Here is a 56,414-nt window from a genome sequence, read left to right on the forward strand (position 1 = left end):
CGCCGACATCAACTTCCGCGCCCAGAGCCAGCTCGGTGAGCTGTATGCTGCGCTGGACAGTGGCACCGGGCGCGAAGTGCAGCGAATGCTGCAGTCCCTCTCCCCCCAGAGTATTGCCCAGCTGCTGGAAAGCTCGCCGCCGCGTATTCGTCAGGTACTGTGGAATCTGATCGACCGTGAGGTCGAGGGCGAAGTGCTGCAGGAGCTGACCGACGACGTCAAAGCCCAGATCCTCTCCACCATGGACACCGAAGAAATGGTGGCCATCATGGAGGGGCTGAACGCGGACGACGTCGCCGACATTCTCCAGCAGCTGCCCGACCGATTGATGGCAGAAGTGCTCTCCGCGATGAGCGAAAGCGATCGCCAGCGAGTGGAGAGTGTACTCGCCTACGGCGAGGAAACCGCCGGCGGTTTGATGGACACGGACATCGTTTCCGTGCGCCCGCACCTGACCCTGGATGTGGTGCTGCGCTACCTGCGCCGCCACGAAAAGCTGCCAAAATCCACCGACAACCTGTTCGTGGTCAGCCGCCAGGACAAGTTTATTGGCCTGCTGCCCTTGACCCGGCTGCTCACCTCGGACCCTTCGGTCACCGTGCGCGAGATTATGCACACCGACGTGGAGCCGATCCCGGCGGAGATGCCGGACCACGAGGTGGCGCAGCTGTTCGCCAAGTACGACTGGATTACCGCACCGGTGGTGGACGCAAGCAACCGGCTGCTGGGTCGTATTACCATCGACGATGTGGTGGACGTGATCCGCGAGGACGCGGACCATTCCCTGATGAGCCTCGCCGGTCTCGACGAGGAGGAAGATACCTTCGCGCCGATCAAGCGCACCGCACCGCGGCGCGCGGTGTGGCTCGGGATCAACCTGCTCACCGCACTGCTGGCCTCGTGGGTGATCAACCTGTTCCAGGGCACCATCGACAAGGTGGTGGCGCTGGCGGTGCTGATGCCCATTGTCGCCAGCATGGGCGGCGTGGCCGGCAGCCAGACACTGACGGTGGTGATCCGCGGCATGGCACTGGGGCAGATAGGTCGCAGCAACCTGCGCTGGCTGCTGTCCCGAGAACTCGCCTCCGGCGCACTGAACGGGATTCTATGGTCCGCAGTCATGGGGGGCATCGCCGCCCTGTGGTTCGGGGATCTCCGCATTGCGCTGATTATCATTGCCGCCATGGCCATCAACCTGGTTACCGCCGCCCTCGCGGGTACCATTCTGCCCGTAGCCCTGCGGGCCATGCGTATAGACCCCGCCCTGGCCGGCGGCGTCGCCCTGACCACGGTAACCGACGTGGTCGGGTTTATGTCCTTTCTCGGCCTCGCGACCTGGTATTTCGCCTGATCGCCACCGGCAAACCACTCATTTCAGAGACATTACATGCACAATACCGACGATTTCGAAGAATTTGATGGCGATCTGCCCAAGAGCAAGACGCAGCTGAAGAATGAAATGCAGCAGTTGCAGGATCTCGGCAAGCAGCTGACGGAGCTCACCGCGTCCAAGCTGGCCGAAGTGCCGATGGACCCAGAGCTCGAGGAAGCCATCGCCACCTTCCACCGCATCAAGTCCCGCGAGGCCAAGCGCCGCCAGATGCAATTCATCGGCAAACTGATGCGCGATGCGGATGTGGAGGCAATCGAGGCGGTGTTGAACAGCCACAAGGAGCGGGACCTGCAGCGTCTGCGTTTCGATCGTTTGGCGGAAGACTGGCGGGATCGCTTGCTGGACCAGGGCAACGATGCCCTGAGTATGTTTTTCAACGAGCACCCAAGCGCAGACCACCAGCAGCTGCGCAACCTGTTGCGCGAAGCCGGTAAGGAACGAGCCAACAACAAGCCACCGACCAACCAGCGCAAACTGTTTCGCTATCTGCGGGACTTTTTTGTACAGGAAAGCTGATTGCTGTTTTTGCTAACCCCGCTCGCGAACACCTCCGCCAGCTCTGCAACCACGATATCGATCACTGCCGGGTTCTGCGGCACCCAGCGGTGCAGGCTTACAGGCACCTGGTATGTCTTACCCAAGGGCAGACGGGAGCTGGACTGGGGCAGGATGGTGGCATCGTAAGGCGTCCAGATTGAAACCGGCGCGGCGTCTTCCAGCATTGCCGCGTCCCGGTTCAGATTGTCCAGAAACTCACTGCCGATACGCAGCTGCCGCCCGCCTTTATAGGGCAGCAGATGCGCCCACAAGCTGCCGAAATGCGGGCTGGAGAGGGCAATAAATTTGTGCACATTTGCAGCGCCTCCCAGTCGCTGCAAATAGTAGCGCGCCACAATACCGCCCATACTGAATCCCACCAAAGCACAGGTCTCGCCCTCGCTGGTAACCTCATCCACCAGCTCGCGCAACTGCAGGGCCATCGGCTCCATCCCGTACCAACCGCTATTGGCCCTCAGCTTGATCGTGTGTGCACTGAACCCCGCGTGTCCCAGGGCTCTCTGCATTCTGAGCATCGACTTGCCCCGGTCGAAAATCCCGGGAATCAGTATGGCGACCCGGCCTTTTGGCATATTCGCATCATCCGCACATCGGGCATTTAACTTTCGGCTACTCCCTAAGCTTAGAGAGTCACCGCGACTTGCGGAAAACAAATCGGGCCCGGGGATGTAATCCGCGGGCCCGAAAAATCCAGGTCCAATAACCTGATTCCAAGTGCGCCGGTGGCGTTATCAGCTAGTACAAGCCTCGACTTCCGGCACGAGCTTTTCCACCCGGGCTTTCTCCACCGGTTTCGGCAGCGGTTTGATCAGCACCAGCAACAGCGGCAACAGGGTCAGGGAACCCAGCAGCGCGGCGGACATGGCGAGCGCGGTCAGCAGGCCGAAATAGATCGACGGCACAAACTTGGACAGGGCCAGAATCGAGAAGCCGGCGATGATGGTGATCGCGGTGTAGAACATGGCGCGGCCGATGGTGGCGTGACTGCGGTGCATGGTCGCCACGTAATCACCGTCCTTTTCAAACTCCTCGCGGAAGCGATACAGATAGTGAATCGCGTGATCCACACCGATACCCACGGTAATCGCCGCAATGGTGATGGTCATCATGTCCAGCGGAACATTCGCCAGCCCCATACCGCCCAACACCACACAGGCCGCCAGCATGTTCGGGATCAACGCAATGATCGACAGCCACAGGGAGCGGAACAGCACCAAGAACATCAGCAGAATGCCCGCAAATACCGCACCCAGGGTCAGGATCTGCGACTTGAACAGACTCTGCAGCATGTTGTTATACAGCACCAGCATCCCGGTCTGGCGCACATTCTCCGGCGCCATTCCCAGTTCGTTCTCCGCGAAGTTGTAGATACGCTGGATCAACTCTTCACGGCGCAGATTCGGGTCGGTCTCCATCACCCGCATGCTGATACGTGCCTGCTGATCTTTCGGCGACCAGTAGGGGTGCACCAATACCTGATTGATTTCCTCCGGCAGGCTCTGGCGGGCTACCGCCAGTTCAAAATCGTTGAGGCCACCATCGTTCAGGTCCTTCGCCACCTTGTACAGGGTGGCAAGGGACTGCACCTTGCCGATTTCCGGCTGGGCTTCGAGGAAATCGTGAAACTTCTCAATCTGGTTCAGGCCGGCCACAGTGAACCAGTAGGCTTCCGGAGCTTCGCTGGCGGATGCACCGGTTGCGAAAGGATCGTCAGCAGCAAACGGATCTTCTTCGGCATAGTCCTCACCTGAGGTCATCTCATCGCCAATTTCCGCTCCCGCAAATTCTTCCGCGGACGAATCCATCTCCTCATCAGCACCGAAATCGGCGCCAAAGGGATCGTCCTCGCCTTCAAATTCCGGCGCCGCCTGCTGGGGCTTGTTCAGCACCACATCGAGACTGATGGTACCGCCGAGGCGCTGGTCGATGACCAGCATGCCCTGATGGATCTCGGTGGAATCGTCGAAGTAATCGATAAAGCGGTTTTCCACTTTCAGGCGGGTGATGCCCACCACACTGATCACCGCCGCAACCGCAGCGACCCCCAGCACAATGCCCTTGTGGTTTTCGGTAAAGCGCGAAAACACCTGGGTGAACGCGTGGGAGTTGTCTTCGCCCTGACCGCCGTCACGCTTTTTCAGCAGCATCAAGCTGGCGGGCAGGATCAGGAACGACAGTACCAGCGCGAGGGTCACACCGATGGTCATCATCCAGCCAAAGTCGATCACCGGGCGAATGCCGCTGACCACCAGGGAGATGAACGCCACCATGGTGGTGAGACCGGTGTAGAGACAGGGCTTGGCCATAAAGGCCACGGTGGCCGAGGCCAGCTGGAAGCGATCCCATTCCGGGTGCTCGGCAAAATACTCCCGGTAACGCACCGCCAGGTGAATGGTAATGGCCAGGGTAATGATCAGCAGCAGCGCCACGAAGTTGGCGGAGATCACGGTCATGCGCCAGTCGAGCCAGGACAGCAGCCCCAGCATCATCACCGCGGTAGTGACACAGGTGACAAGCGGCAGCAGCACCCAGCGGGGCTGACGGAAGATCAGCAACAGGGTCACCACGATAAATGCCAGAATGCCCGCACCGAACACCGCCAGGTCGCTCTGGATAAACGCGATCATATCCGAGGTGATCATGGTGAGACCGCCGAGGAACAGTTCGGCGTTGCCGTCGTAATGGGAGAGGATTTCCCGCACTTCCTTCACGCGCTCGCGCGCCTTGGTTTCCTCGGCGGTGCGGTGCTGCAGGTATTCGGCAGTTACGGCTTCGAGACGCTGGGTCTGCGCCGCGTCGAGGCCCTCGCTGTTGCGCAGGCGACGCAGGGCATCGCGCTCGCGCACCAGATCCAATCCTTCCTTATCCAGCTCAAGGTTGAGCATCATGGCGGTGGTCTCGCCATCGGGGCTCAGGATCAGGTCTTTGTAGATCGGGCTTTCGAGAAATTCGCGGCGCACCAGGTCCCTTTCCACACCGGGGGAGGACAGGGTGCGAACACCGTCGGCCACTTCGCTGATGGATTGTTTCGGGCTGTACAGCAGCGGTACATTTAGCACCGACTGCACGCCGGAAACACCGTCCACCATCGCCAGCTCGTCCTGCAGACGGCGCATGGTGGCCAGGGATTCGTCGCTGAACAGGTCGCCATTTTTATAGCGGTAGGTGACCACCAGAAAATCGCCGGAGTTGTAGCGCTCGGAAATCTCGCGGAAGAAATCCAGCGAATCGTCGGCTTCCAGGGTCAGGGAGTCCGCAGAGGCATCCAGTTTGAACCGCGGCAGGCCCGCGGCGGCGGCGACGGTGAGCAGAGCCACCAGCGCCAGCACGGTTTTCGGATTTCCGAGAACCAGTTTTTCGTACCAGGTCTTCAAGCCCAACAGCATAATCAGTTCGCTTTTTCTAATACAAAAGGTGCACCAAGGGGTGCGGAATATTGCGTAAAATCCGCGATCACTTGTCCACGTGACCGAGATCGCGTTCAGGGAAAAGTACGTCCCGCACTTTCTGTTTCAGTTCTTTCGGCCCGGGAAAGCCGCCATCGCGCTTGCGTTCCCAGATCACCCGGTCGCCAACGCTAATCTCGAATACGCCGCCACTGCCCGGCTTCAGGGCCACCTGTTCCAGGTCATCCGCGAAGGTATACAGCAGCTCCTGTGCCATCCAGGTGGCGCGCAGCATCCAGTTGCACTGCACGCAGTAGTGAATGGTGACGGTGTTTTGCATAACTCCGAATCTCAGCCCTGCCCCCAGGGAGGCAGTAATTTCTGTTCTATATCCAGCTGGCTCAGTATCCGCGCCACCACAAAGTCCACCAGATCTTCCACCGATTGCGGTTTCTGGTAGAACCCGGGGCTCGCCGGCAGGATCACCGCCCCCATACGGGTGAGCTTGAGCATGTTTTCCAGGTGGATTTCCGAATACGGGGCCTCGCGGGGCACCAGAATCAGTTTGCGGCGCTCTTTCAGGGCCACATCCGCCGCCCGCTCGATCAGGTTGTTGGAGGCACCGCAGGCAATGGCCGACAGGGTGCCACCGCTCGCCGGGCATATCACCAGGCTGCTGGAAGCTCCTGTACCGGATGCCACCGGCGAGAACCAGTCGCGCTTGCCGAACAGGGTCAGCTGGCCGACTTCCGCACCGTAAAGCTCGCGCAGGAAAGACTCGGTGTGCTCCTCTGCTTCCGGCAGCGTCACCGCGGTCTCGGTGTTGATCACGATACGCGCGGCATCGGACAGCAACAGCCACACGCGCACCCGCGCCGCCAGCAGGCACTGCAGCAACCGCAGGGCGTACTGGGCGCCGGACGCGCCGGTGATGGCAAGGGTGACGGTTTTGGGGAAAGTCGGCTCGGCCAATGGGGTATCCGTTGCGCCCCCAAAAGCGGGGCTATCTACTGTTTTTTCTGCGGCGCGTATTTGTGCTCGAGAGCACTCAGCAACCGCTGGTGTACACCGCCGAAACCACCGTTGCTCATCACGATAACGTGACTACCGGGGCCGGATAGTTCAAGAACCGATTCTACCGCAGCGTCAATGCTGTGGAGAACCTTCGCCGGCACAGTGGAATGGTGAACCACCTCATCCAGAGACCAGTTCATCCCCTCCGGCTGGTACCACAGCACCAGGTCCGCCCCGGCACAGGCACGCGCCAGCTGCTCGCGGTGGTGGCCCATGCGCATGGTGTTTGAACGGGGTTCAATCAGGGCAATCACCCGATCCGTCCCCACCTTGGCGCGCAAACCGTTCAGAGTGGTCTCAATGGCGGTGGGGTGGTGGGCGAAGTCGTCATAGATGCGGATGCCCTGGATATCGCCCAGGCACTCCATCCGGCGCTTGACCCCCTCAAACGTGGCGAGCGCTTCCGCCACAGTAGCGGGCTCCACGCCCACGTGGCGCGCGGCCGCCATGACCGCGAGACCATTTTTCACGCTGTGCAGGCCGGTCTGCTGCCACTGCACCGTGGCCACCGGTTTGCCCTCCAGCAGCACATCAAAACGACTGCCATCGGCGGCAATATTCACCGCGCACCAGTCCCCCTGGCGCACACCGTCGCCGTGCTCAATATCGAAACGCTGCACCTGGCTCCAGCAGCCCTTGTCCAGCACCTGGGTCACCGCATCTTCCTGCGCCGCTACCACCAGGCCGCCGGCGGGCACCGTACGCACCAGGTGATGGAACTGTTTCTGGATTGCCGCCAGGTCATCGAAGATGTCCGCGTGGTCAAATTCCAGATTGTTGATGATCAGCGTGCGCGGGCGATAGTGGACAAATTTTGAGCGCTTGTCAAAGAAGGCCGTGTCGTATTCATCCGCCTCCACCACAAAGAACGGTGTGCCACCGAGGCGCGCGGATACCTCGAAATTGCGCGGTACACCGCCAATCAGGAAGCCGGGGTCCATACCCGCGTAATCCAGCACCCAGGCCAGCATGCTCGCGGTAGTGGTCTTGCCGTGGGTTCCAGACACCGCCAGTACCCAGCGCCCGCCGAGGAAGTGATCGCACAGCCACTGGGCACCGGAGGTATAGGGCAGACCCTTCTCCAGCACCGCCTCCACCGCGGGGTTTCCCCGCGACAAGGCATTGCCGATGATCACCAGATCCGGCGCCGGTTCCAGCTGCGCGGGGTCGTAACCCTCGGTCAGGGCGATACCGGCGCGTTCCAGCTGAGTGCTCATCGGCGGGTAGACGTTGGCATCGGAGCCGGTGACCTTGTGACCCTCGGCCACAGCGAGCTGGGCCAGGCTGCCCATAAAAGTGCCACAGATGCCTAGAATATGAATATGCATGCCAGTTTGTTCACTCTAATTCGGTGCCGATCCAATGTTGAAGGGGACGCCTGCTGAGACTGCCAATTCACGCAATCATTCCCTAACGCACCGGGTTTTGCCGGTACAACGCGCACCCCGGCGCGCTTTTTGCTTACGTCTTTGGCAGTGACAGGAACTGCCGGCAGCATGGAGAAATTTGACGACGCGCTAGCTTATCACGGCAATTTGCGGCAGTAAGTGTCGAAGTTCCGCAACTCCATGCAATTGCCATTTGAATACATTAGACTTCGCGCCGCGCGAGGCTGCCGCCAGAAGCTGCCCGCCTACAGCACGCACTAGCGTGACCTTAAGACGAGAAACTGCAGCCATAGGATAGTCATGTCGAAGAAGAATGCCTTTTACGCGCAATCCGGCGGAGTAACCGCCGTTATCAACGCCTCCGCCTGCGGGGTTATCGAGACCGCCCGCCAACACGGCGACAAGATCGGTAATATCTACGCCGGCCTGAATGGCATTGTCGGCGCCCTGAGAGAGGAGCTGATCGACGTGGGCCAGGAGAGCGACGACGCCATCGCTGCGCTGCGCTACACCCCCTCCGGCGCATTTGGCTCCTGCCGCTACAAACTGAAAAGCCTCGAGCAGAACCGCGCCGAATACGAGCGCCTGATCGAAGTGTTCAAGGCCCACGATATCGGCTACTTCTTCTATAACGGTGGCGGTGACTCTGCAGACACCTGCCTCAAGATCTCCCAGCTGTCGGAAAAGATGGGTTACCCCATCCAGGCCATCCACATTCCCAAGACCGTGGATAACGACCTGCCGTTTACCGACAACTGCCCGGGGTTCGGCTCCGTGGCCAAGTATGTCGCGGTCTCCACCAAGGAAGCGGCGCTGGACGTGGCCTCCATGTGCGCCACCTCCACCAAGGTGTTCATCCTCGAAGTGATGGGCCGCCACGCAGGCTGGATTGCCGCCGCTGGCGCCCTGGCCCAGGAGCAGGAAGGCGATGCGCCGCACATCATCCTGCTGCCGGAAGTGGCATTCGACAAAGAAAAGTTCCTGGCCAAGGTACAGCAGACCGTCGCTGAAAAGGGCTACTGCGTGATCGTCGCCTCCGAAGGCGCACAGTACGAAGACGGCACCTTCCTCGCCGACGCCGGCAGTGTGGATGCCTTCGGCCACAAGCAACTGGGCGGCGTGGCCCCGACCCTGGCCAAGATGGTGAAGGACGAACTGGGCCTCAAGTACCACTGGGCGCTGGCCGACTACCTGCAACGCGCCGCCCGCCACATCGCCTCCGCCACCGACGTGGAACAGGCCTACGCTGTGGGCAAGGCCGCGGTGGAAGCCGCGGTTGCCGGCAAGAATGCGATCATGCCCACCATCGAGCGCAATGGCACCTGCACCGCCGACTACAGCTGGAGCATCGGCGAGGCACCGCTGTCTGAAGTGGCCAACGTCGAGAAGTTCATGCCCGAGGAATACATTTCCGAAGACGGTTTCGGCATTAGCCCGGCTGGCCGCGCCTATCTCGAACCGCTGATCCTGGGTGAAGACTATCCGCCCTACAAAAACGGTATCCCGCAGTACGCGCGCCTGAAGAAAGTGCTGGTAGCGAAGAAACTGGCGGAAGGTTTCGACGTTTAACGCCGAAACGTCTCCCCAAGAAAAAGCCCCCGTCTTGTACAAGACGGGGGCTTTTTTATTGGTTTACCAATCGGCTAACCGCTAATTAAACATTCAATAGCAGATGCTGCCGTTCCCAGGGTGAAATCTCGCGGTGGAACAGCCGCATCTCCTCGCTTTTCACCGCCGCATAAAGCTGGCAGAAGCCCTCCCCCAGCGCCCGATGAATTTCTTCCGCGTCGTCAAAGATACGCAGCGCCTCATCGAACGTAAGGGGAATGTAGGAGCGCGCTTCCTGCTCTTCGTCCAGTTCCGATTCCGCCGGTGCATCCGGCTCGATGCGGTTCACCATGCCTAGATATCCACAGATCAGGCTCGCGGCAATGGCCAGGTAAGGGTTGGCATCCACACCGATCACGCGGTTTTCCAGGCGGCGGTCCTGGGCGCCGGAATTGGGTACCCGCAGGCCGGTAGCGCGGTTGTCGTAACCCCAGCCGGTATTGGTCGGCGCACTGGAATTCGCCTCGGATTCAAAACGCCGGTAGGAATTCACATTCGGTGCGATGAACGGCATCACTTCGCGCAAATGTTTTTGGGTACCGCCGATAAAGTAGCGGAACAGGTCGGTGGCATTGCCGTCGTCATCGGAAAAAATATTTTTGCCGCTTTGCATATCCACCACACTCTGGTGCACATGCATGGCGCTGCCGGGCTGGTCGCGCATGGGTTTTGCCATAAAGGTGGCGAACATATTGTTTTTGAGCGCCGCCTCTTTGATGATGCGCTTGAAATAAAATACCTGGTCCGCGAGCCACAATGGATCTCCGTGGGTCAGGTTGAATTCCACCTGCCCAGCGCCATCTTCCTGGATCACCGAGTCGATATGCAGGCCCGCCGCCTCGGCGTATTCGTAAATGGTGTCGATCACCGGGCCGTATTCGTCGATGGCGGTCATCGAATAGGACTGCAGCGAGGTACCGGAGCGGCCACTGCGTCCCACCGGCGGCTCGATCGGCTCGTTGGGGTCGATATTCGGCTTGGTCAGATAGAATTCCAGCTCCGGTGCCACTATCGGCTGCCAGCCTTTTTCCGCATACATGGCGATCACGCGCTTCAGCACATTGCGCGGCGCACAGGCGATGGGATTGCCGTTGAGATCCTGCAGGTCGTGAATAATCTGCAGCGCCGGCTGCTTCGCCCACGGCACCGCCATCGCCGTGGACATATCCGGCACCAGCGCCATATCACTCTCGGCCCACTGGTTTTCGATATCCATTTCCACGTCCTGACCGGTAATGGTCTGGTAAAAAATGGAGATGGGCAGGAATACCGGACTATCGGGGGAAAACTTGCTGAGCGGCATGGCCTTGCCGCGGGACATGCCGTTCAGGTCGGGAACAATACATTCCACTTCGTCCAGTCGGCGGCCGTTCAGGTAGGCGTGAAAGGCGGCCGGCAGCGCGTCAAACCAGGAATGATTGCAGGACTGACTCATGAAGACTCCGCGATGTGGGTGATTGATCCCGCATTGTAACGGAAATCGCTCTGCTCGCTGCCAGCCCACAAAACAAACCGGTGTTGTTAATTCACAAAGTTTGCATTCGCCTCATCTCTACTCGCCTTCCCGCTCGATATCGCAACAGTGGCTTGCCGGTGGTTCGTCGGCACTGCTGAGGATCGACTCGGTAACAGAATTGGGACGAAAAGTAGTACAGCCCTTGAGTCCCAGTGTGAAGGCTTGGCGATAGAGGGATTCAAACTCTGCGAACGGGTAATCCACCGGTACATTCACGGTTTTGGAGATGGCGTTGTCGACATAGGGCTGCAGCGCCGCCTGCATGCGCAGGTGTGCCAGTGGTGAAAGCTGGCGCGCGGAAACGAATTCCCCCGGTAAGCGTTCGGGGTCACCACCGCGTTCGCACCAGAGTTTCCACACCGGGTCATCGATGTCGAACTCGCGGTAGCTGCCCTGCCCGGTGAGCACCCGGCGCCGGTGATGGAAATCGAATACAGGTTCGATACCACTGGAAACCCCGTTCGCCAATAGACTGATGGTGCCAGTGGGCGCAATCGCGATCAGGTGGCTGTTGCGAAGGCCCTTGTCGGCAATACCCTTGCGCAGTTTTTCCGGCAGCGCACACGCATCGGCACCGGCGAGGTACTTGTCGCGCTCAAAAAATGGAAATGGCCCCTTTTCCACCGCCAGCGCAATCGACGCGCGCCAGGCACTGTCGCGCACGGTTTCCATTACCCGCACGGCGAGTGCACGGCCCTCTTCGCTGTCGTAGTGCAGCCCCAGTGCAATCAACGCATCCGCCAAACCGGTGATGCCAATACCGATACGGCGACTGCCGTGCGCCTGTTTTTTCTGCGATGGCAACGGGTAATGGGACAGGTCGATGACATTGTCCAGCATCCGCACCCCCACCGCTGCGCACTCATCAATCCCCGACCAGTCCAGATCTGCACGTGCCGAAAACGGAGCCTGCACAAAACGCATCAGGTTTACCGAACCCAGATTGCAGGCGCCGTAGGGTGGCAGTGGAATCTCGCCACAGGGATTGGTCGCGCAGATCTGCTCGCGATAGTAGAGATTGTTGCGGGTATTGATACGGTCGATGAACAGCACACCCGGCTCCGCACAATCGTATGTGGCGCGCATGATTTTCTGCCACAGATCGCGCGCGCGAATACGCTTCAGTACCCGGCACGGCAAAGGCTTGCTGCCACCGCTCCAGATGCGCGATATTTGCTCCTGCCCCTCTCCCTCCAGCATCTGCTCGGGAAACACCAGCGTCCATTCGCGATCGCCATCCACCGCTGCCATGAATTCATCGCTGACCAGCACCGACAGGTTGAAATGACGCAACTCGCGCGGATCGCGTTTGGCTTCCACAAAGCGTTCGATATCCGGGTGGTCGCAGCGCAGCGTGGCCATCATCGCACCGCGCCGGCTGCCGGTGGACAGCAGCGTCGCGCAGGTGGCATCCCAGATGCGCATGAACGAGACCGGCCCCGAGGCAATGGTGCCGGTGTGGTGGGCGCGACTGCCGGCCGGGCGCAGGGTGGAAAAATCACAGCCGATGCCCCCACCCTGCTGCATGGTCAGTGCCGACTCCTTGAGGCGCTCGAAGATCGCCTCCATGGAATCCTCAATGGTGCCCATCACAAAACAGTTGAACAGGGTTACCCGATGCTCGGTACCGGCACCGGCGAGAATGCGCCCGCCGGGTAAAAAGCGGAAGTCCTCCAGATTGCGGAAAAAGCGCAGTGCCCAGTGCCCGCGCTGTCGATCGACTTTCGTCAGCGCCCGCGCCAGACGACGCCAGGTATCTTCCAGGGTGGAATCGCACACCTGATCGCCGTTGCGGTAGCGATACTTGGTGTCCCAGATAAAGCGGGAAATCTCAGCGTCGAAGTACTCCACGTTACACGCTCAACTGCGTGGCCGGACCGCCGCTGTGCAGCCGGCGGATCGCCTCCGCCAGCAGCGGCGCACAATCCACCACCTGCAGCCGCGCACCCGCCGGTTGCGGCAGCGAATTGGTGACCGCCAGTGCCTCCAGTGGCAGTTGTGCCAGATCGACCAGGGCATTGCCGCAGAACTGCCCGTGGCTCGCCAGCGCGAATATCCGCGCAGCGCCGCCCCGCTGCACCGCTTGCGTAGCCCGCGTTATGGTGCCGCCACCGGCAATCAGGTCGTCCACAATCACTACGCTGGCGCCACGCACATCGCCCACCAGCACACCGCCGGACAACTCGCCTGCGCTGCGGTATTTCTCCACAAACGCCCGCCCCACTGCACAACCCAGGCGTTCGCCAAGGGCCTGGCGAAAGGCCTCTGCGCGCTTGACGCCGCCAACATCCGGCGACGCCACCACCAGCGGATTGCCATCCCCCTGCAGCCGCTCGACAACAAAGTCCACAAACAGCGGTTGCGCCGGCAGGTGCAGGGTGCGGATGCGAAAGGCGTTCTCAAACGCCGCCAGGTTGTGCACATCCAGGGTCACCACACAGTCGGTGCCCAGTGACTCGAACAGGGATGCCAGATAGCGACTGGAGAGCGGGTCGTGCAGCTTGGTGCGCCGGTCCTTGCGCGCATAACACAGGTAGGGAATCACCGCGGTCACGCGGGCGGCGCCGGCATCCTTAAGGGCACCGACCAAAAACAGCAGCCGCACCAGTTTGTCATCGACGCTGCTGGCGGGATCGGTGAAGAGGGACTGCACCAGATAGACATCGGCACCCTCCACGTCGTCCAGCGGACGCAGCTTGTGCTCGCCATCGACGAAATCCCGCTCCTCGTGCGCGGCCAGCGGTACACCAAGAGCGGTGGCGACGCGCCGCGCGAAATCCGCACCGGTATCGAGGCTGAACAGTTTCAGCGGGCGCATGGGTCAGTCATCCCGCAGGGTTTGCTGAAACCAGTCGATGGCGAGCGCAACCACCGATTCCAGGGTACCCGGCTCCTCGAACAGGTGGGTGGCCCCCGGCACGATCCGCAGTTCGGGACCACAGCGCATATTCGCCGCCGCCGCGCGGTTGAGCTCGATTACCTGGTAATCCTCGCCGCCGACAATCATCAGCGTGGCCGCCTCGACCCGCGGCAGTGCGTCACCCGCCAGGTCCGGGCGCCCGCCCCGCGACACCACCGCGTCTACGCACTCTGGCCGCGCGGCCGCCGCCATCAGTGCCGCGGCCGCCCCGGTGCTGGAGCCAAACAGCCCCAGGTGCAGGCGCTGGGTATCCGGCTGCGCCTTCACCCAGTCCAGCGCATCCACCAGGCGCCGCGCCAACAGGTCGATATCGAAGCGGTATTCCCGGGTGAACTCGTCGATACGGTGTTCATCTGCAGTCAATAGATCGAACAGCAGTGTACCGATACCAGCCGCATTTAATTCCCCTGCGACCATGGTGTTGCGCGGACTGAAACGACTGCTGCCACTGCCGTGCGCGAACAGCACCAGCGACTGGCCGCCCGCCGGCAGCGCCAGAAAGCCCTCAAGTGGCCCGGCACCGGTTTCAATCTGCACCTCGCGACGGGTAACCGCTTCATTCATGGCTGTTCACCCCGCAGGTCGTCCGCTTCCCGCATCATCGCGATGACCTGCTCATCGCTGAGCTGGGTGAAGTCCCGGTACCAGGCGCCGATAGCCCAGAACGACATCGGCTTGAGCGGGCAGACAAAGCGATCCGCCAGGGGGGCAAAGCGCTCGATGGTCGCGGGCGGCGCCACCGGTACCGCGATCACCAGTTCCGACGGTCGCTGCTCGCGCACGGCGCGCGCGGCCACCGCCATGGTGGCACCGGTGGCAATACCGTCGTCCACCAGAATGACGCAGCGGTTTGCGAGCTGCGGCCAGGGCCGGTCACCGCGGTAGCGCCGGGCGCGGCGCTCCAGCTCCGCCTCCTCGGCGCGGGTCTCCCGCTCCAGGTCATACTCGCTGATACCACAATTGAGGATGACGTCCTCATTCAGCACCCGCGCGCCACTGGCAATCGCCCCCATGGCCAGCTCTTCATGACCGGGCACCCCCAGTTTCCGCACCAGCATCAGGTCCATCGGTGCGTGCAGTCGGCGCGCCACCTCGAGCGCCACCGGCACACCACCCCGGGGCAGCGCCAGCACGATGACATCGTCGCGGCCGCGGTAGTCGCTGAGCAGCTCAGCCAGCTGACGTCCCGCCACCACGCGGTTTTGAAACGGCTCCATAACAATCCTGCCCGGTAGAAATTGGCGAACGAGTAATACAACTAGACTAGCAAACAGGACCGAATTGCCGATTCAAACCATGCGCACAGCCGACGCCGAACTTCCCGGTCTGGAGGAGAAGACCCGCTTCCTGCTCTCTGCGGACAGTTACCCGGAGGGGACAGGGTCCGTGTGCCTGATGGAAACCCATATGGCGCGGCTGTTTCTGACCGACAACCTCGTCTACAAGATGAAAAAACCGGTGCGTTTCAACTACCTGGATTTCAGCAGCCTGGACAAGCGCTACGGGGTCTGCAGCGAGGAATTGCGCCTGAACCGGCGGCTTACGGATGGGGTTTACCTGGACGTGGTGCCACTGCGGCTGACGGCCGCCGGCACCCTCTCACTGGGCCAGTCCGGCACACCGGTGGAGTGGCTGGTGAAAATGCGTCGCCTGCGGGAGGAAGACTGCCTGGCGCAACAAATAGACCGCGCCAGCGCGCATTCACTGGCACCACTGTTGCAGCGCTTGCAGGATTTCTATCGAGCTGCGGCACCGCTGCCACTGAGCGCCGTTCAATACCTGGCGCGCTTGCAGCAGCGCATTGAAACCGTACGTTCTGGGCTGCGCACGCCGGCACTGGCTCTGGATGGCGTGGAGATCGACGGGCTCGCCGCCAGGCTGGTCGCTTTCACCCGATCTCACAGCGCCTTGGTCGGCAAGCGCGCCGAGAACGGGCATATCGTCGAGGGGCACGGCGACCTGCGCCCGGAGCACTGTTTTCTTACCGAGCCGCCGCAAATCATCGACTGCCTGGAGTTCAACCGCGATCTGCGCTGCGTGGATCCGCTGGATGAGCTCTGCTACCTGGCACTTGAATGCGAGTTGCTGGGGCGTCCGGACCTGTGTGCATTGATTGTGGGGCGTTACTCCGAAGATGGCGCGCCGGATCCGTCACTGGTGCACTTCTACCAGTGTTACCGCGCCTTTTTGCGCGCGCAGCTGGCGGCGGCACACTTGCTGGACGAGGAGGTGCCGAACCCGGACAAGTGGCGGCACAAAACCCGGATGTATCTCGATGCCGCGGCGCGCTGCCTGCCCGCAAGATGAACCTGCAAAAAATGGAGGCGTGAGCCTTGAAGATCACACTGTTCAGCACGCTGGGTTGCGAGCAAAAGACGTTTGATGCAGTCAATCTCGATCACGGGCATCAGCTCACCTATCGCAGTGATCGGCTGGGTCCCGATAACGTGCATCTCGGTAAAGGCAGTGACGGGGTTTGCGTTACCGTAAATGACCAGGTCGACAGCGACACCATCGCGACACTTAAAGCCAACGGCTGCAAGGTCATCGTTACCCGTTCCATCGGCTACAACCAGATTGATCTCGACGCAGCGGCACAGGCCGGTATCCCGGTGGCGCGGGTACCACACTATTCACCCCACTCGGTTTCGGAGTTTACCGTGGGGCTGATCCTGTCGTTGACGCGAAAAATTCACCGCGCCTTCCTGCGCAGCCGCGAGTTCAATTTCAGTATCGACGGCTTAACCGGCACACAGCTTTCGGACAAAACCGTGGGAATCCTCGGCGCCGGCCAGATCGGGGGTCTGGTGATCAAAGCACTGAGCGGTTTCGGCTGCCGCCTCCTCTACCACGATCTGCAGCGACACCCGGAACTCGACAACCTTGCCACCCATTGCACAATTTCCGAGCTTGCCCGCGAAGCCGATATCCTGGTGCTCAACCTGCCGCTGACACCGGAAACCCACCACATCCTCAACGCGACCACGGTGCCGCAACTTAAACCCGGGGCGCTGATCATCAACACCGGGCGCGGCGGACTGATCGATACCCGCGCGCTGGTCGAAGGGCTGAAATCAGGGCATCTCGGCGGGGCGGCCATCGATGTATACGAGGACGAGGCCAACCTATTCTACAACGACCGCTCCACCGATGTACTGCAGGACGACACCTTCTGCCGCCTGCTCACCTTCCCGAATGTGATCGTCACCTCGCACATGGCGTTTCTCACTGATCACGCACTCTCGGATATCGCAACGACCGCACTGCAGGCGTTTAGCGAATTTGAACAGGGCAAGCCGCTCACCACCCGTATCGAGGTATCAGCGGGCTGATAGAGACCGGCATAGCATTTCAATCGATGTTTTCCGGCAGCCTTTCCAGCCGGCGTGCAGTCACCAGCGCCGTGGCGAGGACGTCGTTCGCTGTATCCGGATCGATGGTGCCGGCAAAGGTGTTTTCCCGCTGTACTGCGAATACGGTGCGCACCGCACCCGCATCTTCGCTGTCGCGGTGATAGTTCAGAATGGGGTCACAGAAATAGGCGTTACAGGTGTCCGAGCGCATGTCCCGCGGCAGGCTGCATCCGGTTGCGGTCTGGTTGATACAGGAACCCTCGATGGTCTCCGCCGCCACACAGGACAGATAGCGGGCGACGATATCGTCTCCACCCAGTTCCGGATTCGCGTCCAGCATTCTGCGCAGAATCAGTGGCGACAGGTAGGCGTGATCCCCACCGGATGAACAGCAGGCACCGCGGCACATGGCGCACAGCTGGTTGCTCACCGCCTGCAGCTCGGGCGTGCGCTGAAAACGGTCGCTATTCCGCTCGAAGTCTTTCTCATAGTGGAGGTTCCGATCTTCGGCAATAGCGGACGTCGAAATGCATTCTTCCGCTGCCGCCAGCATTTCCTGCAGGTGGGTGCGGTAATTGTCGATACGCTGCGGGGGTACCGGCGCAACGTGCGTGCGCCCGGCGGGAATGACCATCAGCTGGACATCACCCTCGGCGAGCGCCGGCCTGTGTTCCAGCACAGTATCCAGGAGCTGCTGGTTTTGCCGTTCCTCCTCCGCCACCCGCGCACTGATTCTTCGCTCGCGATCCTGCTGTATGCTCTTTAGTTCGCGAAACTGTGTCCGCAAAAATTCCAGCTGAGCGCGAAACAGGTTGGCCGGCAGGGAGCGTCTCTGCTCGACAAAGCGATTGCAGTCAAACGATCGACACAGCGGAAATTCCGCAGTTGCCGCCTCTCGCTGCTGCAGTGCCGGAACCGGTTCACCGCAAACGCAGCAAAGCAATTTCACGCTGCCCGGGGCAGTAACATCCACCATACGTAAAACTCCATTTTTACGATCTATGTGTTTTTACTCGCGATACAAACTCCCGGTATCGCCGTTGTTTTTAATCGGCAAGCCACTTGTACATCACCAGTGCATCCACCAGCCCGCGCGCGGGATGATCAAACGCGCGCGGCAGCCGACCGACAATATCAAACCCGAGTTTTTGCCACAGGCGCACTGCGCCTTCGTTGGAGGAAGCCACAAAATTGAACTGCATGGCCTTGTAGCCGAGCGCTTTCGCCTGCTGCTGCGAGTGTTCGCACATCGCCGAAGCGACACCGCGACCGCGGGCGGCGGACGACACCATATAGCCGCAATTGCCCACGTGGGCGCCGGGGCCAGCCTGGTTGGTTTTCAGGTAATAGGTACCGAGAATTTCGCCATCGGCTTCGCATACGAACGTCTCGCGCGGTGCCTCCATCCACAGGCGAAACGCCTGCTCGCGATCGGTGTTGCGATCGTAGGCATAGGTCTCGCCGGCACTCACCACCTCGTGAAAAATCGGCCAGATCGCCGCGAAGTCATCGGCGCTCGCTGGGCGTATTTGCAAGTCGCCATTTTTTGCACTCATCCCTGTTTTTACGCTCATGCCTGTGTCCCGTTTACTCGCGCATTCAATACGTCCGCCACGATCTCGAACGATTTCAGGCGCGCGGCGTGATCGTAAATGGCACCGGTCACGATCAGTTCATCCACCCGGGTACGCGCGACAAAGCGGTCGATCCACTCGGCAACCTGGTCCCCGGTTCCCACCGCGGATTCCACCAGCGCCTGCGCTACCTGCGCGCGCTCCACCGGCGAGGAGATAATCGCGGGGTCGTCTACAGGCGGCTTGAGGCGGCCGGGAGTGCCGCGGCGCAGGGCCACAAACTGCTGTTCGATGGAAGTCATCAGCCTGCGCGCCTCGACCTCGGTGTCCGCGGCAAAGGCATTGATCGCCGCGGCTGCGTAGGGTGCCGCGAGGTATTCGGAGGGCTGGAATTTGCTGCGATACAGGTGCAGCGCCTGATCCAGCATGGCCGGCGCAAAATGCGAGGCAAAGGCAAATGGCAGACCCAGTGCCGCCGCTAGCTGCGCGGAATATAGGCTGGAGCCCAGCAGCCATACCGGCACCTGCAAGCCCACACCCGGCACCGCGCGCACCCGCTGTCCGGGTTTTTCCGGGGCGAAGTAATGTAGCAGCTCCTGCACATCTTCGGCGAAGTGATCCGCCGCGTGCATCGGGTCCCGGCGCAGCGCAGTCATGGTGGCGCCGTCGGTACCCGGTGCACGCCCGAGTCCCAGATCCACGCGATCCGGATACAACGCTGCCAGGGTGCCGAACTGTTCCGCCACAACCAGCGGTGCGTGGTTTGGCAGCATCACACCGCCGGCGGCGATGCGGATCTTGCGGGTACCGGCGGCGATATGCCCCAGGGCCACCGCGGTCGCGGCGCTGGCGACGCCGGTCATATTGTGGTGTTCCGCCATCCAGAAGCGCTTGTAACCGAGATTTTCCGCATGCTGCGCCAGGTCCAGCGAATCCATCAGCGCCTGACGGGCATCGCCGCTTTCGGTTATGAGAGAGAGGTCCAGCAGGGAAAATGCGCGCACGGTGACTCCTTGGGTACACAAATTTCGGACGTCAAAATTGTGCCAATCCTAGCGCAGCGGGCGCGGATTACCTAAGAGCGGGTAAAGACGCGGTAACGGGGAAACGTGAGGAACGTGAGGAACGTGGAACAGGGAGAGTAGAGGGGAAGAGACAAACGCTCCGGGTGAATCCCGGAGCGTTCTGTGCGATCGCAGTCGGACTCAGGAATCCAGTGCCGCGCGCACGAAGTCGGTCAGCGCCTGGTCCTGGCTGTTTTCAAAGAAGCAGGCCTGGAAGCGCTCGCCGCCCACTGCGGTTTTCACCAGCTCCGGATCGATGGCCTTGAGGCCGTCCAGATAGGACTTGGCTGTGGCTTCCTTGATGTGATTCAGGATGCCGGCGTTTGCCACCTGCGACTCGCGACGCTCAGCCGGGTAACCCTGTCCTTTCTCACCGGTAAAAGCCTTCTCGAACATGTAGCGGATGTTCAGCTCCGCGCCCCAGCCGAAGCCCTTGGCGAAGGGAATGGACAGCGCATTGCCGTTGTTGATCTGCGCAAACAGGTAGGCATCCGCCGGGTCGATGCAGTAGCCACAGGCTACGCCCGGGTAGGCGTTCAGGGACATCAGTGCGCCCTGGCCGGTACCACAGCCGCTCACCACGAAGTCCACGGCCTTGGAGTTCAGCAGCAGGCTGCCCATGATGCCCAGGTGGATGTAGGTGAGGCGGTGATCGTTGTCATCGCTCATGCCGGTGTTGTATACGGTGTGGCCCAGCGCGCCGGCCACGTCCTGCAGTTCTTTCAGCACGATGGCGTTTTTGGACGCCTGGCTGAATTCGTTCATCAGTGCGATTTTCATGAATTGGTCCCCCGTTGGCCCGGTACTCAGGGCCGCATATTCGGTGTGGTTAGAAATTGTTCCGGCGATTATAGGTGTTTGGCCAATTATTTAAAGTGGTCAGGCAGGAGTTGAGCACTCCGCCGTTTCCCGCTCCGCCAACGATCTGCTAGTATCGCGCCCGTAAAACCTAAGGGGTGGCTAACGCCTGAGATGCCGCTGGATCCGCGTGATCCCAACGGGCAAACCCTTGAACCTGATCCGGTTAATACCGGCGTAGGAATAGGTACCCAGTGTGGGTTCTCACACTCCCCCCTTTTCACGTCGCGCACCGGGTCTCTTTCCAATCGGATGAAGAGAGAGAGCCATGAAGTCACACCCCAGAGTAAGTACCCTCGCCCGCTGTGTCGGCCTAATCGCCAGTGCCGGCGCCGCCATCGCTGTGGCGGAACCCGCCACACTGGAAGAAGTAACGGTTACCAGCCAGCTGCGCGAGCACTCCCAGCTCGATGCCCCCACCAGCGTGAGCGTGCTGAACAGCGCGGCCATCGAGGCCCGCGGCGCCACCAATCTGGAACAGCTGCTGAATCTGGCGCCGAATGTGAGCTTCGCCAGTGGTGCCTCCCGCGGTCGCTTTGTACAGATCCGCGGTATCGGCGAGCGCAGCCAGTTTATCGACCCGGTGAATCCCTCCGTGGGCCTGATTGTCGACGGCATCGACTTCACCGGCCTGGGCCTCGCTGCCAGCACGCTGGACATGCAACAGGTGGAAATCCTGCGCGGCCCCCAGGGCACTGTGTACGGCGCCAATGCGCTGGCGGGTCTGGTCAGCATGACCAGCAACGCCCCGGCAAACGAAACCTTCGCCAGGGTCGCTGCGGAGGCCGCCCAGTACGGCTCTCACACCCTGTCCGCGGTCACCAGCGGTCCACTGTCGGAGCAACTGGGTTACCGTTTCGCCGTGCAGAACCAGCAATCCGACGGCTATGTGCACAACCGTTTTCTTAACCGCGACGACACCAACAACCTCGACGAAACCGTGGCCCGCGGCAAACTCCGCTATCAGGCGCGCGACGACCTGCAGCTGGATTTCACCCTGTTTTATCTGGATGCGGATAACGGTTACGACGCCTTCACCCTGGACAACTCCCGCAACACCCTGTCCGACCAGCCCGGCTGGGACCGTCAGCAAACGCTTGCGGGCGCGGTGAGCGGCCTGTGGACCGGCAACAGCCTGTTCACCCTCAAGTCCGTCCTGAGTGCCGCCAGTTCCGACACCGAATACGGTTACGACGAGGACTGGACCTATGTCGGCTTCCACCCCTGGGAATACAGTTCCACCGACGACTACCTGCGCGACCGCGACAACCTGAGCACGGACCTGCGTCTGGTTTCCACCGAAGCGAGCAGCCTGTTTGGCGACAGCACCGGCTGGGTCGTCGGCGTTTACCTGCGCAGCGAACAAGAGGCGCTCGCGCGCAATGCAAGCTTCACCAGCCAGTTCGACACCGACAACGCCGCGCTTTACGGCCAGTTGAATACCGCCCTTGGCGATCGCCTGGAACTGATCAGCGGCCTGCGCCTGGAACAGCGCCGCGCGGATTACCAGGACTCACTCGCCGTAGCCGACAGCACCGATGAAAACCTGTGGGGTGGCAATATCACCCTGCAATTTACCGCTGCCAACAACACTCTGGTGTATGGCACCGTGTCCCGCGGCTACAAGGCCGGCGGCGTGAACGGACGTATCATTTCCGCGTCCGCCAGCAACCCCGCCATCGGCAGTGACACCTTCCTGTTCGACACCGAACACATGCTCAACTACGAGCTGGGGATTAAAGGTGAGTGGTTCGAAAATCGCCTGCAGGCACAGCTCGCCGCGTTTTATCAGGACCGCAGCGACGTGCAGGCCAAGCAGTCCATTTTCGATCCGGAAGATTTTTCCTTCGACGACTACCTCACCAACGCCGCCGGCGGCCGCACTACCGGTGTGGAAGCAGAACTGAACTTCCAGGCCAGCGATGCCCTGCGCCTGTTCGCCAGTGTGGGCTGGCTGAATGCGGAGTTTGAGGATTTCGTCAGCAGCGCCCACGTCGATGCGCGCGACGACTATACCGGTGAGGTCACCCCCATCAGCCTGGATGGCCGCGACCTCGCCCACGCGCCCAACTACCAGTTCTTCACCGGCGCAGAGTTCGCGCTGACCCAGAATCTGGTGGCGCGTCTGGAGCTGGAAGGCAAAGACGATTTCTACTTTTCCAACAGTCACAACGAGAAGTCCACCGCTTTTGAGCTGGTCAACGCGCGCCTCACCTATCGCGGCGACAACTGGGATGTGTCCCTGTGGGGCAGAAACCTCACCAACGAGATTTACTACACTCGCGGTTTCTACTTCAGCAACCAGTTCGGCAACAATCCCGCCAACGGCTATGCACCGGAGGCCTATTACCAGCTGGGTGAACCCCGGGTTGCCGGGGTATCTGGTAGCTATACCTTTTAACGCGGTACTTTTTTTACCAGGGTTTAACCAGAGGTTTTGATATGAAGCTCTCCGTAGAGATCAGCATGTACCCACTGAAGAACGAGTACATTCCGGCGATCAAGGACTTTATCCAGCGCCTGAATCGGCACCCGGGTTTGCAGGTCATCACCAACACCATGAGTACCCAGGTATTCGGTGACTATGACGAGGTGATGGACACACTGAGAGCGGAGATGCGCACAAGCCACGAACAGTTCGGGCGCGCGATATTCGTGTGCAAATTTATCGACGGCGACCCGAGCCCTGCCGCCGATGTTTAGTCCGGAAATCCGCGAAGCTCTTGCAAGTGCCTACGCGGCCATGACCCTGTGGGAAGTGGCCGCGGTGGTGCTGGCGCTCGCCTACCTGCTGCTGGCGATGCGCGAGAGTATCCTGTGCTGGTACGCGGCGTTTGCCAGCACCGCAATTTACCTGTTCCTGTTCTGGGACGTGAGCCTGGTGATGGAGTCCGCGCTGCAGATTTTTTATCTGGCGATCGCGGTGTACGGCTGGTGGCAGTGGCGCGCTCGCAAAGGTGATGGCGAAACACTGCACATCCACCGCTGGTCCAGTACCACTCACCTCTGCGCAGTTGTCGCTGTCGGTGTACTTACCCTGGTGTTCGGTTACGTACTGGATAATTACACCAGTGCCGCCCTGCCCTATCTGGACTCGTTCACCACCTGGGGCGCCGTGGTGACCACCTACATGGTCACCCGCAAGGTACTGGAAAACTGGCTCTACTGGATCGTGATCGACGGCGCCGCGATTTATCTGTACCTGGACCGCGGGCTGTACCTCACGGCTCTGCTGTTTGTGCTCTACGTGATTCTGGTGGTGATCGGCTTTTTCCAGTGGTACACCCTGTACCGGCAACAGCAGGTTGAACCGGGGCAAGCGGTCGCCATATGAGTGCGGCGGCGGAAAATCTTCTCGCCAGCGAGTGGCGGCGATGGAGCGACAGCCTGCCGCAGCTGATCCGGCCGCTCGCCGGCGGGCTGACCAACCGCAGTTTTCTGATCAAAACAAACGAGCAGTTACAGGTATTACGACTCAACGCGCGCAATAGCGACTCGCTGAATCTCGACCGCCATGCCGAGACCGAAGCACTACAGCTCGCCGCCAGCGCCGACCTCAGTCCGCCGCTGATCTACCGCGATCCAGCAGATCGCTATCAGGTAACCGGGTATATCGACGGCACCGCACTGGACATCCGCGACCAAAATGCCCTGACACACGCAGCGCAACTGTTGCGCGGGATCCACACCCTGCCCGGAATTTCCGCCGGGCTGGATATCAATAAAAAGATTGCGTTATACCTTGCGGCAAGCGACGGGACGTCACAATTCCATCGGCAGTTGCACGCACTGCAGCCGCAGATTGCGCCCCATATCACCACCACCACCAGACTGCACAAAGGCCCCCTCAACCTGTGCCACAACGATCTGCTGGCGACCAACATTCTCCGCCGTGAAGATGGTCGACTGGTAGCCATCGATTGGGAGTATGCCGCCAGCGGCGATCCATTTTTCGATCTGGCGGTGTTCGTGGAAGGAAATGGACTGGCGCACAACGGGCGTGAAACCCTGCTGCAGGAATATCTACAGCATCCGCCAGCCCAGTGCGACAGGCGCAGACTGTTCCATTGGCGGGTGATCTACAGGTATCTGGAAGTGCTCTGGTACACGGTGCAATTCACCAGCGGCAAACAGAGTCGCGCGGAAGATGCTGTACATATTCGAGCCTGCATTTGCCGGCTCGAGGATCTGGCATCGACGCCCGTAGATTAACGCCCGACGCTGTCAAATTTCGCCGCGACAGGCGTTAAGGAAAATTCCGCGATAATCGTCGGCGCCAAACGGCAGTGGATTGCTCGGTGCCGACGGATCGGCGGCCGCCATCTGCGCGATCCGGTCCGCGTCCTCGTCGCCGATGCCAATCTCCGCCAGCGTGTGCGGGATAGCGAAATCCCGGCGCAGGAACAGCACCCACTCCAGTACCCCGCAAAAACCCGCTGTGGGTAAAGCCAGGTAGCGGGACAGTCGGCTCATGGGTTCTTCTATAGCAGTGCGGTTCGCGACCAATACGTAGGGCATCAGGATCGCGTTCAGCAGGCCGTGATGCTTGTCGTATAGCGCACCGAGCGGATGGGCCAGCGCGTGCATGGCACCGAGTCCACGCTGAAAGGCGGTGGCGCCCATGCTGGAGGCCACCAGCATCTGCATGCGCGCCTCCAGGTCATTGCCATCGGCGACGGCCCGCGGCAGATACACACTGATCAGGCGCATGGCTTCCAGCGCAATCCCCTCCGCCATCGGATGGAAGTTGGGGGCACAGAAGGCTTCGAGGTTGTGGGACAGTGCATCCATGCCGGTGGCGGCCGTGATCGGTGCCGGCAACCCCAGGGTGAGAGTGGGATCAAGCAGTACAATTTCCGGCAGCATGCGCGGGTGAAAAATGATTTTTTTCAGTCTGGCATTTTCATCGGTAATCACGGATGAACGCCCGACCTCCGAGCCGGTACCCGCGGTGGTGGGAATCGCGATCACCGGCATCATGCCGTGGGTATTTACCCTGAGATAGTTATCGCCGACATCTTCAAAGTCCCAGATCGGATGGGTCTGCCCCACCATAAGAGCAATCGCCTTGCCCGCATCCAGCGCGGAACCGCCGCCCAGTGCAATGACCCCATCGCAGCCGTGGGCCCTGAACGCGGCCACACCGGCACTCACATTGGCACCGGTGGGATTGCCCTTGATCTCACTGAATACCGCGAGTGGCAAACCGGCCACCAGCGAGTTTTCCACAATCGACTGCACCATCGGCAGGGACACCAGACCGGGATCGGTCACCAGCAGCGGCGTCGCCATGCCCAGTTCCCGACACAACTGCGGCAATTCGGAAATCCGCCCGGCACCTACGCGCATCGCCGTGGGGTAATTCCAGTTGGTGAAAAAGGATTTGTCCGTCATGGTCAGGGCACGAGTTTGAAGTGAAAGGATTTGGGCCGGGTGAGATGTTCGAAGCCGATGCCGGATAATGTGCAGCCGCGACCGGAATTCTTAACCCCGGTCCAGGCCAGCGCCGGGTCCAGGTAATCGCAGCGATTTAAAAAGACCGTGCCGGTCTGCAGCCCGTCACCCAGCGCCAGTGCCGCGTCCTCGTCGGCGGAATAGATCGCCGCGGTGAGGCCGTATTCACTGTCATTCATCAGCGCCAGCGCCTCATTGTCGTCCGCCACCGGCATCACCCCCAACACCGGGCCGAAAGACTCCTCGCTCATCACCCGCATATTGTGATTGACGTTGGTCAACAGCTGCGGGGCCATGTAGGCGCTGCCGCGCTGGTCCAGTTCGAACTCGCCGCCGTCGATATGTGCCCGCGCGCCCTGCGCCACCGCTTCGTCGATCTGGTCGCGAACAAAATCGGCGGCGGTGGCACGCACCATCGGTCCCAGAGTTGTGCCTTTATCATCGGGACGACCAAGGCGGTAGTTGCGGATCAGTGCCGTCGCCCGCAGCACAAATTCATCGAACAGCGTGTGGTGGACATATAAACGCTCGATACCACAACAGGACTGCCCGGAATTGAAAAACGCCCCATCCACCACCGACGCCACCGCGTGCTCCAGATCGGCATCCGCACGTACATAGGCCGGGTCCTTGCCGCCGAGTTCAAGCCCCACAGAGAGAAAGCGCCCGGCCGCCGCGCTTTCCATAGCCGCACCGCCGGCGACGGAACCGGTAAAGGCGACGTGCTGCACGCTGCCGTTGATCACGATCTGCTCGGCGTCGCGGTGGTCCAGGTGCAGGTACTGGAAAACCCCTTGCGGCAGCCCCGCCTCGGTGAACGCCTCCACCAGCCGCTCGGCGCACAGCGGCGTCTGTGCCGAGTGCTTCAGGATCACGCTGTTGCCGGCCAATAGCGCCGGCACCACCGCATTGATCGCAGTGAGGTAGGGATAATTCCACGGTGCGATGACGAACGCGGCACCCAGCGGCTCACGGCGAATAAAGCGCCGGAAGCCGGCCTTTTCCGGCAACAGGATATCGTTCAGTGGACCGTGGGCAGATTCCGCCAGATCGGCCATATACAGCGCGCGCTCCGCGAGACCGTCGATCTCCCCTCCGGCATAGGCAACTGGCCTACCCATCTGCCAGCAGATCTCCACAGCCAGTTCGGATTTTTTCTGCTGCAGATTTTTCACCGCCGCGCGCACCAGTGCCGCGCGCTCGGCAATGGAAACCTGCCGCCAACTCAATTGCGCGCCCTGTGCACGGCTCAGGGCATTCTGGATTTCATATTCCGTGGCCAGCGGTCGCTCGACGTAAACACTGTTGTCGATGGGGGAAATGCACTGAAGTCTTTGCATGACAATTGGTAAGTCCTGCCAATAGCGATGCGCACATAGCGGGAGCGCTTCGCGCCCCTGCCCGGCGGCAACCAGTAATTTCAGATAATTTTTCGATTAAATAATTTCAAAGTAGCGCTGCAGTTCCCAGTCGCCGATGTGCTTGCGGAACTCGCGCTCTTCCCACTCGCGGCTCGCGGCAAAGTGCTCCACAAACGCATCCCCGAACAGATCCCGCGCCGCCTGGGACTGCTTCAAGCGCTGGGCGGCATCCCACAGGGTGCGCGGCAGCGCGAGTTCTTGCGGCTGCTCTGCGGCGTAGGCATTGCCCTCCACTTTTTTGCCCGGCTCCCAGCCCTGCTCCACTCCGTACAGACCAGAGCCAAGCGCAACCGCCAGCGCCAGGTAGGGATTGGCATCGGCGGCGCCAAGGCGATATTCCTGGCGCTGGGATTTGTCGCTGCCGGGGATTACCCGCAGCGCGGCGGTGCGGTTTTCCACACCCCAGGTCGCATGGGTAGGCGCCCAGAAACCCGGGATCATGCGCCGGTAGCTGTTGATGGTGGGCGCGACCATGCACAGCAGTTCCGGCATCAGCCGCTGCTGCCCGGCGAGGAAATGCCGCTGGGTCTCGCTCATGGAATGGGGCTGGCCCTCGGCAAAAAATGCCGAGGTGTTGTCTTTTTTGTTGCGCAGCGACAGGTGGATATGCCCGCTCTGGCCGGGATAGTCGTTGGACCACTTGGCCATAAAGGTGGCCATCAGCCCGCGCCGCTCCGCCAGCACTTTGATAAAGGTTTTGAACAGCGCGGCCTTGTCCGCCGCCGCGCCGACGCCATCCACGGCGATGGCTGCCTCCAGCACCCCGGGGCCGGTTTCGGTGTGCAGCCCCTCGATGGGGAAATCCATACGCTCGGCCAGCTCCAGGATCTCGTGGTACAGGTCCGCGTGCACCGAGTTGCGGATCATCGAGTAGCCGAACCAGCCGGGGGTAAACGGCTTCAAGTTGCGGTAGCCCTTGGCGCGGGCGGAATCCGGTGTTTCGTCAAACACAAAGAACTCGTACTCCAGTGACCCGAAGGGAGCAAACCCGGCCTGCTCGCAGCGCTGGATTACCCGCCGCAGCAGCGCCCGCGGGCACACCGCTTCCGCCGCGCCATCGAACTCCGCGAGGAACAGCAGCATGCCGTCTTCAAACGGCACCTCGCGACAGGTATGGGGCAGAATGCGCACCGGTGCATCCGGATAACCGGTGTGCCAGCCGGTGTAGCGAGTGTTGTCGTACTGCTGATCCTGAACGTCCCATCCCAGCACCACATCGCAGAAGGCAAATCCCTTGTCGAGGGAGGCGAAGAATTTCTCGCGACTCATGTACTTGCCGCGCATCACGCCGTCGTTATCAAACAGCCCCACCTTCACATGGCTGAGGCCGCGGGCCTCCACAATCTGCTTCGCCTCCTCCACCGTGCGCACCTGACGCGGACTGAGGGGAGCAGTGGCCGCGGCAACCGTGGCGCTGGAGAGAGAAGATGGGGTGACAGATACCGGCGATGACGTCGGCAGTTCGGTGGACTCGTCCATGAGGGGCTCCATTATTGTGACCGGCCCGTCGCCTGCTGGCGGCGGGCGGAATCCTGCCTACAGCATAGTCAATCCGCCAAAAACTGCCGGATTCAGCCTCCCATGGCTGGCGGCTATGTTAGCGCTCGCTCAGGGTATATAATCCGCGCTCCGAATTTTTCGACCATCCATTACTTCAGGAACTGTCATGAGCTTCGAGAAGGTTTCCCCGGGCAAAGACCTGCCCAACGATATCAACGTCATCATCGAAATCCCCGCCAACCACGCGCCGATCAAGTATGAGATCGACAAGGACGCAGACGCGGTATTCGTAGACCGTTTCGTAGCTACCCCGATGTTCTACCCGGCCAACTACGGCTACGTACCCCAGACCCTGTCTGAAGACGGTGACCCCCTGGACGTGCTGGTAGTGGCTCCGTACCCGGTAATGGTCGGCTCCGTGATCCGCTCCCGCGTGGTTGGTGTGCTGAACATGACCGACGAATCCGGTGTAGACGCCAAACTGCTGGCAGTACCGCACACCAAGCTGACCAAACTGTACGACCACGTGCAGGAAATCGGCGACCTGCCAGAACTGCTGATCAAGCAGATCGAGCACTACTTCGAGAACTACAAAAAACTCGAAGCCGGCAAGTGGGTGAAAGTAGACGGCTGGGCCGACGCTGAAGCGGCGCGCGCAGAAGTTATGGCTTCCCGCGAGCGCTACCTGAAAGAAGAAGGCTGATCGCCCTTCACTTTCCCGAAAAAGCCGGCCTTGTGCCGGCTTTTTTGTGCCCTTAAATTCGCTTCAGCAAATATTGGATCCACAGGAAACAGTGAATATGCCCAGCACAGAAAAGGGACCAGATGGAAAGCCGCGGTGCAGTTGGTGTCTGGCAACTGCAGAGTACATCGCCTACCACGATAACGAATGGGGGTTCCCGGTCGGCGACGACCGGCGTCTATTTGAAAAGATCTGCCTGGAGGGATTTCAGTCGGGGCTGAGCTGGCGCACCATTCTCAGCAAGCGGGAAAATTTCCGCAAAGCCTTCCGGAATTTCGACTTCAATAAAGTGGCGAAATTTGACGAAACCGATGTTGAACGGCTGCTACAGGATGAAGGTATAGTCCGGCACCGCGGCAAAATTGAAGCGGTGATCAACAATGCTCGCTGCGCCCGCGAGATGATTAGGCAGGAGGGCTCGCTGGCAGCCTATTTCTGGCGTTTTGAACCCGGGGAGAGTGAATTGGATGCACCGCAAACCCGCTCAACCTCGGACATATCCACCGCGATATCCAAAGACCTGAAAAAGCGCGGCTGGAAATTTGTCGGCCCCACCACCGTGTATGCATTTATGCAGGCCATGGGGCTGATCAATGATCACATGGAAGACTGCAAGGCGCGCGGGGAAGTGGCGCGGGCGAGGAAGCAATTCCACAGCCCGGCCAAATAAATATTGTCGTTCAGTCGGCGATCTTGAAGGTCGCCGCGGTATTTAACTTCCAGTCGGGCACCTGCACCGGCTGCGGCTCAGGCCGGTTCAGTTCAGACGACTCCACCAGATTGCCGCCGCTGGGCGCCAGGCTCAGGTGGCTGACCTGCACCTGCGTCGGCTCGACTTTTTTCCGCTCATGCTCCTTCAGCAGATAGCCCTGCATCGGTGCCAGTGAGAGCCCAGGGTCGGCCGCGGGCTGCGGCGCAGCAGGTACCGCCTCTTCAGCTTCAGGTTTCAGTACGGATGCGGGATCGGGCTCAGGTGCGGGCTGTGCGGCCGCCGCAACTACCTCCACTTCGGACTTGAGCGAGGATAGGGCCCCAAGCTTCGCCAGCGTCGCCTGCAGATGCTCCGCCTGCGCCAGTGGCAGTGCCTTCTTGATCGCCAGCGGGCGACCACAGAACAGCTTTTCCACACTTTCGGGGCCGATCTTGAACAGGCGGGCAAAGTTCGCTTTGACGTCGGCGACGGTGTATCCGGGCTGCAGGTCGCCGCGGAAAATCACGCTGTAAGTGGAATCAGACATGCAAGAGCCTCGCTCGATAGTGTTGCCGTTGTGCCCGGCTTGTCGTTTTTTTGCTGCGATCTATTCAATCGGATTCAGTCGTCGGAATCCAGTGTCTGGTCCATGGTAAACGCGGGCTCCGCCACACTTTTTGCCGCGACAATACGCGCCGGGACCCCGGCCACGGTGGCGTGCGCGGGCACATCCCTCAGCACCAGGCTGCCGGCGGCGATTTTTACGCCTTCGCCGATATTGACCGGCCCCAACACCTTGGCACCGGCGCCGATCATCACGCCGCGGCCGATTTTCGGGTGGCGGTCGCCGCCGCCGCAGCCGCTGCCGCCCAGGGTGACCGAGTGCAGGATGGAGACATCGTCCCCCACCACACTGGTCTCCCCTACCACCAGGCCGGTCGCGTGGTCGATCATAATCCCGCAACCAAAGGTGGCCGCCGGATGGATATCCACAGCAAACTGCTCCGACACCCTGCTCTGGAAATACAGCGCCAGCGTGTGCCGGCCCTTTTCCCACAGCCAGTGGGCAATGCGGTGGGACTGCAGTGCATGAAAGCCCTTGAAGTAGAGAAACGGTGTCAGGTACTGGTCGCAGGCGGGATCGCGATCAAACCAGGCACAGATGTCCGCCTGCATACAGTGGGAAATATGCGGATCGTCCGCCAGTGCCGCAGCGATCACTTCCTGCAGCGCGGTGGCGGTGAGGGCGGCGTGATCCAGTACCGACGCCAGCTGGTATGCCAGCGCGCGGTCCAGGCTGCGATGACGCAATACCGTGTTGTGGAAATAACTGGCCAGCACCGGCTCCCCGGCAGCGGCTGCCGCTGCTTCTGCGCGCATGGTGGACCAGATTTCGCGATGTTTCAGCTCACTCTCGTTGATGGTATCCGCTCCCGTTTCTAACATTTGTTCCCTTTTTTCCTATTGGCAACCTCTGCGCGACAGCAAACACGGCCTTACAGGCGAGAAATATTATTGGGGTAGGCCTCTTCCGGCACGGCAATAAAACGCGCAAAAATTTCTTCCATGTTTTCGCAGATGGTATCTGAAAATATCACACCTGCAGCGTCCCCATCGCCATTCGCATCCAGCTGGCACAATTGCAGTTGCCCACACAAAAGATCGCCGGTGAGCAGTCGCTGAAACTCTTTTGCCCGCGGCGCATAACTCAGATGCCAGCGCTCCGGCGCAACACCGCCGCGATCTTCCGCATAGGGACGGAACAACCCGTAACTGTTGCCTTCGGCAATGCGCTGGTCGAGCCAGCAGTGGAACGGGCCGAAGACGCCCTCGTCCGCGACCTCTTCGGGTGTCAGTTGCACACGGTAGTCCTCCGCCACGGCGGCGGTATCAATTACGTCGAAATCGGTGCCCCAGTGATGACGCGAAGCGCCGGGCAGCGCTGACCAGCGCAATATAGCGAATACGATTTCTGCTGGTGACAGGCACGCCACGTCGAGTTCCCTGCATTCACTGTCGAGCAGCGGTCGCCGACCACAGGCTTTGCCATTCCAGATAGTGCGCTGGCGCTCGAAGCTGCGGAACCCGGACACCACTTTAGGATCGAAGCCGGCCTCACGGGCGTCGCGGCGCAACTGGTCAAAAGCGGTGAGTGCCTCCGGGTGCATCAACTGCCCGGAAACCGGCTCGAGAATCACGTGCGCGTCACTCAGCCCGAACAACATGTCGCGCAGGAGTCGGTGCATGGTCGAAAAACCTCCGGAAAACACCCTTGGAAAAACCTCGCAGCAAAACGCCAGAAACAAGACTAGGCTTTTCTGCATATGCGACTAAATAGCACAAGTGTACCAACTGATAGCGGCGCGCCACCTGAGCACTGTAACGCATTCGGCGCCCGAGTATCACCACCACACACAAACGGCGCCTCGCTATAGCGCCATTTTCCCCAAAAGCGATCGCGGTTTGGCCTTTTATTTTTTTGTGATATGTTGCACGACTGTTGTGTTTTGGCCCGGGAGTGGGCCGAAAGGAAAACTTCAGGGCGTATCCGCCGGCAATTTGGCGGGACGCATGGAAACGGGATACGGCGGCCATCGGCAGCCGGAGATTCTCAACAGTTCAGGGAAGAAATTTATGCACCCAAGTCAATCAGAGTTGTTAAAACTGAAAAACCTGGGACTCGCCTCTGTCAATATTCTCCACTCCATTGGCATACGCACCCTGGAAGATCTGCGGCGGGTTGGTCCGGTGGAAGCCTTTGCGAGTATTCGCCGCCGCGGCATCAACGCATCCCGGGTTTTGCTCTACGCACTGCAGGGGGCGCTGCTGGATGTGCACTGGAATGATCTCGACCCTGACCTCAAGGCCAATCTGGTGAGCGAAGCGGAACAATTGCTCGCGCGAAAAGACAGCGCCTGACCCCGGAATCCTTTCACTCAGCTTACAAATCACCACTGCTTTTTAGCGATTGCCGTGCCAATTCGAATTAGTTTCCGCTCGCGCCCTGCGGTATGGATAAAAACTGCATCGCCACACGGAAATTCTCACCGACAAGACCTTGTAAAAGGGTCATTCCGGCCCCATTAAACCCCGGAACGCAAACGCTCTGGTCACAAGAAAACCCACACTACCCATGGGCCAGAATTCTGACCAACCCGTTTTAATCACGCGGATTAAAATGATTCTGTTTTTCTTTTCTACAACATCCTTTTCTGGAGAAGGTTGATGCTGCGAATAGGGCTTTTCTTACTGACGAACCTGGCGGTAATGCTACTCGTCGGTATTATTTTTAACTTGCTGGGTATTCAAGGCATTCTCGACGCCAACGGCGTTGGTCTGAACCTTCCGGGCCTGCTGGTGATGTGTGCGGTTTTCGGTATCGGCGGCTCACTGATATCCCTGTTGATGTCAAAAACCCTCGCGCGCATGTCCACCCGCACCCAGATCATTCAGCAGCCGCAGACTGCGGATGAGCGCTGGCTGGTAGACACCGTGCGTGAGCTGTCGCAGAAAGCCGGCATCGGTATGCCTGATGTGGGTATTTTTCCCATGCCCCAAGCCAACGCGTTTGCCACAGGCTGGAACCGCAACAGCGCACTGGTCGCAGTGAGCGAAGGTCTGCTGCAGCGCTTCAGTCGCGATGAGGCCCGCGCGGTAATCGGTCACGAGATCGGCCACGTGGCTAACGGCGATATGGTGACCCTGGCGCTGATCCAGGGCGTGGTGAACACCTTCGTGATGTTCTTTGCCCGTCTTGTTGGCTTCTTTGTCGACCGGGTACTGCTGCGCAATGAAGAAGGCCTGGGAATCGGCTACTACATCACCTCCATCATCATGGACATGGTGTTCGGCGTATTCGCAATGTTCGTCGTTGCCTGGTTCAGCCGCCGCCGTGAGTACCGCGCGGATGCCGCAGGCGCGCATCTCGCCAGCACCAACGCCATGATCGCTGCGCTCGCGCGTATCAAGGCCGAATCGGAAGCCGGCCGCGAACAGCCGCTACCCGCCAACATGAAAGCCTTCGGTATTTATGGCAACAGCATGGCCGCGCTGCTCGCCAGCCACCCGCCCCTTGAGGATCGGATTCTGGCGCTGCAAAATTCTGGCCGCTAACACCAGTGTGCCTGAGGCCGGTTGCAAGCCTGCAACCGGCCTTGGCGAAAAAAAATCCGGATCAGAAATCGGCCATTGCCATGATACTGAATTCAATCTCCCGCAAACTTTCCATTTCCTTCGCCACCACCCTGCTCCTGCTGTTCACCCCGCTGGTTCCCGCGCAGGCGGAGTCGCGTGTTCCCCAGTTCGCCACCGACGACGAAGTGAATACCATGCAGGTATTCAATTTCGCCAGCCCATCCGTGGTGTATGTGACCAACGAAACCCTGGTGCGCGATCGCTGGAGCCTCAAGCTGCACAGCGTACCCAAGGGCGCCGGCAGCGGCTTTATCTGGGACGACCAGGGACACGTGGTGACCAACTTCCACGTCATCGAAGGTGCGCGCAAAGTCACCATCACCCTGCAGGACCGCAGTGAATGGGCGGCAGAGCTGGTGGGGTCCGCCCCGGAAAAAGACCTGGCCGTGGTCAAGATCAGCGCCCCGCGCGAATTGCTGAAGCCGCTGGTTCCGGGCAGCTCTGCCGGGCTCGCGGTGGGCCGCAAGGTACTCGCCATCGGCAACCCCTTCGGCCTCGACACCACCCTTACCACCGGTGTGGTGAGTGCTTTGGGCCGTGAGATTGACGCCGCCGGCAACCGCACCATCCGCAATGTGATCCAGACCGATGCGGCCATCAACCCGGGCAATTCCGGTGGACCCCTGCTCGACAGCAGCGGCCGTCTGATCGGGGTCAATACCGCGATCTACAGCCCCAGCGGCGCGAGCGTGGGCATTGGCTTTGCCATCCCGGTGGATACGGTGAAAAAGATCGTGCCGGAACTGATTGCCCATGGCCGCCTGGTACGCCCGATCCTGGGCATCGAATCGGCGCCGGACCAGTGGGCGAGCCAATATGACTTCAAGGGCGTCGCAGTACTGCGCACCGCTCCGGGCATGCCTGCAGACAAGGCGGGCCTCCGCGGTGTCTACCGCGGTGAGCGCGGCGGCTGGCAGCTCGGGGACGTGATTGTGGGTATCGACGGCCACCCCATCGGCAACTACGACGACATGATGAACGTGCTGGAAAATCACCGCCCAGGTGACCGGGTGCAAGTGGATTATCTGCGCGACGGCGAGGCGCTGCAGACTTCGCTGGTGCTCGCCGCGCCCTGATTCGCTACACTCGCCAGCCATCATCGAGACCGAACACGAAAAGACTGACCATGCAAAAGCACTTTCTCTGCCGCTACGAAGACCTCAACGAAGGCGACTCCAAAGGCTTCTCCGTCGGTGACAACAGTGCCGGCATGGCCAATGTGTTTGCAGTAAAAAAAGACGGCGAAGTGTTCGCCTACAAGAACATCTGCCCGCACCGGGGCATCAATCTGGAGTGGCAACCGGACCAGTTCCTGGACTCGGAAAAGGCCCTGATCCAGTGCGCCACCCACGGCGCCCTGTTCGAGATCAGCACCGGAGAATGCATCGCCGGCCCCTGTGCCGGGGATGCGCTGACACCAGTGCCGGTGGAATACACCCAGGACGGGCTTTACGTTTTGTTGGCTGACTGAGCCACCAATCGCCTAGTTAGCCAGAAAGGGTAAGCGCTCGCCGAGGCGAATTTCTGCCGCCGACAGCACCGCGCGATAGGCAATCACTTCCACTCCCGCGTCGACCGCCCGCGCCAGCGCTGCAGCGTAGGTCGGGTCGATTTCTGCAGCCGCCTCAACCGTCTCGATACCCGTGTGCTGCACGCAGTAAAACAGGACCGCGCGCACGCCGGATTCCGCCAGTTTCTGCAATTCCCGCAGGTGTTTGGCGCCGCGGGCACTCACCGCATCCGGGAACATTCCCCGTGCGCCCTCCGCCAGGGTGACGTTTTTCACCTCCACATAGCAGTCGCCATCTTCACCGCTCAACAACAGATCGATGCGGCTGTTCTCCTCCCCGTATTTCACTTCCCGGCGCAGGCTGTCGTAACCCTGCAGTTCGCGGATTACGCCGTCGCGTACCGCCTCCTCCACCAGCGCGTTGGCGCGGCTGGTATTCACCCCGGCGAGCGCGCCCTCAGGAGTGGTAGTGATTTCCAGGGTGTGGCGGTACTTGCGCTTCGGGTTGCCGGAATCGGAAAACCAGCAGGGTGTATTTTCCGCCCAGCAGTTTTTCATCGAACCCGTATTCGGGCAGTGAATGGTTATAATTTCACCAGAGGGAAGCTGAATATCGGCGAGAAAGCGCTTGTAGCGGCTCAGCAGCAGGCCCTCGCCGAGGACAGGATCAAATTTCACAAAGCATCCTACAGAAAGTCAGTTTTGACCGATGAATTCGGCGCACTGTCGAAAAATCGAGCGCCAGAATACACCATCCGGGCCCTAACTGGCCGGAGGATCGTCGTCAGAGATTCCCCCGGACAACATTTTGTGGCGCAGCCCACGGAGATTTGATAGTTTCCTCGCCTTGGTCGCCGCGGTGGCCTGAGGATACAGCCTGTGGTCGCTTAGGCTTTGTGCCTGCAAGGCTTGATTTTGGATGTAGTGCCCCTATTAAACAGGGCCCGTATTACGAGAGAGGCAATGACTATGCCCAATACTGCTGCGAAATCCGATTCTCTGCACGGATTCGAGCCCTATCAGGAACAGAAGGGCGAGGAGTACATGAATGAGAAGCAGCAGGAGCATTTCCGCAAACTGCTGCTGGCCTGGAAGGCCGAACTCATGGCAGAGGTGGATCGCACCGTAACGCACATGAAAGACGAAGCTGCTAACTTCCCGGACCCGGCGGATCGCGCCAGCCAGGAAGAAGAATTCAGCCTGGAACTGCGCACCCGCGATCGCGAGCGCAAGCTGATCAAAAAGATCGACTCCACTATCGAACTGATCGACCAGGACGACTACGGCTTCTGTGAAGCTTGTGGCGTCGAAATCGGCATCCGCCGCCTGGAAGCACGTCCCACCGCAACCCTGTGCGTGGACTGCAAAACCCTGGCGGAAATCAAAGAGAAGCAGATTTCCGGCTGATAGAGTGCTTTCCGGGTAGCTCACCTTACCGAGCCGCCCGGAATCTCCCCCTCCACTGACAACTGCCCCGTGTCTTCACCGACCAAATCACCCGAACGCTATATCGGTCGTTTTGCGCCATCGCCGACAGGCCCGCTGCACTTCGGTTCGCTGGTATGTGCCCTCGGCAGCTACCTGGATGCCGTCGCCCACGGCGGACACTGGCTGGTGCGGATGGAAGACCTGGACCCACCGCGGGAAATGCCCGGCGCCGCCGAGCGGATTCTGCACGCACTGGAAGCCCACGAGCTCCACAGCCAGCGACCAATCGAGTGGCAGAGCCGACGCCACCACCTCTACCTGAACGCACTGGAACAGCTGCGGGAAAAGAGCCTGATCTACCCCTGTGGTTGTACCCGCGATCAGATCCGCCGCGCCGGCGGACACCGCCGCTCTGACTGCCTCCAGAACCCGCCTAGCCTCGCCACACCCAGTGCGCTGCGCTTTCGCAGTGAAGGCGAGGAGGAACATTTCCAGGACCTCTGGCACGGTGCGCAAACCCAGCGCACCGCTGAAGACCCGATCCTCAAACGCAAGGATGGCCTCTACGCCTACCAGCTGGCGGTGGTGGTAGATGACATTGAACAGGGCGTGAACTGCGTGGTGCGCGGTGCAGATCTACTGGACTGCACCGGAGTACAGCGCCAATTATTCCGCGCGCTCGGTACCGAGCCCCCGACCTACGGCCACCTCCCGCTGGTGATGAACGAAACCGGGCAGAAGCTCAGCAAGCAGAATCACGCCGAGGCGCTGGACGACACTCGCGCCACCGGCAACCTGATCCAGGCTCTGCGCTTTCTCGGCTTTCACACTCCGGCAGAATTGTCGCTGGAACGGCCCCGCCACCTCCTCGCCTGGGCCGCAGCCCGCTGGCAGCGGCATCAGGTAGATCAACGCAACCGTTTGCTGGACCAGAAACACTAAACTCCCGAACAATACTTCGGCAGAATCCGGCCGCGACAGTTGAACTGTGCCCCGGCGGCGCATTAACATTTTGCGCCATATTTTCCTGAAGCTGCCTCACCGCAGGACGACCCCGACAGGTCTTTGATGAGCAACCGTACCCTGTTAATCCTGCTGGTACTGGTGGGCTACGTTTTCAGCCCCACCGTATTCACCTGGATGATCAATCCCACCGGCGCCTGGTATCGCCCCTTCATTCTGTGGTTTGTGATGATCCTGCTGGCGATCTTCATTCAGCGGAGGCGCCGCCCGGATGACCTTTGATATCGTCAATATCGCACTGATCGGCGTCGCCTACATCTTTGCGCTGTTTTTCATCGCCTTCGCCACCTCCAAGGGCTGGCTGCCGAGTAACTGGGTAAGGCACCCGTTTTTCTATGTGCTGTCGCTGGGGGTTTCTCTCAGCGCCTGGACCTACTACGGCATCATCGACCTGGCCTGGCAGCACGGCTACGGCGTGCTCGCCTACTATCTCGGTACCGGCGCCATGTTCCTGTTCGCGCCGGTGGCCCTGGAGCCGCTGGCACGCCTGGCACAGCGCTACCAGCTCACCTCGCCGGCGGACCTGCTGGTGTTCCGCTACCACAGCCGCGAAGCGGGCACCCTCGCCACCCTGTTCATGCTGCTGGGGCTGCTGCCGCTGATCGCACTGCAGATCCAGGCGGTGGCCGAGACCCTGGCACTGTTGTCGCGGGACAATGTGGCAGCACTGGCACTGCCGGACACCGGCGTTACCGGCAAAAACCTGATCGCGTTCTTTTACTGTGTACTACTGGCGCTGTTTACCAGCACCTACGGTGCGTCGCGCAAGCGCCAGGCGGGTCTCGCCAGCGCCATGGCGCTGGAATCGCTGGTCAAACTGCTGGCACTACTGGCGGTAGGTCTCTACGCCGTATACGGTGTTTTCGGCGGCCTGGGTGGACTCGACAAATGGCTGGCGCAAAACAGCGATATGCAACAGCTGCTGTATTCCCCTATCAAGCAGGGGTCTTCGCACACCCTGCTATTGGTGTTTATCGCCACTGCCGTGGCCATGCCGCACATTTTCTACCTCAGTGTTGCCGAGCGCCCCGCCTCCCTGGGCCTGCGCACCGCAAGCTGGGGGTTCCCGCTGTTCCTGCTGCTGATGGCGCTGCCAATCTTCCCCATCATGTGGGCGGGCTTCGCGCTGGATGTGGCGGAACCGGTGCAGTACTTCACGCTCGCAGTCCCCCGGGCCAGCGGCTCCGCGCTGCTGACGATCACGGCATTTATCGGCGGGCTCTCCGCCGCTACTGGCGCGCTGATCATGATCACCCTGGCGCTGTCCACCATGGTGATGAACCACTGGCTACTACCCGGCACCCGCTGGCAGTCCGACGACAACATGTACCGCCAGCTGCTGTGGCTGCGCCGCGCCCTGGTGGCAGCACTGTTTCTGGCCGGGTTCGGGTTTTACCTGCTGCTGAATAACCGCCTGTCGCTGTCGGACCTGGCGCTGATCGCGTTTATCGCCTCACTGCAGTTCCTGCCGGGGATCTTCGCCGTCATCCACTGGCCCCAGGGCAACCGGCGCGGCTTTATCGGCGGCCTGCTCGCGGGCATGCTGATCTGGGCTGCTGGCCTGCTGTTCCCGGCCATGGTGGGTAACAGTGGCATCGCCATCGGCGACTACCGGATTCCGCTGGGCATGGAAATCTGGCCGCAGATCACCACCCTGTCGCTGTCGATGAACGTGCTGCTGTTTGTCGGCCTGTCACTGTTTACTCGCACCTCGAGCCTTGAGCGCTACGCCGCCGACCTGTGCAGCGATGATTCCATCAGCCAGGCGCTGCGCCTGGAGCTGGATGTGCAATCCGTCGCGGATTTCCGCCAGCGCCTGTCGGAAAGCCTCGGCGCCGCCACCGCCAGCCAGGAAGTGAGCCGCGCCCTGCGCCAGCTCAACCTGGGGGAAAACGAGCGTCGCCCCTACGCGTTGCGCCAACTGCGCGACAAGCTCGAAGCCAACCTGTCCGGCCTGCTGGGACGCGTGCTCGCCGGCCAGATCGTGGATCGCCACCTGCCGTTTGTGACCAGCGACCAGCCCGCCAACAAGGACATCCACCTGATCGAGACCCGTCTCAATCGCTACAAGAACCAGCTCACCGGTCTCGCCGCGGAGCTGAACAACCTGCGCCTCTATCACCGCCAGATGCTGGAAGAATTGCCCATGGCCGCCTGCTCCCTCGGGCGCGACGGCGAGATCCTGCTGTGGAACTACGCCATGGCGGACGTGACCGGCATTGCCGCCAGCGAGGTCATCGGTTCCAAGCTCGAATACCTCCCCGAGCCCTGGCGCGCGCTGCTGACGGAGTTCGCGCAGTCGGAAGACGCCAGCCGCTTCAAGTCGCAGATCGAAATGGGCGGCAACAGCCACTGGCTGAACCTGCACAAAACCCGCCTGAAGCAGAAGAAATACGGTCGCGACAGCCACCGGGGCAAAGACAGCCGCGGCGACGGCCAGATGTTGCTGGTGGAAGACATTACCGAGACCCAGGTGCTGGAACAGGAACTGATGCACAGTGAACGCCTGGCCTCAGTGGGTCGCCTCGCCGCGGGGGTGGCGCACGAAGTGGGTAACCCGGTCACCGGCATCGCCTGTCTGGCGCAGAACCTGCAGTTTGAATCCGACAATCCTGAAGTGCTGGAGACCGCGGACCAGATACTCAGCCAGACCCAGCGCATCAGCCGCATCGTGCACTCCCTGGTGAGCTTTTCCCACAGCGGCACCCACGATCACGAGAAGGCGCCGGTGGACCTGCGCGCCTGCGTGGAGGAAGCAATACAGCTGCTGTCGCTGCAGCGTGACAAAACCCAGGTTACCTTCGCCAACAGCGTGCCCGCGGACCTCTGGGCACTGGGCGACAACCAGCGGCTGATCCAGGTGTTCATCAACCTGTTGAGCAACGCCCGCGATGCCAGCCCCGACGACGGGCATATCGAGGTGGAGGGCTACGTGCGCGCAGGACTCGCCTGTGTAGCGGTCACCGACAACGGCCCCGGTATCTCACCGGCACACCGCGATCGGATTCTGGAGCCCTTCTTTACCACCAAGGAGCCCGGGGAAGGCACCGGACTCGGTCTCGCCATGGTGTACAGCATCGTGGAGGAGCATGGCGGACAGCTGGAGCTAGTGAGTCCAGCTCACCCGGAAACTGGACGCGGGGCACGGTTTATCGTACAGCTACCCCTGGAAAGCCAAAATTAACGTACGATTGACCAATAATTTGTTACCGACTTATAGCACCAAATCGAATAAATATTGAACAAATCATGCGGTCTGGGTTGCATCGAAACGCCCAACAGGTAAAACTTAGCCCCCTCTGAACATTTTGTAACCAGGCGTAACATATGAGCCACATCCTGATCGTAGAAGATGAAGCCATTATCCGCACAGCTCTGCGCAAGCTGCTGGAGAGGCACCGCTACAAGATCAGTGAGGCCGGCTCGGTGCGTGAAGCAACCACCAAATATCGCCTGACGGACATGGACCTCATCATTTCCGACCTGCGCCTTCCCGGCGCCCCCGGCACCGATCTGCTGAAACTGGCGGGCGATGTGCCGGTACTGATCATGACCAGTTACGCCAGCCTGCGCTCAGCGGTGGACTCCATGCGTATGGGGGCCGCCGACTATATCGCCAAGCCCTTCGATCACGACGAAATGATCGCCACCGTGCGCCGGGTCATTGGCAAGGCGGAGCAGAACCGCGCCGCGGTCGCTGCCGCCGACAGCAAGACCGAAGGCCGTGCCATTTCGGGCATGATCGGCGACAGCGCGGTGATGCGCGACCTTTACGCCCGTATCCACAAGGTGGCCCCTACCGATGCCACGGTACTGGTACACGGTGAAACCGGTACCGGCAAGGAGCTGGTGGCGCGCGCGATCCACGAGGAGAGCAAGCGCAACGGCAAGCCACTGATTTCGGTGAACTGCGCAGCGATTCCGGAAACCTTGATTGAAGCGGAACTGTTTGGTCACGAAAAAGGCGCATTTACCGGCGCCCAGACTGCCCGCGAGGGCTTGGTAGCCGCCGCTGACGGCGGCACCCTGTTCCTCGATGAGATCGGTGAACTGCCGCTGGAAGCCCAGGCCCGCCTGCTGCGGGTACTGCAGGAAGGCGAGGTCCGCCCCATCGGCGCCATTGAGTCCCGCAAGGTGAATGTGCGCCTGGTGGCAGCGACCCACCGCAATCTGCGCCAGCTGGCAGCGGAGCGGCGCTTCCGCGAGGACCTTTATTACCGGATCAACGTGGTTCAGCTGACCCTGCCGCCACTGCGGGAGCGCGGCAAGGATGTGCTGACCATCGCCGAAAACCTGATCGAACGGTTCTGCGCCAAGATCAACCGCCCGGTACTCAAGCTTTCGCCGGAGGCGATCCAGGCTGTTACCACCTACACCTGGCCGGGTAACGTGCGCGAGCTGGAGAATGCGATCCAGCGGGCGGTGATCCTTACCGAGGACAGTAGTGAGATTGACTACGAGACCCTGGATATCGACCTGGATCTGGTTCCCATCGATGAGGCGGACCCGGAGCGCCGCCCTCGCAGCAGCCTGCATTCGGACCCGCGGGAAGATCTGTCACTGGAGGATTACTTCGCGCGTTTCGTTCTGGAACACCAGGACACCATGAGTGAAACCGATCTGGCGAAGAAACTGGGCGTGAGCCGCAAATGCCTGTGGGAGCGCCGTCAGAAACTCGGTATCCCGCGCAAGAAGTCCAAGCGCACGGCGGAAGAAGAGGCTTAAGTGCCTCCTTTTCTTGTCCCCAGCCCTGACAGCGGCAACAACGCTACGTAGAAAGTGCGCTAGCGGTGCCGCTGCCGGGTATCCCACCTTCTCTCCAATCCCTGTAGCACTGTCTCACCACTCCTCCCCCCCTTGCGAAGAATCGCCAATTAACTCTTTCTGAATCAATAGGTTACGTGAGCACAACCTCGCGGGCACACGCGTGCGTGGTATCCACATCGGGGGAAAAATTGGTAACAAGTGAAAGTGTTACCACCTCTCACAGGCGAGTAACAGTTGCCGTACCTTGCGTAACGGAAAAGTGTGTTCCCAAGGCAGAAAAAAGTTCCTGAAATTTTTAAGTTATTGATTTTTAAGGATTTTTTAAAGTTGGCACGCTATCTGCTTTGTATAGGTCAAACAACAATAACAGCCAAGAATAAAAATAAATGACTGTTTAAGCCCTAATAACAACTGACAATAAGCGGGCGAAAGTAAGAAAAATAATAAAAACGGACAGGTCGATAATAAAAGCCAAAGTGATCGATGACCGGAGCAAAAACGAGCAATAAAAACAATAAGGCTCAGCACAACAATAAAAATAAACAAAAAGTAATAAGAACTAAAAATAACAATAAATAATAAGAATAAAGAGAAATAACAAAAACAATAACTTGTAGAAGACAACAAAAATAACGACAAGCACGTGACAAACTGACTGATTGTGCCTGGGAGAGGGTTTGCTGAAAAGCAAATTGATAGCGCAAGGAAGCCGCTGCCTTCATTCCGAATAAAAATAATTCTTTTCTTTTCTTTCCTATTTGATGCACACATTTGCTGGCCCCCGCAGGGAGCGGGACCGGCAGCTGTGCGTTGCTCTGTGTGTTAGAATCCGCCTCCATACGAGTCAGGAACACCGCCATCCCGGTGCCACCTCGCTACGAGCCACCAGGATCAACCGTACAGCCGCCCGTGACACAGGGCTGCGGATAACACAGATAGCCGTATGTTCAATTCCCTGATCAGCAGTATCAAACGCTGGCACAACAAATCGAAGACCGCCGACGCCAATGGCGACGCCGCGGACAAAGGCACCTCAGCGGTACCCAATGAGGGCAGCCGCAGCAAGCCGCCGCGCAAGAAATCTCCCAAGTCACCCAAGCCGAAGTCCGGTAACACCGGGGTTTCCCGCGTGGTTGTACCCCGCAGTGACCACAGTCTTTCCCGCCGGGACGTCAGCCGCGCGGCGCTCACGGTAATGAAGCGCCTGCAGGAAGGTGGCTTTGAAGCCTATATTGTCGGCGGCGGTGTGCGCGACCTGCTGCTGGGCGGTCACCCCAAAGATTTCGACGTGGCTACCGATGCCACGCCCGAGCAGGCTCGCCAGCTGTTTCGCGGTTCGCGCATCGTTGGCCGGCGCTTCCGTATCCTGCACGCACGTATCGGCCGCGAGGTGATTGAGGTCACTACCTTCCGCGGCCACCACAGCGAAGGCGAGGAGCACGAGGCACAGCAGTCCGAACACGGCATGCTGCTGCGCGACAACGTCTACGGCGACCTGGAAAGCGATGCGATACGCCGCGATTTCACGGTCAACGCGCTCTACTACACCACCAATGGCTTCGAAATCCACGACTACACTGGCGGACTGCGGGATATCGAGCAGCGCCTGATCCGCATCATCGGCGATCCGGAAACCCGCTATAAGGAAGACCCGGTGCGCATGTTGCGCGCCGTGCGCTTTGCGGCCAAGCTCGACTTCAACATCGAAACCGCCACCGCTGCGCCACTGAAAGAACTGGCCCCGCTGCTGCGCAATATCGCTCCCGCGCGCATGTTCGACGAGGTGCTCAAGCTGCTGATGAGCGGTCACGGTGAGCGCACCTTTGAACTGCTGCGACAGTACCAGCTGTGGCAGCACCTGTTCCCGGACAATGCCCGCCTGCTGGACAATCCCGAAGCCCTCGCGCTCACCCGCCAGGCGTTGCGCAATACCGACATCCGCATCCGCGAGGACCTGCGGGTAACACCGGCGTTCCTGTATGCGGCACTGCTGTGGCCGGGGGTCAACGCCGAGCAGCAATTCCTCGAGAGCAAGGGTATCCCGCCGGTGCCGGCACTGGCCCAGGCGGCACAGAAAATCACCAGCAACCAGCTGGTGCACACCGCCATTCCCAAGCGTTTTACCATGCCGATGCGCGAGATCTGGGATATGCAGTCCCGCCTGCCCCGCCGCACTGGCGAGCGCGCCTTCCGCCTGATGGAACTGCCCAAATTCCGCGCGGCCTACGATTTCCTGCTGCTGCGGGAAGACAGCGGCGAGATTCCCGCGGGCCTCGGCCAGTGGTGGACCGAGTTCCAGCAGGCAGATGAAGAACAGCGACTGCAGATGGTCCGCGACCTGCCGCGCAACGGCGGTCCGGGTAGCGGAGGCAAAGGACGCGGACGGCGCAATCGCGGCGGTCGCAACCGCGGTGGTCGCCAGGGTGGTAATCGTCAGGGTGGCGGCGCGGAACGCCCGTCGAATTGAGCGGAATTCACAAGTGACACGCTGTTATATTGGCCTCGGCAGCAATCTCGCAGACCCGGCAGCGCAACTGCGCAGCGCCGTCGCGCGCATGCACGAGATTCCACAGACCGAGGTTTGCGGCTGCTCGAGCTTCTACGCCAGCGCGCCTATTGGCCCCGGCGAGCAGCCGGATTACGTCAACGCGGTGGCCTGCCTGGATACGCAACTGACCGCAGAGGCGTTACTCGATGCACTGCAGGGCATTGAGAACCTGCACGGCCGCGAGCGCAGTCTGCGCTGGGGTGCACGCACCCTGGATCTGGATGTCCTGCTGTACGGCAACGACACGCTGGATACCGTGCGTTTGATAGTGCCGCACCCGCGTATGGCGGAGCGCAATTTTGTGCTCGAGCCACTGGCGGAACTGGCGCCGGACCTGACCATGCCCGATGGTACCCCGCTGCAGACACTGCTGGCGCAGTGCCCGGCCAACCGGTTACACCGACTTTAATTCGTGCACAATCGGCACTCCAGACACACGCAGCGATCCAGGAAATAAGAAGGAATCAGGGAAAAAGAAGGAGCAACCCCGGTGACAAAATCCTCCGTATCCGAAAAGAAGCCTTCCGAAGACTACAGCGCAGAGAACCTGGCCCAGGAACTTAACCTCCAGGGCCGTAACCTGCCCCGCTTTATCGCCGTCGAAGGCAATATCGGCGTTGGCAAGACCACACTGGCAAAAAAGCTCGCAGCCACCTTCAACTACGACACGCTGCTGGAGCTGCCGGAAGACAACCCTTTCCTCGAGCGCTTCTACCGCGATCCCAAAAGCGCCGCCCTGCCCACGCAGCTGCACTTCCTGCTGCAGCGCTCACAGCAGATTCAGGCGCTGCGCCAGGACGACCTGTTCAAACCGGTGCGGGTGGCGGACTTCCTGATCGAAAAGGATCACCTGTTTGCGGAAGTCACCCTCGACAGCGATGAACTGCAGCTCTACCACCAGGTCTACCAGCACCTGACCCTCGAGGCCCCCAAGCCGGATCTGGTGATCTACCTGCAGGCACCGCTCGAAGTGCTGCTGCAGCGTATCCACAAGCGCGGCATTGCCGCCGAGCGCAGTATCAGCAACGAATACCTGGCGACCCTCAACGAGGCCTACACCAATTTCTTCCACTACTACGACCAGGCGCCGCTGCTGATCGTGAACTGCGCCGAGATCGACATCGTCGACCAGCAGCGGGACTATCAGCAACTGGTGGAATACCTGCTCGAAATCAAGAGCGGCCGCCATTACTACAATCCCGGCCGGTAAGTTTCCACTTACCAACGCCGTTCGAATTACCGGGTTCAGTACCCTACTTGTAATGGGGCCCATGCCCCAACATTAGCGAGTCATCAACATGCCCTACGCCCCCAGCGAGCTGATAAAACCCATTACGGTCCAGACCCTGCGCAAGATGAAGGCGGATGGAGAAAAGTTCATTTGCGTCGCCCTCTACGATGCGCCCATGGCTGCAATGGCGCAGAAGACAGGGGTGGAAACCGTGCTGATCGGCGATTCACTGGGCATGACGGTGCTGGGCTACGACAGCACTATCCCGGTGACCATGGAACAGATGATCTACCACGTGGAAGCGGTGGCCCGTGGCAACAAGAAATCCCTGATCATGGGCGACCTGCCCTTCATGACCTACGCCACCCCGGAGCAGGCACTCACCAACGCCACTCGCATCATGCAGGCGGGTGCGCACATGGTGAAGATCGAGGGCGGCGCCTGGCTCGCGCCCACGGTGAAGATGCTGACCGAGCGCGGTATCCCGGTGTGCGCGCACCTGGGGCTGACCCCACAATCCGTGCACAAACTGGGGGGATTCCGCGTCCAAGGGCGCGATGACGACCACGCTGGAGAAATCCTGAACGACGCCGTACAGATGGATGAGGCCGGTGCCGATCTGCTGGTACTGGAGTGTGTGCCGTCGGAACTGGGCAAGCGCATTACCGATGCGGTTTCCATGCCTACCATCGGCATCGGCGCCGGCCCCCATACCGACGCCCAGGTACTGGTGATCAATGACATTCTCGGCCTCACCGAAAAGCCGCCGAAGTTCTCCAAGAACTTCCTCGTGGAAGCCGGTGATATTCCCGGTGCCCTGCGTAAATACGCTGAAGATGTAAAAAACGGCACCTTCCCGGATCTCGAGCACAGCTTTAGCTGATCGCACCTAACAAAACGGAACCAGAGAAGGCCCCGCAGTAATGAATTTCAGCAGTATCCTCAAAGCGGTGCGCAATGGCGAACCGGCAACCATCCCGACGGGCTGGACCCAGGGACGCGCCACATTTGGTGGCCTGGTTGCGGCAATGTTGTATCAGTCCATCGAGGCGGAGCTGGAACAGGCTTCCCAGGGCGCAGCGGCGGACACCCCGCTGCGCTCACTGACCATCTCTTTCGTGGCTCCCGCGGAAGCGGGCACGCTGCAGACCCGCGCACAGGTACTGCGCGCGGGCCGCTCAGTGGTGCAGATCGAAGCCCACGCCAGCCAGCAGGGAAAAGGCGAACAGACAGGCGAACAGGTGGTTACCGCCGCACTGGCGAGTTTCGGCAAACCCCGTACCTCTTCGATTGCGGTGGCTACCGAAGCTGCGCCCGAGTTTCCCGCACCGGAAACCTGCGAGGCACTGCCCTATATCGAGGGCGTGGTACCGGAATTTACCCGCCACTTTGAATACCGCATTGGCGCCGGCGCCCTGCCCTTTAGCGGCCACAGCGAAGGCTGTATCGGCGGCTGGGTTCGCTTCCGCGAATCCGCGGGACCCGTGAGCACCGCACATTTACTGGCACTGATCGATGCCTGGCCGCCAGCAGTCCTGCCCATGCTGAAGACCGTTGCCCCCGCCAGCTCCCTGACCTGGACGATCGAGTTGATGCCGGCCGCCATCCAGGCAACCACGGACTCCGCACACGCGGACAACAGTGACTGGTGGCAATACCTGGCGGAAGTGGAGCAGGCAGAAGACGGCTATGCGGTGATTCAGGCGAGCCTGTGGAATGCCAGCGGTGTTCTGATGGCGCTTACGCGGCAGACGGTATCGGTGTTTGCCTGACCGCGGCTTCGCGGTCGGGAAGCGGTTACAACCACCGCTTCCAGCGGAAAACCACCAGCTGTATCGCCACTGTCACCACCAGTAACACACAGAAGATCAGGAATGCGTGAGGGTTCTCCGCACCGGGGATCCCCCCGACATTGATGCCCAGCAAGCCGGTGAGGAAGCCCAGGGGCAGGAAAATCGCGGCGATGATCGACAGCACGTACATACGGCTGTTGAGCTGCTCGGAGATACGGCTCATCAACTCCTCCTGGGTCACCGCGGCGCGCTCGCGCACCGCATCGATATCCTCGATGTGGCGCAACAGGCGATCGCTCACTTCGCGCAACTGCAGCCGGTCCGCCTCACTGATCCACTCGAGTTTTTCCCCCAGAAAGCGCGCCAGCGCCTCCCGTTGCGGCGACAGGTAACGCCGCAAGGTGATGGTCTGCTTGCGCAGCATCGCCAGATCCAGGCGCAGATTGGCGCTGGCACCGCCCACCACCCGGTCTTCCAGTTCGTCGATTACGTCCTCGAAGTTATCCACAGTGTCGCTCATGCGCCACACCAGCAGGTCCGCGATCGCCACCACCAGTCCCGCGGACGAGGTCGGCCCGCGCCCATTATCCAGCTGGGTACAGAGGTCATTGATTGACAGCAGGCGCCGCCGACGGGTGCTGATGACCCGCGTCTCCTCCGCCCACAGGCGGATGGAGACCATGTCTTCGGGCTTGGATTCCGGGTTCAGGTTGACCCCGCGCAGCGCGATCAGCAGGCCATCCCCAATGCTGGTGGTACGCGGGCGGGTTTCTTCCGTCAGCAGGGCATCCGCCACCAGCGGATCGAGATTGGCGGCGCCACCGATCCACGCGCGGGTATCCGCATCGGTGTAGTCGAAATGCAGCCACAGGCGCCCCTGCTCCGGGGTCCACTGCAGTACCTCCGGCCACTGCAGCCGACGACCGGCGCCGCGTCCGTCCAGCAGGTAAGCGTGTATCAGTCCGGTTTGCATGGGGCCTCCTGCCTCGGTGTGATTCAGTGGCGTTGGTTCACGGAGCAAGTTTCAGCGACTGAGCTTCAGGCGGGCATTGGCGGTTTCGCCCGCTTCAAGCTGCCAGCTGTCGGCAAAGGCATTACCGTGTTCCACACATACGAATCCGCGGTAGTGCGCTCCGATATCGCCGATGGTGGCGGCGAGCTCCGCACCCGGATTCCAGGTGATGACCGTGTGGCAGTTGTCGCTCTCGGCGACGATCGGGTTGGGAGTGTGGATAACCTGGCGGGCGCCGGCTTGCTCGAACACGCGGTCCACTTCACCGGCAAAGGTCTGCACACCCTCGAGGCGATCGCGGGCAAAGCCGCGGGTCTTGTCGAGAAATTCGCCGCCGTCGAGCCCGTCCACTTCCACCGCGTTGACGTCGTCCACCGCGAAATAGCTGTGCAGCGCCCAGCTGTATTCCGCCGCGCTTTCCGCCGTGTTGGTGAGCGCGAGGTCAAAGGTGAGGGAGTCGCCGAGGCCGATTTTCAGGGCGCAGTCGAAGCTCGCCGCGAACAGCGCATCGCCGGGGTGCTGAAAACGCAGCTCCAGCTCGACGACGCCATCGGCCCGCACGTCACTGCCCGCAAGCTCCCACAACTGTGTGCGCACCAGACCGTGCTTGGGCTTGGAGGGGTCTTTCCGGTTTTCGCCGAACCACGGCAGGCACAGGGGCACGCCGCCACGCACAGCCGCGCCGGGTTCGAACGAGGTGACCGGGCTCAGCCACAGCAGCGGGGCGCGACCGGTCGCGGTAAATTCCAGTACTTGGGCCCCCTGCAGGGAAATCACCGCGCGGCACAGGCCGGTCTCCACCACCAGCAAATCCAGCCCGGGCTTGCCATATAAAGTGCCGCTGTCGGTACGGGAGAGGTAATCGTGTACTGCCACTGGTGGAAACTCCATTTTCGAGGTTGCAATTGGCAAGCGCCCCGAGGTCCCGTGGCGCCGGAATAAAGGTCTACTCTGCCTTTTCGATCTGCAGCCAGTCAAACCCTTCCTGCTGGCAGGCAAAGATGCAGTTGGCGGCCTGGGCCGCGGCATCGGCGAGCGCCGCGCGCGCCAGCTCCAGGCTGTTGTTCTTTTCGCTGATATGGGCAACCACAAGGTGCTGCAAGCGCTGACTGCCGATGCGCTGCAGGAAACCCGCCGCCTGCTGGTTACTGAGGTGCCCATAGGCACCGCCAACCCGCCGCTTCAGCGAGGGCGGATAGGGTCCTTGCGCCAGCATCATCGGGTCGTGATTGGCTTCCAGCACCAGTGCATCGCAGTCGCCGTAGTGGGACTCCACATGGGGCGTGATGGTACCGAGATCCGTGAGCAGGCCGAGGCTGCTACCGCGGCTGCGGAATACGAATTGTGCCGCCTCGCGGGCGTCGTGGGGCACGGCCACGGGGGTGACCTGGATATCCCCCACCACGAAAGGCTGGTGGCCTTCGATCAGCTGTACCGTCGGCAGCGCGCCAAAATCCCGCGCGCGCAGCGTGCCGGGGGTGAGATACACCGGCAGCCGGTACTTGCGCGCCAGCGGGCCGACGCCGGCCATATGGTCGCTGTGTTCGTGGGTGACGAGAATCGCGGAGAGCTCCGCAGGGGAAAGGCCGAGCCGCATCATACGCCGCTCGGTCTCCTTGATGGTGAAACCGCAGTCCACCAGCAGACAGTGGTCGCCGGAGGCGACCAGAGTGCCATTGCCCTTGCTGCCACTACCCAGGGAGGCAAATCTGATCGCCATAATTTTCCGGTACCAGCGTCAGATGAGGTTCTGACGAATGGCCATCAACAGCTCGGATGCCTTGTTGCGGCTGAGTGGCTCGCCACGGGTATTGCGAACACGCACCTCGATGGCGTCACCCTCGCCCCGCAGTACCACCAGATATCCCGGGATATTGCTGTTGGGCGCGCCACCAAGGCCCTGTTGGTTGGCAAACAGGCGCGGTTCCGCGGTGCTGCTGGTATCGATATTCGCCAGCACCTGCTGCAGGCTGTAGGCATCTGCCGCCTTGGCCTGCTTGTCGTCGTCCTTGCCCGAGCGCCAGCTGGAGAACCAGCCACTGTCCTCTTCCGACAGCTCGCGATCGGTGTCAAAGGTGACATAGAAGACGCCGATCTCGGCATCCTCCTTGTGCAGGCGATAAGCGCCGGTATTGAGTGCGTGGGCGACGGTGGCCCAGGCGCGGTTCATACCCAGGTCGAGCGCGATAAACGGCTCTTTGCCCGCCGGCTCCATCACCTGCACTTTGACCTTGCCACCGCCGATGGCCTGGGCCACCAGGGATGCAGCGGCGCCGCTATTGTCCGCCGCCAGCGCGTTGGACATCTCGTCGATCATCCAGCCCTCGCGCTCGGGATTGCTGGACTGGGCCGGCCACTCCACCGGGCCGCTCGCCGGCGCATCCAGCGCAGCGGCATAGTGGCGCACATGGATCTCGGTAGTATCCGGCTGCACGCCGGACTCCACCTGCAGGCGGTACTTGTCTTTGGTATCCGGGTTTTCACCGAAGGTCAGCCAGGTGGTTTCCATGGTGCCGGCACCGGCGTCGGACGTGGCCAGCTGCAGGCCGGCTGTGCGCAGGAAGTAGTGCAGCTGCGGCCAGACTTCGTCTGGCGGCTGGTTTACAAGCACCCAGCGGCGGTTGCCCAGCTTCTGGATTTTCACCCGATCGAGACCCACGTTCACAGACAGCGCCTGCGGCCGCGGGACCTGGAATGCGCCGCGCTCCACTTCGCCGCTGATCTGCGGCACTTCGTAAAGTTCTTCCTGGTGCTTGGCGGTAACACCCGCCGGCATCTGCAGCGGCGGCAGGCTGTCAGCCATCTGGTAGTCGTCTCCGCGGTCGCGGAAGTAACCGTCCTTGCCAAAGATGCCACAGCCACCCAGGGTGGTAACCGCAGCGCACAGCAGGGCTCCGGCGGTAAATTTTGTCATTATTCGTACCTTGTCGAATCAGTCCCGATCGCAATTGTCCTGGTGCGGTAGTGGCCTGTTGGCCGTGGGCAGTCGCCCGAATACCGCGTAAATTCTTTCAGTAAGAGCTGTCTGTCAGAGCACGCCAGCACTGCGCAGTGCTTCGCGCACCACACTGTGGTGTTCGGGGGACAGAACGGTCAGCGGAAGGCGGATACCGCTGTCGATGCGACCCATTTCTTTCAGCGCCCATTTCACCGGTATCGGGTTGGACTCCACAAACAGCATTTTGTGCAATATTTCGATGCGCTGATTGATCGCGCGGGCGGTTTCCGCGTCACCGGCCAGTGCCGCCTCGCACATCTGCGCCACTGCTGCCGGTGCCACGTTCGCAGTCACGCTGATATTGCCGTGGCCACCAAGCAACATCAGTTCCACCGCAGTGGCGTCGTCGCCGGAATACAGCGCAAAGTCCTCGGGCACCAGCTCAAGGATCTGGCGCGCGCGCTCCAGGTTGCCAGTGGCTTCCTTGATGCCGACGATGTTAGCAATGGAAGACAGGCGGCGCACGGTGTCGGGCAGCATGTCGACCGCGGTGCGCCCGGGCACATTGTAGAGGATCTGCGGGATATCTACGGCCTTGGCCACAGCCTTGTAGTGCTGGTACAGGCCCTCCTGGGTGGGCTTGTTGTAATACGGGGTCACCAGCAGGCAGGCATCCGCGCCACACTTGGCCGCGGTGGCGGTGAGTTCGATGGCTTCAGTGGTGGAGTTGGCCCCGGTACCGGCAATGACCGGAATACGCCCGGCAACCTGATCCACCACCCGGCGGATGACTTCGAGGTGTTCGTGCACATCGAGAGTGGCGGATTCACCGGTGGTGCCCACAGCGACCAGTGCACGGGTGCCCTGCTCGATGTGCCATTCCACCAGCTCGCGCAGTTTGTCCCAATCCAGGCTGCCGTCTGCATACATGGGTGTGGCAAGCGCCACCATACTGCCGGAAATCATTGCAACTCCTTCTCCAACCGGCCTGAAGCCGGTCTGTACCACCAAAAAATGAATGCGGTATGTTACTGACCGTGCCAGTTCGATGCCAGCGCAAAAAATCATCCCATTGCGCGGCAGGGAACCCGGTCGAAACTGATTAAATTTTGCGCTTCTTGCGCCGCTTTTTCCGCTTGGGATAAAACGCTTCCTCGCCCTCCGGGCGGGTCTTGAAACGGCGGTGTACCCACATGTACTGGGCCGGGTTCTCGCGCATGCGCGCTTCCACGAACTGATTGACCAGCACCGCATCTTTCAGTTCGTCGCCGGACGGAATTTCGGCGATCGGTGGGAAAACCCGGACCTGATAGAAGCCCTTGCCTTCGAGGCGCGTGACCGTGTAGGGCACCACCTGAGCGCGGCCGACACGGGCGAAGCGCGAGGTGCCAGTTACAGTGGCGGCGGGAATACCAAACAGCGGCGCGAACACACCCTGCTTGATGCCGTAATCCTGATCCGGGGCGTACCACACTGCACGCCCCTTCTGCAGCGCCCGCAACATGCCGCGCACGTCCTTGCGCTGGTACACCTCGGAGTCCTCCCCGTGACGCTCACGCCCCTTGCGCTGCATGTAGTCATACACCGGGTTCTTGTGCGGTCGATACATGCCATCCACCGGATGGCTCATGGCCATGAAGGCGGCGCCGATTTCCAGGGTGGTGAAATGCATCGCCATCATTACCACACCCTGACCACGGCTGTGGGGCTCCTGCAGGTACTCCAACCCCTCGATGGTGAAGCGCCGGCGCAGCCAGCGGCTGGAACGGAACCAGGCCATGCCGGTTTCCATCAGCGCGACACCATTGGAGGCGAAGTTGCGCCGCAGCAGCTGCTCACGCTTGAGGGCGGAGAGTTCGGGGAAGCAGAGCGCCAGATTGCGCTCGGCGATATGCCGCCGGGTGCTGGCAAAGCGCAGCATCAGCCGGCCGAGGGCGCGGCCGAGTGCCATCTGCCAGTTGTAGGGCAGTTGTGCCACCAGGAACCAGAGGCCAAACAGCAGCCAGGTCAGCCAGTAGCGCGGGTGCAGCAGAGCGGCACGAAAACGGGGTTTTTCCATAAATTGCGGACAGCAGACGTCGGGGAGTTAGCACCAGGTGGCCACAGCCCCCGGAAGAAAACGGCGCATTATAGCCGCGCAGGTCCTTCCTAGGGTACTCCCCACCGGTAACCACCCTGTCCGGTGCAGCAAATCGCTCCCGTCGACAGGACCGCCGCGCGAATTTCCGCAGTGTTACCCGGGCTCAGTGCCGCAACAGGGCATCCAGCTCGTCCACCACCTCGCACCAGTCCGAATCTTCCAGAATCGCATCGCGCAGGAATTTGCGCTGGCTCTCGCTCCAGAACTGCGCTCGGGCCAGAGTTTCCTCGCCCACCAGGTGATGGCGGGCGAGAAAGTCCTCAATGGCGTTGTCGTCGGAGCTGAGGCCCAACTGGGCAAATAGATCGTTGAGGGTGTGATGACCGGTCTGCATGAAAATTTCCCTTGTTCCGATGGCCAGCTGCACCGAAGGGTCGACCCGGCTCGGCGCGAAACACTACCCTGCAGTATAGACAGCGGCGGCAGGGCTTCGCGCCAGAGGACACAGATTATGCGCCGCGGCCCCGGATCAAGGCGCCGGGCTGGGGTTCTGGCGGTGGATAACCTCGATGGCCTCCAGCTGGTCTTCACTCAGCCGCAGCTCGCTGCTGGCGATGTTGGACCTGAGCTGCGCCATGGTGGTGGCGCCGATGATGTTGGACGTCACGAACGGTTGCTCAGTGACAAAGGCCAGTGCCATCTGTGCCGGGTCGAGGCCAAACTCCCCCGCCAACTTCACGTACTGTTCAGTGGCGGAAGCTGCGCGCTCACCGGTATAGCGCTGGAAGCGCTCGAACAGGGTCAGGCGCGCGCCCGCGGGTCTGGCGCCATTCAGGTATTTACCGCTCAGGGTGCCGAAGGCCAGTGGGGAATAGGCAAGCAGACCACACTGTTCGCGAATCGCCATTTCCGCCAGTCCCACCTCGAAGGTGCGGTTCAGCAGGCTGTACGGGTTCTGGATAGAGACAACGCGCGGTTTGCTGCCGTGGGCGGCGAGACGCAGGTAGCGGTGCATCCCCCACGGGGTCTCGTTGGAGAGGCCAATGTGGCGCACCTTGCCCGCCACCACCAGCTCCTGCAGCGCGCCCAGGGTTTCACTGATATCCACACCGTCGTCTTCGCCATGCAGGTAACCCAACTTGCCGAAAAAGTTGGACTGCCGCTCTGGCCAGTGCACCTGATACAGATCGATGTAGTCGGTTTTGAGGCGCGCGAGAGAGTCGTCGCAGGCCTTCAGGATCTGTGTGCGGTCGAGACGGGGGCCGCCGCGAATATGGCTGACCCCGGGGTTACCGTCACCGCGCCCGGTCACTTTAGTGGCGAGCACCAGTGCTTCCCGGTTGCCGCGCTTCTCCAGCCAGTTGCCGATAATTTCCTCGGTGCGACCGTA

General features: G+C 60.8%; 55 protein-coding genes and 1 riboswitch (2 of these 56 running past the window's edge). Of the genes, 25 read left to right on the top strand and 30 right to left on the bottom strand.

Annotation, left to right across the window (positions count from 1 at the left end):
* Positions 1–1,351: the 3' portion of a magnesium transporter gene (mgtE, locus tag R5R33_RS04945; protein ID WP_318954935.1), read on the top strand. It extends 17 nt beyond the left edge of the window; only the last 1,351 of its 1,368 coding nucleotides appear in the window; the start codon falls outside the window, past its left edge; the stop codon is at positions 1,349–1,351.
* 36 nt (positions 1,352–1,387) lie between these two features.
* Complete coding sequence (gene yjgA, locus R5R33_RS04950) at positions 1,388–1,909, top strand: ribosome biogenesis factor YjgA (protein ID WP_318954936.1); 522 nt, start codon at positions 1,388–1,390, stop codon at positions 1,907–1,909.
* Here the strand turns inward: yjgA and R5R33_RS04955 are convergent.
* From R5R33_RS04955 to mpl, 5 genes are all read right to left on the bottom strand, one after another.
* Positions 1,876–2,523 carry a lipase family alpha/beta hydrolase gene (locus R5R33_RS04955; protein ID WP_404810385.1) on the bottom strand — a complete coding sequence of 216 codons (648 nt, stop codon included), beginning with the start codon at positions 2,521–2,523 and terminating at the stop codon, positions 1,876–1,878. The genes yjgA and R5R33_RS04955 overlap by 34 nt on opposite strands.
* 159 nt (positions 2,524–2,682) lie before the next feature.
* On the bottom strand, positions 2,683–5,337 hold the full coding sequence (locus R5R33_RS04960) for an efflux RND transporter permease subunit (protein WP_318954938.1): 2,655 nt from the start codon (positions 5,335–5,337) through the stop codon (positions 2,683–2,685).
* A 67-nt stretch (positions 5,338–5,404) separates the two neighbouring features.
* On the bottom strand, positions 5,405–5,677 hold the full coding sequence (locus R5R33_RS04965; RefSeq protein ID WP_318954939.1) for a SelT/SelW/SelH family protein: 273 nt from the start codon (positions 5,675–5,677) through the stop codon (positions 5,405–5,407).
* 11 nt (positions 5,678–5,688) lie between these two features.
* Entirely contained in the window at positions 5,689–6,309 is a 621-nt protein-coding gene (locus R5R33_RS04970; protein ID WP_318954940.1) for a flavin prenyltransferase UbiX, read from the bottom strand.
* Between the two features lie 35 nt (positions 6,310–6,344).
* A complete protein-coding gene (gene mpl, locus R5R33_RS04975; protein WP_318954941.1) occupies positions 6,345–7,739 on the bottom strand; it encodes a UDP-N-acetylmuramate:L-alanyl-gamma-D-glutamyl-meso-diaminopimelate ligase in 1,395 nt (464 codons plus the stop codon).
* A 360-nt stretch (positions 7,740–8,099) separates the two neighbouring features.
* Here mpl and R5R33_RS04980 point away from each other — a divergent pair, with 360 nt between their 5' ends.
* Positions 8,100–9,368 (top strand): 6-phosphofructokinase, encoded by a 1,269-nt coding sequence (locus tag R5R33_RS04980; protein WP_318954942.1) that lies wholly within the window; start codon positions 8,100–8,102, stop codon positions 9,366–9,368.
* Positions 9,369–9,453: 85 nt separating this feature from the next.
* On the opposite strand, the gene R5R33_RS04985 is transcribed toward R5R33_RS04980, so the two are convergent.
* The 5 genes from R5R33_RS04985 to R5R33_RS05005 form a co-directional block, all read right to left on the bottom strand.
* A complete protein-coding gene (locus tag R5R33_RS04985) occupies positions 9,454–10,842 on the bottom strand; it encodes a glutamine synthetase family protein (RefSeq protein WP_318954943.1) in 1,389 nt (462 codons plus the stop codon).
* Positions 10,843–10,959: 117 nt separating this feature from the next.
* Positions 10,960–12,774: an adenosylcobalamin-dependent ribonucleoside-diphosphate reductase gene (locus tag R5R33_RS04990; protein ID WP_318954944.1), complete on the bottom strand. Its 1,815-nt coding sequence runs from the start codon at positions 12,772–12,774 to the stop codon at positions 10,960–10,962.
* Position 12,775: 1 nt separating this feature from the next.
* Positions 12,776–13,741, bottom strand: a complete 966-nt coding sequence (locus R5R33_RS04995; RefSeq protein ID WP_318954945.1) for a ribose-phosphate diphosphokinase — start codon at positions 13,739–13,741, stop codon at positions 12,776–12,778.
* A gap of 3 nt (positions 13,742–13,744) precedes the next feature.
* Positions 13,745–14,407 (bottom strand): dienelactone hydrolase family protein, encoded by a 663-nt coding sequence (locus R5R33_RS05000; protein ID WP_318954946.1) that lies wholly within the window; start codon positions 14,405–14,407, stop codon positions 13,745–13,747.
* Positions 14,404–15,060 (bottom strand): phosphoribosyltransferase, encoded by a 657-nt coding sequence (locus tag R5R33_RS05005; protein WP_318954947.1) that lies wholly within the window; start codon positions 15,058–15,060, stop codon positions 14,404–14,406. The genes R5R33_RS05000 and R5R33_RS05005 overlap by 4 nt, the downstream gene beginning before the upstream one ends.
* A gap of 79 nt (positions 15,061–15,139) precedes the next feature.
* On the opposite strand from R5R33_RS05005, the gene R5R33_RS05010 reads away from it, so the two are divergent.
* Both R5R33_RS05010 and R5R33_RS05015 read left to right on the top strand, forming a co-directional pair.
* A complete protein-coding gene (locus tag R5R33_RS05010) occupies positions 15,140–16,150 on the top strand; it encodes a hypothetical protein (RefSeq protein ID WP_318954948.1) in 1,011 nt (336 codons plus the stop codon).
* A 26-nt stretch (positions 16,151–16,176) separates the two neighbouring features.
* A complete protein-coding gene (locus R5R33_RS05015) occupies positions 16,177–17,175 on the top strand; it encodes a 2-hydroxyacid dehydrogenase (RefSeq protein WP_318954949.1) in 999 nt (332 codons plus the stop codon).
* Positions 17,176–17,194: 19 nt separating this feature from the next.
* Here R5R33_RS05015 and R5R33_RS05020 read toward each other — a convergent pair whose 3' ends face one another.
* The 4 genes from R5R33_RS05020 to R5R33_RS05035 all read right to left on the bottom strand — a co-directional run bounded on the left by R5R33_RS05020 (position 17,195) and on the right by R5R33_RS05035 (position 20,614).
* A complete protein-coding gene (locus R5R33_RS05020; protein ID WP_318954950.1) occupies positions 17,195–18,172 on the bottom strand; it encodes a hypothetical protein in 978 nt (325 codons plus the stop codon).
* A 70-nt stretch (positions 18,173–18,242) separates the two neighbouring features.
* The gene (locus R5R33_RS05025; protein WP_318954951.1) at positions 18,243–18,770 is read right to left on the bottom strand and encodes a GNAT family N-acetyltransferase; all 528 of its coding nucleotides are present in this window, start codon (positions 18,768–18,770) and stop codon (positions 18,243–18,245) included.
* Positions 18,767–19,774 carry an LLM class flavin-dependent oxidoreductase gene (locus R5R33_RS05030; protein ID WP_318954952.1) on the bottom strand — a complete coding sequence of 336 codons (1,008 nt, stop codon included), beginning with the start codon at positions 19,772–19,774 and terminating at the stop codon, positions 18,767–18,769. The genes R5R33_RS05025 and R5R33_RS05030 overlap by 4 nt, the downstream gene beginning before the upstream one ends.
* Before the next feature lie 201 nt (positions 19,775–19,975).
* On the bottom strand, positions 19,976–20,614 hold the full coding sequence (locus R5R33_RS05035; protein WP_318954953.1) for an RpiB/LacA/LacB family sugar-phosphate isomerase: 639 nt from the start codon (positions 20,612–20,614) through the stop codon (positions 19,976–19,978).
* A gap of 162 nt (positions 20,615–20,776) precedes the next feature.
* Positions 20,777–20,893: riboswitch (TPP riboswitch) on the top strand.
* 67 nt (positions 20,894–20,960) lie between these two features.
* Here R5R33_RS05035 and R5R33_RS05040 point away from each other — a divergent pair.
* Genes R5R33_RS05040 through R5R33_RS05055 form a run of 4 tightly spaced genes read left to right on the top strand, consistent with a single transcriptional unit; the run spans position 20,961 to position 24,904 of the window.
* Positions 20,961–23,093: a TonB-dependent receptor gene (locus R5R33_RS05040; protein WP_318954954.1), complete on the top strand. Its 2,133-nt coding sequence runs from the start codon at positions 20,961–20,963 to the stop codon at positions 23,091–23,093.
* A gap of 41 nt (positions 23,094–23,134) precedes the next feature.
* Complete coding sequence (locus R5R33_RS05045; protein WP_318954955.1) at positions 23,135–23,395, top strand: YkoF family thiamine/hydroxymethylpyrimidine-binding protein; 261 nt, start codon at positions 23,135–23,137, stop codon at positions 23,393–23,395.
* The gene (gene pnuC / locus R5R33_RS05050; protein WP_318954956.1) at positions 23,388–24,026 is read left to right on the top strand and encodes a nicotinamide riboside transporter PnuC; all 639 of its coding nucleotides are present in this window, start codon (positions 23,388–23,390) and stop codon (positions 24,024–24,026) included. The genes R5R33_RS05045 and pnuC overlap by 8 nt, the downstream gene beginning before the upstream one ends.
* Positions 24,023–24,904 carry a choline/ethanolamine kinase family protein gene (locus R5R33_RS05055; protein ID WP_318954957.1) on the top strand — a complete coding sequence of 294 codons (882 nt, stop codon included), beginning with the start codon at positions 24,023–24,025 and terminating at the stop codon, positions 24,902–24,904. Before pnuC ends, R5R33_RS05055 begins: the two co-directional genes overlap by 4 nt.
* Positions 24,905–24,916: 12 nt before the next feature.
* Here R5R33_RS05055 and R5R33_RS05060 read toward each other — a convergent pair whose 3' ends face one another.
* From R5R33_RS05060 to R5R33_RS05070, 3 genes are all read right to left on the bottom strand, one after another.
* Positions 24,917–26,086 (bottom strand): iron-containing alcohol dehydrogenase, encoded by a 1,170-nt coding sequence (locus R5R33_RS05060; protein WP_318954958.1) that lies wholly within the window; start codon positions 26,084–26,086, stop codon positions 24,917–24,919.
* A gap of 2 nt (positions 26,087–26,088) precedes the next feature.
* Positions 26,089–27,486, bottom strand: coding sequence for an aldehyde dehydrogenase family protein (locus tag R5R33_RS05065; protein WP_318954959.1), 1,398 nt, complete (start codon positions 27,484–27,486; stop codon positions 26,089–26,091).
* Between the two features lie 96 nt (positions 27,487–27,582).
* Entirely contained in the window at positions 27,583–29,046 is a 1,464-nt protein-coding gene (locus tag R5R33_RS05070) for a glutamine synthetase family protein (protein WP_318954960.1), read from the bottom strand.
* A 187-nt stretch (positions 29,047–29,233) separates the two neighbouring features.
* On the opposite strand from R5R33_RS05070, the gene ppa reads away from it, so the two are divergent.
* Both ppa and R5R33_RS05080 read left to right on the top strand, forming a co-directional pair.
* Positions 29,234–29,770: an inorganic diphosphatase gene (ppa, locus tag R5R33_RS05075; protein ID WP_318954961.1), complete on the top strand. Its 537-nt coding sequence runs from the start codon at positions 29,234–29,236 to the stop codon at positions 29,768–29,770.
* A 97-nt stretch (positions 29,771–29,867) separates the two neighbouring features.
* Entirely contained in the window at positions 29,868–30,479 is a 612-nt protein-coding gene (locus R5R33_RS05080; protein WP_318954962.1) for a DNA-3-methyladenine glycosylase I, read from the top strand.
* A 10-nt stretch (positions 30,480–30,489) separates the two neighbouring features.
* On the opposite strand, the gene R5R33_RS05085 is transcribed toward R5R33_RS05080, so the two are convergent.
* The 3 genes from R5R33_RS05085 to R5R33_RS05095 form a co-directional block, all read right to left on the bottom strand.
* Positions 30,490–31,047, bottom strand: a complete 558-nt coding sequence (locus R5R33_RS05085; RefSeq protein ID WP_318954963.1) for a hypothetical protein — start codon at positions 31,045–31,047, stop codon at positions 30,490–30,492.
* 74 nt (positions 31,048–31,121) lie between these two features.
* Positions 31,122–31,946, bottom strand: a complete 825-nt coding sequence (gene cysE / locus R5R33_RS05090; RefSeq protein WP_318954964.1) for a serine O-acetyltransferase — start codon at positions 31,944–31,946, stop codon at positions 31,122–31,124.
* Positions 31,947–31,996: 50 nt separating this feature from the next.
* Entirely contained in the window at positions 31,997–32,746 is a 750-nt protein-coding gene (locus tag R5R33_RS05095; RefSeq protein ID WP_318954965.1) for a M15 family metallopeptidase, read from the bottom strand.
* A 388-nt stretch (positions 32,747–33,134) separates the two neighbouring features.
* On the opposite strand from R5R33_RS05095, the gene R5R33_RS05100 reads away from it, so the two are divergent.
* From R5R33_RS05100 to R5R33_RS05115, 4 genes are all read left to right on the top strand, one after another.
* On the top strand, positions 33,135–33,419 hold the full coding sequence (locus R5R33_RS05100; protein WP_318954966.1) for a TfoX/Sxy family protein: 285 nt from the start codon (positions 33,135–33,137) through the stop codon (positions 33,417–33,419).
* Positions 33,420–33,725: 306 nt separating this feature from the next.
* Positions 33,726–34,613, top strand: coding sequence for a protease HtpX (gene htpX, locus R5R33_RS05105; RefSeq protein WP_318954967.1), 888 nt, complete (start codon positions 33,726–33,728; stop codon positions 34,611–34,613).
* Positions 34,614–34,693: 80 nt separating this feature from the next.
* On the top strand, positions 34,694–35,770 hold the full coding sequence (locus R5R33_RS05110) for a S1C family serine protease (RefSeq protein ID WP_318954968.1): 1,077 nt from the start codon (positions 34,694–34,696) through the stop codon (positions 35,768–35,770).
* Between the two features lie 50 nt (positions 35,771–35,820).
* Positions 35,821–36,165 (top strand): Rieske (2Fe-2S) protein, encoded by a 345-nt coding sequence (locus R5R33_RS05115; RefSeq protein ID WP_318954969.1) that lies wholly within the window; start codon positions 35,821–35,823, stop codon positions 36,163–36,165.
* 12 nt (positions 36,166–36,177) lie between these two features.
* On the opposite strand, the gene sfsA is transcribed toward R5R33_RS05115, so the two are convergent.
* Complete coding sequence (gene sfsA / locus R5R33_RS05120) at positions 36,178–36,882, bottom strand: DNA/RNA nuclease SfsA (protein ID WP_318954970.1); 705 nt, start codon at positions 36,880–36,882, stop codon at positions 36,178–36,180.
* 291 nt (positions 36,883–37,173) lie between these two features.
* Here sfsA and dksA point away from each other — a divergent pair, with 291 nt between their 5' ends.
* The 5 genes from dksA to R5R33_RS05145 all read left to right on the top strand — a co-directional run bounded on the left by dksA (position 37,174) and on the right by R5R33_RS05145 (position 43,380).
* Positions 37,174–37,611, top strand: coding sequence for an RNA polymerase-binding protein DksA (dksA, locus tag R5R33_RS05125; RefSeq protein WP_043317502.1), 438 nt, complete (start codon positions 37,174–37,176; stop codon positions 37,609–37,611).
* Positions 37,612–37,680: 69 nt separating this feature from the next.
* Positions 37,681–38,574 carry a tRNA glutamyl-Q(34) synthetase GluQRS gene (gene gluQRS, locus R5R33_RS05130; protein ID WP_318954971.1) on the top strand — a complete coding sequence of 298 codons (894 nt, stop codon included), beginning with the start codon at positions 37,681–37,683 and terminating at the stop codon, positions 38,572–38,574.
* 126 nt (positions 38,575–38,700) lie between these two features.
* Positions 38,701–38,877, top strand: a complete 177-nt coding sequence (locus R5R33_RS05135; RefSeq protein WP_318954972.1) for a hypothetical protein — start codon at positions 38,701–38,703, stop codon at positions 38,875–38,877.
* Positions 38,867–41,839, top strand: a complete 2,973-nt coding sequence (locus R5R33_RS05140) for an ATP-binding protein (protein ID WP_318954973.1) — start codon at positions 38,867–38,869, stop codon at positions 41,837–41,839. Before R5R33_RS05135 ends, R5R33_RS05140 begins: the two co-directional genes overlap by 11 nt.
* Before the next feature lie 143 nt (positions 41,840–41,982).
* On the top strand, positions 41,983–43,380 hold the full coding sequence (locus R5R33_RS05145; protein ID WP_318954974.1) for a sigma-54-dependent transcriptional regulator: 1,398 nt from the start codon (positions 41,983–41,985) through the stop codon (positions 43,378–43,380).
* Between the two features lie 563 nt (positions 43,381–43,943).
* Here R5R33_RS05145 and R5R33_RS05150 read toward each other — a convergent pair.
* Positions 43,944–44,282 carry a hypothetical protein gene (locus tag R5R33_RS05150; protein ID WP_318954975.1) on the bottom strand — a complete coding sequence of 113 codons (339 nt, stop codon included), beginning with the start codon at positions 44,280–44,282 and terminating at the stop codon, positions 43,944–43,946.
* Between the two features lie 83 nt (positions 44,283–44,365).
* Between R5R33_RS05150 and pcnB the strand changes: the two genes are divergently transcribed.
* The 5 genes from pcnB (at position 44,366) to R5R33_RS05175 (ending at position 48,973) form a co-directional block, all read left to right on the top strand.
* Positions 44,366–45,889, top strand: coding sequence for a polynucleotide adenylyltransferase PcnB (pcnB, locus tag R5R33_RS05155; RefSeq protein WP_318954976.1), 1,524 nt, complete (start codon positions 44,366–44,368; stop codon positions 45,887–45,889).
* Between the two features lie 13 nt (positions 45,890–45,902).
* A complete protein-coding gene (gene folK / locus R5R33_RS05160; protein ID WP_318954977.1) occupies positions 45,903–46,379 on the top strand; it encodes a 2-amino-4-hydroxy-6-hydroxymethyldihydropteridine diphosphokinase in 477 nt (158 codons plus the stop codon).
* A 138-nt stretch (positions 46,380–46,517) separates the two neighbouring features.
* On the top strand, positions 46,518–47,180 hold the full coding sequence (locus tag R5R33_RS05165) for a deoxynucleoside kinase (RefSeq protein WP_318955701.1): 663 nt from the start codon (positions 46,518–46,520) through the stop codon (positions 47,178–47,180).
* Positions 47,181–47,268: 88 nt separating this feature from the next.
* A complete protein-coding gene (gene panB, locus R5R33_RS05170) occupies positions 47,269–48,084 on the top strand; it encodes a 3-methyl-2-oxobutanoate hydroxymethyltransferase (RefSeq protein WP_318954978.1) in 816 nt (271 codons plus the stop codon).
* 40 nt (positions 48,085–48,124) lie between these two features.
* On the top strand, positions 48,125–48,973 hold the full coding sequence (locus R5R33_RS05175; protein WP_318954979.1) for an acyl-CoA thioesterase: 849 nt from the start codon (positions 48,125–48,127) through the stop codon (positions 48,971–48,973).
* A gap of 25 nt (positions 48,974–48,998) precedes the next feature.
* Here R5R33_RS05175 and zntB read toward each other — a convergent pair whose 3' ends face one another.
* The 8 genes from zntB to R5R33_RS05215 all read right to left on the bottom strand — a co-directional run.
* Complete coding sequence (gene zntB / locus R5R33_RS05180) at positions 48,999–49,967, bottom strand: zinc transporter ZntB (RefSeq protein WP_318954980.1); 969 nt, start codon at positions 49,965–49,967, stop codon at positions 48,999–49,001.
* Positions 49,968–50,018: 51 nt separating this feature from the next.
* Entirely contained in the window at positions 50,019–50,882 is an 864-nt protein-coding gene (locus R5R33_RS05185) for a D-hexose-6-phosphate mutarotase (protein WP_318954981.1), read from the bottom strand.
* A gap of 70 nt (positions 50,883–50,952) precedes the next feature.
* A complete protein-coding gene (locus R5R33_RS05190) occupies positions 50,953–51,726 on the bottom strand; it encodes an MBL fold metallo-hydrolase (protein ID WP_318954982.1) in 774 nt (257 codons plus the stop codon).
* Positions 51,727–51,744: 18 nt separating this feature from the next.
* The gene (gene bamC / locus R5R33_RS05195) at positions 51,745–52,920 is read right to left on the bottom strand and encodes an outer membrane protein assembly factor BamC (protein WP_318954983.1); all 1,176 of its coding nucleotides are present in this window, start codon (positions 52,918–52,920) and stop codon (positions 51,745–51,747) included.
* Between the two features lie 114 nt (positions 52,921–53,034).
* Positions 53,035–53,910, bottom strand: coding sequence for a 4-hydroxy-tetrahydrodipicolinate synthase (dapA, locus tag R5R33_RS05200; RefSeq protein WP_318954984.1), 876 nt, complete (start codon positions 53,908–53,910; stop codon positions 53,035–53,037).
* Between the two features lie 136 nt (positions 53,911–54,046).
* On the bottom strand, positions 54,047–55,003 hold the full coding sequence (gene lpxL / locus R5R33_RS05205) for an LpxL/LpxP family Kdo(2)-lipid IV(A) lauroyl/palmitoleoyl acyltransferase (protein WP_318954985.1): 957 nt from the start codon (positions 55,001–55,003) through the stop codon (positions 54,047–54,049).
* A gap of 184 nt (positions 55,004–55,187) precedes the next feature.
* Complete coding sequence (locus R5R33_RS05210; RefSeq protein ID WP_318954986.1) at positions 55,188–55,418, bottom strand: DUF2789 domain-containing protein; 231 nt, start codon at positions 55,416–55,418, stop codon at positions 55,188–55,190.
* A 135-nt stretch (positions 55,419–55,553) separates the two neighbouring features.
* Positions 55,554–56,414: the 3' portion of an NADP(H)-dependent aldo-keto reductase gene (locus R5R33_RS05215; protein ID WP_318954987.1), read on the bottom strand. The gene runs 183 nt beyond the window's last position; only the last 861 of its 1,044 coding nucleotides appear in the window; its start codon lies off the right edge, out of view; the stop codon is at positions 55,554–55,556.

Origin of the sequence: Microbulbifer pacificus (genome assembly GCF_033723955.1) — a bacterium.
In the GTDB taxonomy this organism is placed as follows: Bacteria; Pseudomonadota; Gammaproteobacteria; order Pseudomonadales; family Cellvibrionaceae; genus Microbulbifer; species Microbulbifer pacificus.

What these genes read in the sequence shown, in the direction of transcription:
- yjgA (WP_318954936.1), top strand. Translation starts at nt 1,388, where the DNA reads ATGCACAATACCGACGATTTCGAAGAATTTGATGGCGATCTGCCCAAG.
- R5R33_RS04955 (WP_404810385.1), bottom strand. Translation starts at nt 2,523, where the DNA reads ATGCCAAAAGGCCGGGTCGCCATACTGATTCCCGGGATTTTCGACCGG.
- R5R33_RS04960 (WP_318954938.1), bottom strand. Translation starts at nt 5,337, where the DNA reads ATGCTGTTGGGCTTGAAGACCTGGTACGAAAAACTGGTTCTCGGAAAT.
- R5R33_RS04965 (WP_318954939.1), bottom strand. Translation starts at nt 5,677, where the DNA reads ATGCAAAACACCGTCACCATTCACTACTGCGTGCAGTGCAACTGGATG.
- mpl (WP_318954941.1), bottom strand. Translation starts at nt 7,739, where the DNA reads ATGCATATTCATATTCTAGGCATCTGTGGCACTTTTATGGGCAGCCTG.
- R5R33_RS04980 (WP_318954942.1), top strand. Translation starts at nt 8,100, where the DNA reads ATGTCGAAGAAGAATGCCTTTTACGCGCAATCCGGCGGAGTAACCGCC.
- R5R33_RS04985 (WP_318954943.1), bottom strand. Translation starts at nt 10,842, where the DNA reads ATGAGTCAGTCCTGCAATCATTCCTGGTTTGACGCGCTGCCGGCCGCC.
- R5R33_RS04995 (WP_318954945.1), bottom strand. Translation starts at nt 13,741, where the DNA reads ATGCGCCCGCTGAAACTGTTCAGCCTCGATACCGGTGCGGATTTCGCG.
- R5R33_RS05000 (WP_318954946.1), bottom strand. Translation starts at nt 14,407, where the DNA reads ATGAATGAAGCGGTTACCCGTCGCGAGGTGCAGATTGAAACCGGTGCC.
- R5R33_RS05005 (WP_318954947.1), bottom strand. Translation starts at nt 15,060, where the DNA reads ATGGAGCCGTTTCAAAACCGCGTGGTGGCGGGACGTCAGCTGGCTGAG.
- R5R33_RS05010 (WP_318954948.1), top strand. Translation starts at nt 15,140, where the DNA reads ATGCGCACAGCCGACGCCGAACTTCCCGGTCTGGAGGAGAAGACCCGC.
- R5R33_RS05020 (WP_318954950.1), bottom strand. Translation starts at nt 18,172, where the DNA reads ATGGTGGATGTTACTGCCCCGGGCAGCGTGAAATTGCTTTGCTGCGTT.
- R5R33_RS05025 (WP_318954951.1), bottom strand. Translation starts at nt 18,770, where the DNA reads ATGAGCGTAAAAACAGGGATGAGTGCAAAAAATGGCGACTTGCAAATA.
- R5R33_RS05035 (WP_318954953.1), bottom strand. Translation starts at nt 20,614, where the DNA reads ATGAAAATCGCACTGATGAACGAATTCAGCCAGGCGTCCAAAAACGCC.
- R5R33_RS05040 (WP_318954954.1), top strand. Translation starts at nt 20,961, where the DNA reads ATGAAGTCACACCCCAGAGTAAGTACCCTCGCCCGCTGTGTCGGCCTA.
- R5R33_RS05045 (WP_318954955.1), top strand. Translation starts at nt 23,135, where the DNA reads ATGAAGCTCTCCGTAGAGATCAGCATGTACCCACTGAAGAACGAGTAC.
- pnuC (WP_318954956.1), top strand. Translation starts at nt 23,388, where the DNA reads ATGTTTAGTCCGGAAATCCGCGAAGCTCTTGCAAGTGCCTACGCGGCC.
- R5R33_RS05055 (WP_318954957.1), top strand. Translation starts at nt 24,023, where the DNA reads ATGAGTGCGGCGGCGGAAAATCTTCTCGCCAGCGAGTGGCGGCGATGG.
- R5R33_RS05060 (WP_318954958.1), bottom strand. Translation starts at nt 26,086, where the DNA reads ATGACGGACAAATCCTTTTTCACCAACTGGAATTACCCCACGGCGATG.
- R5R33_RS05065 (WP_318954959.1), bottom strand. Translation starts at nt 27,486, where the DNA reads ATGCAAAGACTTCAGTGCATTTCCCCCATCGACAACAGTGTTTACGTC.
- R5R33_RS05070 (WP_318954960.1), bottom strand. Translation starts at nt 29,046, where the DNA reads ATGGACGAGTCCACCGAACTGCCGACGTCATCGCCGGTATCTGTCACC.
- ppa (WP_318954961.1), top strand. Translation starts at nt 29,234, where the DNA reads ATGAGCTTCGAGAAGGTTTCCCCGGGCAAAGACCTGCCCAACGATATC.
- R5R33_RS05080 (WP_318954962.1), top strand. Translation starts at nt 29,868, where the DNA reads ATGCCCAGCACAGAAAAGGGACCAGATGGAAAGCCGCGGTGCAGTTGG.
- R5R33_RS05085 (WP_318954963.1), bottom strand. Translation starts at nt 31,047, where the DNA reads ATGTCTGATTCCACTTACAGCGTGATTTTCCGCGGCGACCTGCAGCCC.
- cysE (WP_318954964.1), bottom strand. Translation starts at nt 31,946, where the DNA reads ATGTTAGAAACGGGAGCGGATACCATCAACGAGAGTGAGCTGAAACAT.
- R5R33_RS05095 (WP_318954965.1), bottom strand. Translation starts at nt 32,746, where the DNA reads ATGCACCGACTCCTGCGCGACATGTTGTTCGGGCTGAGTGACGCGCAC.
- R5R33_RS05100 (WP_318954966.1), top strand. Translation starts at nt 33,135, where the DNA reads ATGCACCCAAGTCAATCAGAGTTGTTAAAACTGAAAAACCTGGGACTC.
- htpX (WP_318954967.1), top strand. Translation starts at nt 33,726, where the DNA reads ATGCTGCGAATAGGGCTTTTCTTACTGACGAACCTGGCGGTAATGCTA.
- R5R33_RS05110 (WP_318954968.1), top strand. Translation starts at nt 34,694, where the DNA reads ATGATACTGAATTCAATCTCCCGCAAACTTTCCATTTCCTTCGCCACC.
- R5R33_RS05115 (WP_318954969.1), top strand. Translation starts at nt 35,821, where the DNA reads ATGCAAAAGCACTTTCTCTGCCGCTACGAAGACCTCAACGAAGGCGAC.
- dksA (WP_043317502.1), top strand. Translation starts at nt 37,174, where the DNA reads ATGCCCAATACTGCTGCGAAATCCGATTCTCTGCACGGATTCGAGCCC.
- R5R33_RS05135 (WP_318954972.1), top strand. Translation starts at nt 38,701, where the DNA reads ATGAGCAACCGTACCCTGTTAATCCTGCTGGTACTGGTGGGCTACGTT.
- R5R33_RS05140 (WP_318954973.1), top strand. Translation starts at nt 38,867, where the DNA reads ATGACCTTTGATATCGTCAATATCGCACTGATCGGCGTCGCCTACATC.
- R5R33_RS05145 (WP_318954974.1), top strand. Translation starts at nt 41,983, where the DNA reads ATGAGCCACATCCTGATCGTAGAAGATGAAGCCATTATCCGCACAGCT.
- R5R33_RS05150 (WP_318954975.1), bottom strand. Translation starts at nt 44,282, where the DNA reads ATGGCGGTGTTCCTGACTCGTATGGAGGCGGATTCTAACACACAGAGC.
- pcnB (WP_318954976.1), top strand. Translation starts at nt 44,366, where the DNA reads ATGTTCAATTCCCTGATCAGCAGTATCAAACGCTGGCACAACAAATCG.
- panB (WP_318954978.1), top strand. Translation starts at nt 47,269, where the DNA reads ATGCCCTACGCCCCCAGCGAGCTGATAAAACCCATTACGGTCCAGACC.
- R5R33_RS05175 (WP_318954979.1), top strand. Translation starts at nt 48,125, where the DNA reads ATGAATTTCAGCAGTATCCTCAAAGCGGTGCGCAATGGCGAACCGGCA.
- zntB (WP_318954980.1), bottom strand. Translation starts at nt 49,967, where the DNA reads ATGCAAACCGGACTGATACACGCTTACCTGCTGGACGGACGCGGCGCC.
- R5R33_RS05190 (WP_318954982.1), bottom strand. Translation starts at nt 51,726, where the DNA reads ATGGCGATCAGATTTGCCTCCCTGGGTAGTGGCAGCAAGGGCAATGGC.
- bamC (WP_318954983.1), bottom strand. Translation starts at nt 52,920, where the DNA reads ATGACAAAATTTACCGCCGGAGCCCTGCTGTGCGCTGCGGTTACCACC.
- dapA (WP_318954984.1), bottom strand. Translation starts at nt 53,910, where the DNA reads ATGATTTCCGGCAGTATGGTGGCGCTTGCCACACCCATGTATGCAGAC.
- lpxL (WP_318954985.1), bottom strand. Translation starts at nt 55,003, where the DNA reads ATGGAAAAACCCCGTTTTCGTGCCGCTCTGCTGCACCCGCGCTACTGG.
- R5R33_RS05210 (WP_318954986.1), bottom strand. Translation starts at nt 55,418, where the DNA reads ATGCAGACCGGTCATCACACCCTCAACGATCTATTTGCCCAGTTGGGC.